At 64.1% G+C, this 56,394-nt stretch carries 53 protein-coding genes and 2 pseudogenes (2 of these 55 running past the window's edge); 13 read left to right on the top strand and 42 right to left on the bottom strand.

What is annotated here, in order from left to right:
* From C7G61_RS19755 to C7G61_RS19745, 3 genes and pseudogenes are all read right to left on the bottom strand, one after another.
* Positions 1 to 92: the start of a DUF4864 domain-containing protein gene (locus C7G61_RS19755; protein ID WP_108517331.1), read on the bottom strand. 313 nt of this gene lie to the left of the window's left edge; 92 of the gene's 405 nt are visible here — the first part of the coding sequence; its start codon is at positions 90 to 92; its stop codon lies beyond the left edge, outside the window.
* A gap of 201 nt (positions 93 to 293) precedes the next feature.
* Positions 294 to 401, bottom strand: a pseudogene (locus C7G61_RS47475) (PEPxxWA-CTERM sorting domain-containing protein); the annotation flags it as partial.
* Positions 402 to 1,226: 825 nt separating this feature from the next.
* Positions 1,227 to 1,658, bottom strand: a complete 432-nt coding sequence (locus C7G61_RS19745) for a cupin domain-containing protein (RefSeq protein WP_108517329.1) — start codon at positions 1,656 to 1,658, stop codon at positions 1,227 to 1,229.
* Between the two features lie 122 nt (positions 1,659 to 1,780).
* Between C7G61_RS19745 and C7G61_RS19740 the strand changes: the two genes are divergently transcribed.
* Entirely contained in the window at positions 1,781 to 2,671 is an 891-nt protein-coding gene (locus C7G61_RS19740) for a LysR family transcriptional regulator (RefSeq protein ID WP_108517327.1), read from the top strand.
* A 131-nt stretch (positions 2,672 to 2,802) separates the two neighbouring features.
* On the opposite strand, the gene C7G61_RS19735 is transcribed toward C7G61_RS19740, so the two are convergent.
* Genes C7G61_RS19735 through C7G61_RS19725 form a run of 3 tightly spaced genes read right to left on the bottom strand, consistent with a single transcriptional unit; the run spans position 2,803 to position 4,908 of the window.
* Entirely contained in the window at positions 2,803 to 3,588 is a 786-nt protein-coding gene (locus tag C7G61_RS19735; protein WP_108517325.1) for a 2-keto-4-pentenoate hydratase, read from the bottom strand.
* Positions 3,589 to 3,595: 7 nt separating this feature from the next.
* A complete protein-coding gene (locus C7G61_RS19730; RefSeq protein ID WP_108517323.1) occupies positions 3,596 to 4,375 on the bottom strand; it encodes a crotonase/enoyl-CoA hydratase family protein in 780 nt (259 codons plus the stop codon).
* A gap of 44 nt (positions 4,376 to 4,419) precedes the next feature.
* Entirely contained in the window at positions 4,420 to 4,908 is a 489-nt protein-coding gene (locus tag C7G61_RS19725; RefSeq protein WP_108517321.1) for a tautomerase family protein, read from the bottom strand.
* 104 nt (positions 4,909 to 5,012) lie between these two features.
* Between C7G61_RS19725 and C7G61_RS19720 the strand changes: the two genes are divergently transcribed.
* Entirely contained in the window at positions 5,013 to 5,624 is a 612-nt protein-coding gene (locus tag C7G61_RS19720) for a TetR/AcrR family transcriptional regulator (protein ID WP_108517319.1), read from the top strand.
* Between the two features lie 9 nt (positions 5,625 to 5,633).
* Here the strand turns inward: C7G61_RS19720 and C7G61_RS19715 are convergent, their stop codons facing one another.
* The 3 genes from C7G61_RS19715 to C7G61_RS19705 all read right to left on the bottom strand — a co-directional run bounded on the left by C7G61_RS19715 (position 5,634) and on the right by C7G61_RS19705 (position 7,313).
* Positions 5,634 to 5,945 carry a 3-keto-5-aminohexanoate cleavage protein gene (locus C7G61_RS19715; RefSeq protein WP_108517317.1) on the bottom strand — a complete coding sequence of 104 codons (312 nt, stop codon included), beginning with the start codon at positions 5,943 to 5,945 and terminating at the stop codon, positions 5,634 to 5,636.
* A complete protein-coding gene (locus C7G61_RS19710; protein WP_190241887.1) occupies positions 5,945 to 6,430 on the bottom strand; it encodes a DUF2846 domain-containing protein in 486 nt (161 codons plus the stop codon). Before C7G61_RS19710 ends, C7G61_RS19715 begins: the two co-directional genes overlap by 1 nt.
* A 334-nt stretch (positions 6,431 to 6,764) precedes the next feature.
* A complete protein-coding gene (locus tag C7G61_RS19705; protein ID WP_108517312.1) occupies positions 6,765 to 7,313 on the bottom strand; it encodes a cupin domain-containing protein in 549 nt (182 codons plus the stop codon).
* A gap of 152 nt (positions 7,314 to 7,465) precedes the next feature.
* Here C7G61_RS19705 and aptA point away from each other — a divergent pair, with 152 nt between their 5' ends.
* Complete coding sequence (aptA, locus tag C7G61_RS19700; protein ID WP_108517310.1) at positions 7,466 to 8,794, top strand: omega-aminotransferase AptA; 1,329 nt, start codon at positions 7,466 to 7,468, stop codon at positions 8,792 to 8,794.
* A 165-nt stretch (positions 8,795 to 8,959) separates the two neighbouring features.
* Entirely contained in the window at positions 8,960 to 10,225 is a 1,266-nt protein-coding gene (locus C7G61_RS19695) for a D-amino acid dehydrogenase (RefSeq protein ID WP_108517308.1), read from the top strand.
* Between the two features lie 50 nt (positions 10,226 to 10,275).
* Here C7G61_RS19695 and C7G61_RS19690 read toward each other — a convergent pair whose 3' ends face one another.
* The 3 genes from C7G61_RS19690 to C7G61_RS19680 form a co-directional block, all read right to left on the bottom strand.
* Positions 10,276 to 10,557, bottom strand: a complete 282-nt coding sequence (locus C7G61_RS19690; protein ID WP_244608373.1) for a hypothetical protein — start codon at positions 10,555 to 10,557, stop codon at positions 10,276 to 10,278.
* A 243-nt stretch (positions 10,558 to 10,800) separates the two neighbouring features.
* The gene (locus C7G61_RS19685; protein ID WP_244608372.1) at positions 10,801 to 13,098 is read right to left on the bottom strand and encodes a molybdopterin guanine dinucleotide-containing S/N-oxide reductase; all 2,298 of its coding nucleotides are present in this window, start codon (positions 13,096 to 13,098) and stop codon (positions 10,801 to 10,803) included.
* 20 nt (positions 13,099 to 13,118) lie between these two features.
* Entirely contained in the window at positions 13,119 to 13,802 is a 684-nt protein-coding gene (locus C7G61_RS19680) for a cupin domain-containing protein (protein ID WP_108517301.1), read from the bottom strand.
* A gap of 153 nt (positions 13,803 to 13,955) precedes the next feature.
* Between C7G61_RS19680 and C7G61_RS19675 the strand changes: the two genes are divergently transcribed.
* The 5 genes from C7G61_RS19675 to C7G61_RS19655 all read left to right on the top strand — a co-directional run bounded on the left by C7G61_RS19675 (position 13,956) and on the right by C7G61_RS19655 (position 18,743).
* Positions 13,956 to 14,723 carry an ABC transporter substrate-binding protein gene (locus C7G61_RS19675; protein ID WP_108517299.1) on the top strand — a complete coding sequence of 256 codons (768 nt, stop codon included), beginning with the start codon at positions 13,956 to 13,958 and terminating at the stop codon, positions 14,721 to 14,723.
* The gene (locus tag C7G61_RS19670; RefSeq protein WP_108517435.1) at positions 14,723 to 15,376 is read left to right on the top strand and encodes an amino acid ABC transporter permease; all 654 of its coding nucleotides are present in this window, start codon (positions 14,723 to 14,725) and stop codon (positions 15,374 to 15,376) included. The genes C7G61_RS19675 and C7G61_RS19670 overlap by 1 nt, the downstream gene beginning before the upstream one ends.
* The gene (locus C7G61_RS19665) at positions 15,373 to 16,104 is read left to right on the top strand and encodes an amino acid ABC transporter ATP-binding protein (protein WP_108517297.1); all 732 of its coding nucleotides are present in this window, start codon (positions 15,373 to 15,375) and stop codon (positions 16,102 to 16,104) included. Before C7G61_RS19670 ends, C7G61_RS19665 begins: the two co-directional genes overlap by 4 nt.
* Before the next feature lie 17 nt (positions 16,105 to 16,121).
* Complete coding sequence (locus tag C7G61_RS19660; RefSeq protein ID WP_108517295.1) at positions 16,122 to 17,414, top strand: NAD(P)/FAD-dependent oxidoreductase; 1,293 nt, start codon at positions 16,122 to 16,124, stop codon at positions 17,412 to 17,414.
* Positions 17,415 to 17,546: 132 nt separating this feature from the next.
* On the top strand, positions 17,547 to 18,743 hold the full coding sequence (locus C7G61_RS19655; RefSeq protein WP_108517293.1) for a DUF1236 domain-containing protein: 1,197 nt from the start codon (positions 17,547 to 17,549) through the stop codon (positions 18,741 to 18,743).
* 125 nt (positions 18,744 to 18,868) lie between these two features.
* Here the strand turns inward: C7G61_RS19655 and C7G61_RS19650 are convergent, their stop codons facing one another.
* Positions 18,869 to 20,461 (bottom strand): gamma-glutamyltransferase family protein, encoded by a 1,593-nt coding sequence (locus tag C7G61_RS19650; RefSeq protein WP_108517433.1) that lies wholly within the window; start codon positions 20,459 to 20,461, stop codon positions 18,869 to 18,871.
* Between the two features lie 199 nt (positions 20,462 to 20,660).
* Between C7G61_RS19650 and C7G61_RS19645 the strand changes: the two genes are divergently transcribed.
* A complete protein-coding gene (locus tag C7G61_RS19645) occupies positions 20,661 to 21,392 on the top strand; it encodes a gamma-glutamylcyclotransferase (protein WP_108517431.1) in 732 nt (243 codons plus the stop codon).
* Positions 21,393 to 21,458: 66 nt separating this feature from the next.
* On the opposite strand, the gene C7G61_RS19640 is transcribed toward C7G61_RS19645, so the two are convergent.
* The gene (locus C7G61_RS19640; protein ID WP_145963657.1) at positions 21,459 to 22,103 is read right to left on the bottom strand and encodes a hypothetical protein; all 645 of its coding nucleotides are present in this window, start codon (positions 22,101 to 22,103) and stop codon (positions 21,459 to 21,461) included.
* A 408-nt stretch (positions 22,104 to 22,511) separates the two neighbouring features.
* Here C7G61_RS19640 and C7G61_RS19635 point away from each other — a divergent pair, with 408 nt between their 5' ends.
* Entirely contained in the window at positions 22,512 to 24,176 is a 1,665-nt protein-coding gene (locus C7G61_RS19635) for a flavin-containing monooxygenase (protein ID WP_108517288.1), read from the top strand.
* Between the two features lie 32 nt (positions 24,177 to 24,208).
* Here the strand turns inward: C7G61_RS19635 and C7G61_RS19630 are convergent, their stop codons facing one another.
* From C7G61_RS19630 to C7G61_RS19620, 3 genes are all read right to left on the bottom strand, one after another.
* Positions 24,209 to 25,060 carry a phytanoyl-CoA dioxygenase family protein gene (locus C7G61_RS19630; protein ID WP_108517285.1) on the bottom strand — a complete coding sequence of 284 codons (852 nt, stop codon included), beginning with the start codon at positions 25,058 to 25,060 and terminating at the stop codon, positions 24,209 to 24,211.
* An 82-nt stretch (positions 25,061 to 25,142) separates the two neighbouring features.
* Entirely contained in the window at positions 25,143 to 25,643 is a 501-nt protein-coding gene (locus tag C7G61_RS19625) for an L-2-amino-thiazoline-4-carboxylic acid hydrolase (protein WP_108517283.1), read from the bottom strand.
* Between the two features lie 39 nt (positions 25,644 to 25,682).
* A complete protein-coding gene (locus C7G61_RS19620; protein WP_108517281.1) occupies positions 25,683 to 26,066 on the bottom strand; it encodes a nuclear transport factor 2 family protein in 384 nt (127 codons plus the stop codon).
* 185 nt (positions 26,067 to 26,251) lie between these two features.
* Here C7G61_RS19620 and C7G61_RS19615 point away from each other — a divergent pair, with 185 nt between their 5' ends.
* Complete coding sequence (locus tag C7G61_RS19615) at positions 26,252 to 26,638, top strand: TfoX/Sxy family protein (RefSeq protein WP_108517279.1); 387 nt, start codon at positions 26,252 to 26,254, stop codon at positions 26,636 to 26,638.
* Positions 26,639 to 26,693: 55 nt separating this feature from the next.
* On the opposite strand, the gene C7G61_RS46105 is transcribed toward C7G61_RS19615, so the two are convergent.
* Positions 26,694 to 29,372, bottom strand: a complete 2,679-nt coding sequence (locus C7G61_RS46105; protein WP_108517276.1) for a flavin-containing monooxygenase — start codon at positions 29,370 to 29,372, stop codon at positions 26,694 to 26,696.
* A 443-nt stretch (positions 29,373 to 29,815) separates the two neighbouring features.
* Positions 29,816 to 30,604: pseudogene (locus C7G61_RS46100) on the bottom strand (LysR family transcriptional regulator); the annotation flags it as partial.
* A gap of 221 nt (positions 30,605 to 30,825) precedes the next feature.
* On the opposite strand from C7G61_RS46100, the gene C7G61_RS19600 reads away from it, so the two are divergent.
* A complete protein-coding gene (locus C7G61_RS19600; protein ID WP_108517274.1) occupies positions 30,826 to 31,803 on the top strand; it encodes a Bug family tripartite tricarboxylate transporter substrate binding protein in 978 nt (325 codons plus the stop codon).
* Between the two features lie 3 nt (positions 31,804 to 31,806).
* On the opposite strand, the gene C7G61_RS19595 is transcribed toward C7G61_RS19600, so the two are convergent.
* From C7G61_RS19595 to C7G61_RS19485, 23 genes are all read right to left on the bottom strand, one after another.
* On the bottom strand, positions 31,807 to 32,997 hold the full coding sequence (locus tag C7G61_RS19595) for an ABC transporter permease (protein ID WP_108517272.1): 1,191 nt from the start codon (positions 32,995 to 32,997) through the stop codon (positions 31,807 to 31,809).
* A 2-nt stretch (positions 32,998 to 32,999) separates the two neighbouring features.
* Entirely contained in the window at positions 33,000 to 34,160 is a 1,161-nt protein-coding gene (locus C7G61_RS19590) for an ABC transporter permease (RefSeq protein WP_108517269.1), read from the bottom strand.
* On the bottom strand, positions 34,157 to 34,837 hold the full coding sequence (locus C7G61_RS19585; RefSeq protein ID WP_108517429.1) for an ABC transporter ATP-binding protein: 681 nt from the start codon (positions 34,835 to 34,837) through the stop codon (positions 34,157 to 34,159). Before C7G61_RS19585 ends, C7G61_RS19590 begins: the two co-directional genes overlap by 4 nt.
* Before the next feature lie 49 nt (positions 34,838 to 34,886).
* A complete protein-coding gene (locus C7G61_RS19580) occupies positions 34,887 to 35,948 on the bottom strand; it encodes an efflux RND transporter periplasmic adaptor subunit (RefSeq protein ID WP_108517427.1) in 1,062 nt (353 codons plus the stop codon).
* A gap of 390 nt (positions 35,949 to 36,338) precedes the next feature.
* Positions 36,339 to 37,352, bottom strand: a complete 1,014-nt coding sequence (locus tag C7G61_RS19575) for a zinc-dependent alcohol dehydrogenase family protein (RefSeq protein WP_108517267.1) — start codon at positions 37,350 to 37,352, stop codon at positions 36,339 to 36,341.
* 72 nt (positions 37,353 to 37,424) lie between these two features.
* The gene (locus C7G61_RS19570) at positions 37,425 to 38,051 is read right to left on the bottom strand and encodes an FMN-dependent NADH-azoreductase (RefSeq protein ID WP_108517265.1); all 627 of its coding nucleotides are present in this window, start codon (positions 38,049 to 38,051) and stop codon (positions 37,425 to 37,427) included.
* Between the two features lie 13 nt (positions 38,052 to 38,064).
* Positions 38,065 to 39,642: an isochorismatase family protein gene (locus tag C7G61_RS19565; RefSeq protein WP_108517263.1), complete on the bottom strand. Its 1,578-nt coding sequence runs from the start codon at positions 39,640 to 39,642 to the stop codon at positions 38,065 to 38,067.
* A gap of 19 nt (positions 39,643 to 39,661) precedes the next feature.
* On the bottom strand, positions 39,662 to 40,510 hold the full coding sequence (locus tag C7G61_RS19560) for an MBL fold metallo-hydrolase (RefSeq protein ID WP_108517261.1): 849 nt from the start codon (positions 40,508 to 40,510) through the stop codon (positions 39,662 to 39,664).
* 30 nt (positions 40,511 to 40,540) lie between these two features.
* Complete coding sequence (locus C7G61_RS19555; RefSeq protein WP_108517259.1) at positions 40,541 to 41,431, bottom strand: amidohydrolase family protein; 891 nt, start codon at positions 41,429 to 41,431, stop codon at positions 40,541 to 40,543.
* Positions 41,428 to 42,546: a vWA domain-containing protein gene (locus C7G61_RS19550; RefSeq protein ID WP_108517257.1), complete on the bottom strand. Its 1,119-nt coding sequence runs from the start codon at positions 42,544 to 42,546 to the stop codon at positions 41,428 to 41,430. The genes C7G61_RS19555 and C7G61_RS19550 overlap by 4 nt, the downstream gene beginning before the upstream one ends.
* A complete protein-coding gene (locus C7G61_RS19545) occupies positions 42,543 to 43,424 on the bottom strand; it encodes an AAA family ATPase (protein WP_108517255.1) in 882 nt (293 codons plus the stop codon). Before C7G61_RS19545 ends, C7G61_RS19550 begins: the two co-directional genes overlap by 4 nt.
* 9 nt (positions 43,425 to 43,433) lie before the next feature.
* On the bottom strand, positions 43,434 to 44,456 hold the full coding sequence (locus C7G61_RS19540; RefSeq protein WP_108517253.1) for a xanthine dehydrogenase family protein molybdopterin-binding subunit: 1,023 nt from the start codon (positions 44,454 to 44,456) through the stop codon (positions 43,434 to 43,436).
* Between the two features lie 2 nt (positions 44,457 to 44,458).
* The gene (locus C7G61_RS19535) at positions 44,459 to 46,039 is read right to left on the bottom strand and encodes a xanthine dehydrogenase family protein molybdopterin-binding subunit (RefSeq protein WP_108517251.1); all 1,581 of its coding nucleotides are present in this window, start codon (positions 46,037 to 46,039) and stop codon (positions 44,459 to 44,461) included.
* 11 nt (positions 46,040 to 46,050) lie between these two features.
* Positions 46,051 to 46,530 (bottom strand): (2Fe-2S)-binding protein, encoded by a 480-nt coding sequence (locus C7G61_RS19530; protein ID WP_108517249.1) that lies wholly within the window; start codon positions 46,528 to 46,530, stop codon positions 46,051 to 46,053.
* Positions 46,531 to 46,537: 7 nt separating this feature from the next.
* Entirely contained in the window at positions 46,538 to 47,356 is an 819-nt protein-coding gene (locus C7G61_RS19525) for an FAD binding domain-containing protein (protein ID WP_108517247.1), read from the bottom strand.
* 16 nt (positions 47,357 to 47,372) lie between these two features.
* Positions 47,373 to 47,816 (bottom strand): SRPBCC family protein, encoded by a 444-nt coding sequence (locus C7G61_RS19520; RefSeq protein ID WP_108517245.1) that lies wholly within the window; start codon positions 47,814 to 47,816, stop codon positions 47,373 to 47,375.
* A 1-nt stretch (position 47,817) separates the two neighbouring features.
* Entirely contained in the window at positions 47,818 to 48,255 is a 438-nt protein-coding gene (locus C7G61_RS19515) for an SRPBCC family protein (protein ID WP_108517242.1), read from the bottom strand.
* Between the two features lie 9 nt (positions 48,256 to 48,264).
* Positions 48,265 to 51,156 carry a flotillin family protein gene (locus C7G61_RS19510; protein WP_108517240.1) on the bottom strand — a complete coding sequence of 964 codons (2,892 nt, stop codon included), beginning with the start codon at positions 51,154 to 51,156 and terminating at the stop codon, positions 48,265 to 48,267.
* A gap of 25 nt (positions 51,157 to 51,181) precedes the next feature.
* Positions 51,182 to 52,015 carry a phosphoenolpyruvate hydrolase family protein gene (locus C7G61_RS19505; RefSeq protein ID WP_108517238.1) on the bottom strand — a complete coding sequence of 278 codons (834 nt, stop codon included), beginning with the start codon at positions 52,013 to 52,015 and terminating at the stop codon, positions 51,182 to 51,184.
* Between the two features lie 2 nt (positions 52,016 to 52,017).
* On the bottom strand, positions 52,018 to 54,255 hold the full coding sequence (locus C7G61_RS19500; RefSeq protein ID WP_108517236.1) for an ABC transporter permease: 2,238 nt from the start codon (positions 54,253 to 54,255) through the stop codon (positions 52,018 to 52,020).
* Complete coding sequence (locus C7G61_RS19495) at positions 54,248 to 55,030, bottom strand: ABC transporter ATP-binding protein (RefSeq protein WP_108517234.1); 783 nt, start codon at positions 55,028 to 55,030, stop codon at positions 54,248 to 54,250. The genes C7G61_RS19500 and C7G61_RS19495 overlap by 8 nt, the downstream gene beginning before the upstream one ends.
* The gene (locus C7G61_RS19490) at positions 55,023 to 56,105 is read right to left on the bottom strand and encodes a branched-chain amino acid ABC transporter permease (protein ID WP_108517232.1); all 1,083 of its coding nucleotides are present in this window, start codon (positions 56,103 to 56,105) and stop codon (positions 55,023 to 55,025) included. The genes C7G61_RS19495 and C7G61_RS19490 overlap by 8 nt, the downstream gene beginning before the upstream one ends.
* Before the next feature lies 1 nt (position 56,106).
* Positions 56,107 to 56,394, bottom strand: the final stretch of a protein-coding gene (locus tag C7G61_RS19485) for a branched-chain amino acid ABC transporter permease (RefSeq protein ID WP_108517230.1). The gene runs 723 nt beyond the window's last position; the window shows 288 of its 1,011 coding nt (coding positions 724–1,011); its start codon lies off the right edge, out of view; the stop codon is at positions 56,107 to 56,109.

The raw sequence follows: 56,394 nt of genomic DNA, 5'->3' as shown, positions 1-56,394 counted from the left end.
CGGATCACGCCTTGCGCGGCGGAAACGTCGTCGGCTGTGGCGGGCGCGGCGAGGCCGAACAGAAACACGAGAAGCAGGATGATGGCGCGCATGGGTTGCTCCGTTGTCGATGCCCACGAGCTACGTTTTACATCGCAACTGGTTTCCTGTCCGGGCTATTCTCGCTACGAAGCCCGGGCATGCCATATCACCCGGCCGTCCGCCGGCCTTATGCGCAGTGGCGTCGCACGCCTTGGAAGGCTCGCGAAGGAAAAAGGCCGCCCGATGGCGGCTCTCAATTCGATGACCGTGGATCAGGCGGCCATCAATGCAGCTTTCGACTTCCGGCGATACGCCGTGAAGCCGATGCCTGCGAAGCCGAGAACAAGCATGGCCCAGGTGGAAGGTTCGGGGACGCCAGATACCGGAGGAGACGATCTGTAATCCGTTCCGCTGAGAAAGCTAAGGCTCCCCCCGGTGTGAGCACATCAATTGTCAGGCGACCGGTATGGCTCAAGTCCGCCAAGGCGGAGGGATAGAAGCTATATCTGTCGGTTATAGAACGGGCCTCCGCTTGCATCGACCAATCGAAAACGTAAGTCGCGCCGGCTTGAAGCGTCAGGTCATAGCTGAACGAGGAAACCGGATTGCCCGAGTATATGAATAGCTTCTTGTCGTAGACAACGAATTGACGTGTGCTGAGGTTGAGTAAGTCGAAGTGGCCGTAACCAGCCGCTACACCGCCAAGTAGCGTACCGCTGATGGACGACTCGAAGTGAACGTTAAGAGAAGTTGGCCCCACCGTGAACCCATCGAGGAAGCCGATGTCGGCCTGCGCGTACGCAGCAGTGTTTATCCCCGTGTCCCAAGTAGTAAACGACGAAGTGAACATTTTTACTGTGCCGAAGGTCCCTGTGGCGCTCGCAAATCCTCCAATGCCCGGCCCTCCGCCAGACGCACCAACGGACACTCCCGTGCTGTTTTCCTGGGTAAGGAGCGGAGTTGCAGTCTGGTTCATTTGCCCCGTGGAATAGCCCGTTACGGACGCAGCCCCGCAGATAGAAGCCGCGCCGGAAAATCCGGCCAAGATACAGGACGCGGCGGCTTGCGTTGTCGGAAGCAGGAGCACCGCGGCGGAGAACAAAAGCGCTCGAGGTTGCACTATCATTTTATCGAGATCCTTTTCGGAAAGAACAAAACCGCAAACGGCTGGATGCGAAAGCCATCGACCCCGCTGTGCGCCGGCTCTAGTGCGACATCATGTCGAGAAACGGCGTATCGTTGGTGCTGACATAGAAGATGACGACCTTGGTCATCTCGGTGGCGCTGCGGTTATAGCCGGTCATCGGCACCTTGGGCGGCTCCACCATCGCTTCGCCGGCCTTGACCGTGAGCGGCGGGCGGCCCTCGAGTTCGAGGGTGAATGCGCCTTCCAGCACATAGACCGTCACCGGAAAACGGTGGCTGTGATAGACGGTCTTGTCGCCCGGCTTGAACGTTGCCGTCATGACCCGCACGGTCTGCTTGTTGTCGGTGGGCAATCCCTCGACGACCTGCTGCAGCACCATATTGGGCTTGGCGGTACCGGGCACGGCGGCGCCGTGCTGTTGCGCCCATGCCAGATCGCCGGCGCCGAGACCGGCAAGCAGGGCGATGCCCGGGACGAGATTGCTGCGCATTTTGTTGCTCCCTGTGCTGGCCAGTCGCCACGCGGTTTCGACGCCAATAGCCTAGGCGGCGCAGCCCCGCCGCGGGAGCCGCAGGATTGCGCGGGCCCGCTCCAGAAGTGCATAATGGGTGCATGTTCGACTGGAATGATTTGAAGCATTTCCTCGCCGTTGCGCGCCATGGCAGCACGATTGCCGCCGGCAAGGCGCTCGGCACCAGCCAATCGACCGTGCACCGCCGGCTCGAGGAGCTCGAGCGCCGGCTCGGGCAGGCGCTGGCGACCCGGCAGGCGAGCGGCTATCGCCTGACCGAATACGGCACCACGCTGTTACCCTTTGCCGAACGCATCGAGGCCGCGGTCGGGGATTTTGAGCGGCGGGCAACCGATGTCGAGCAGGACATGAAGGGCGCGATCCGCGTCACCTGTCCGGAGCCGATCGTCATCCGCATGACGCAGTCGGGCCTGATAGAGCGGTTTCACGCCCGCTATCCGCATCTGCGCGTCGAATTCATCACCAGCGACCGCTATCTCGACCTGTCGAAGGGGGAGGTGGACATAGCCTTCCGCTCCGGCGATACCGACGACGAGCTGATCGGCCGCAAGATCGCGGATTCCCTCTGGGCCGTCTATGCCAGCCGCGACTATATCGAGCGCCACGGCAAGCCCGACCGCGTCGAAGACTTGTCGCAACATCTTCTCATCGGCTTCGACGAGACGCTGGCCGGTCACCGCGCCGCGAAGTGGCTGAAGGACGTCGCACCCAAGGCCAGGATGCCCGTGCGCAACAACAGCGTGCTCGGCCTGGTCTCCGCGGTGAAATCCGGCGCAGGGTTAGGGCCGCTGCCGACGGCGCTCGGCGATGCGGAGCCGGATCTGGTCCGCGTGCTCGGCCCGGTTCCGGAGCTGACGCGAAGCTGGCGGCTGTTGACGCATCCCGATATCCGCCGCGTGCCGCGTATTGCCGCGTTCTTCGATTACATCATCGAACAGCGCGATGCGCTGAAATCGATTTTGACCGGATGAAGATTCAAGGCGTGCGCCGCGCCTGGCGGATCGATCCACCCGACCCTCGGGCAGGGTGAAACGCGGTCCCCGCCGTTTAAGTCGCATGCCCTTACGTTTGGGTTCAGGTGCCGTCCTGGTAAGAAGCCGCGTTACAGATCGATCGTAATCTCGATGGTCGCCACGTCGCCGAACCGCGCGCGGACATGCTGGCCGGCGCGGATCGGCAGCATGCCCGTCATCGAGCCGGTGGAGATCGTCTCGCCGGCGCGAAGTCCGTCGCCCCATTGGCGGCGCTGCTCGGCCAGCCACCATAGCGGCCGCAGCGGATCGCCCATGACGTCGGCGCCGATGCCCTCGCAGCGCAGCGCGCCGTCGACCTCAAGCCGCACGGGGACGGACGCAAGTCCCTCGCGCCAGGTCTCGATGCGATCACCAAAGACGTAGCGTCCGGACGCGCTGCCATCAGCGAGAATGCCGGGCAGCGGCGGCAGGGCCTTTCGCGGATAGCGGCATTCCGCCACTTCGATGCCCGCATGAACCTCGGCGATCGCCTCGATGGTTTCGGGAAACGTCCAGGGCGCGTCTCTCGGCGGCAGGTCGCGCGCGAGCGTGACGAAGAACTCGCATTCGAGCAGCGGGTCGAGCAACTCGGCGGCCTTGAAACGCGCAGGCGAAGCGCAGGCAAAGCGGCGGAACGTCCTGCCGTAGATCGGTCCCTCCAGTTGGAGCTTGCCGCGCACCGCGTCCGTCGTGCCGGCGATCTTCCAGCCCAGCGGCTCCCAGCCGAGACGTTCCGCCACGGTCTGGTTCACGGCATAGGCTTCAAGGGCCGTATCCGGCACGAGATCATCGGGCAGGGAGAATTGGCTGACGTTGCGCCGCGCCTGCACGAGCAGGTTCGCCAGTTCCTCTTGTTTTCCGGAGGTCGATTTCACGTTCGTCTCACCGTCCCTGAAACACCGCGGCACGCCGCTCGATGAAGGATTGAATGCCCTCGCGGGCGTCGGCGCTGTTCAATACGCGTTCGCGCACGGTCGGAATGTAGGCGATGGCGGCCTTCTCGCCATGCTCGACATATTTCGCGGCAGCCTCCTTGGTGACCTGAATGCCGAGCGGCGCATTTTTTGCAATGATCGCAGCGAGCGCCATCGCGCGTTCGACCTGCTGGCCGGCCGGCACCACCTCCTGGACCAGCCCGATCTCGCGGGCGCGGGCCGCCGTGAATTCATCGCACAGGAACAGATGATACATCGCGTTGCCCCAGCCGGTGCGCGACAGGAAGCGGAAATGCGCGCCGCCGAACGGCGCAATGCCGCGTTTGGATTCCATCTGGCAGAAGCGCGCGTCATCGGCGGCCACGACGATGTCGCCCGCCAGCATCAGTTCGATGCCGATGGTGAAGACGATGCCTTGGACTGCGGTGACGATCGGCTTTTTGCAGCGCTTTTGCAGGCCGAATACGTCGACATTGCCTTCTTTGAAGTTTCGCTTCTCGGCGTTGGGGCCGAAGAATTTCGGCATGTCGAGGCCGGCGGTGAAATCCTTGCCCTCGGCGCAGATGACGCCGACCCAAAGGCTGTCGTTGTTGTGCAGTTCGGTCAGCGCATCCGACAATTGCTCCATCATGGCGGGCGAGAACGCGTTCTTCTTCGCGGGGTTGTCGATGATGATCTTGAAAATGCGATCATGCGTCTCGGTGCGGATTGTTCCTTCGGCACTCATGATTGGTTTCCTCTGTCCAGGATGTCTCAAATGCTACCGCGCGGTTATCGCTCGTATTTGACGGCAAGCGCGGTGCGGATCGCAGCAGTGCGTTCCGGCGAAAAGTGCGATGCGCCGTGTTCGAGCAGATCGAGGAACGACAGCACGCCGCCGCGCGAGCCCCAGCTTCCTTCCTCGATGATACGGAAATTGATCCACCAGCCCGGCGAGGGCGCCTTCATCCCGCAGGCCTCAGTGAGCGCCGTATGGATGTTGCGGATGACGGTCGCGCGGTCCTCGCGCGTCCAGCAACAGTCCATCACCACCACATCGAGCAGCATGACGTCGCTTGGCCTGTCCGAAAGCAGTTCGCCGCCGTGCGCGATCATGTCGAGCGGGCGCTCGGCGAAATGCACCTGATAGCCGCGGCGGGCCTCCGGCGTGAGCTTGCCGACCTCCGGCACCAGCACGGCATCGGTCAGGGTTTTCGCCAGCACGCGGCGCTGATCGGCAGTCAGTCGCCCCTGCGGCGTCATCACATGGATAAACGTCATCGATCGTTACCTCCCGCTGCCGATTATGACGATTGGCATAGTGCGAGCAGGCTGGCTATGTCAAGCGTCATATTCTATGGTGGGGCGACTCAAGGGGAGTTCCGATGTCGTCCAATACCCGCGCAAAAATGGTGGCAGGCGCCGCCGACCTGATGAGCCGGCGTGGCGTCAATGCCACCAGCATGCGCGACGTGGTGCGCCATACCGGCACGCCGCGCGGCTCGATCGGCCATCATTTTCCGCGCGGCAAGCAGCAACTGATCGAGGACGCGCTGGTGTTTGCAGGCAGCCAGGTCAGCGGACCGCTCAGGCATCTGACGCAGGAACACGGCGCGATCAGCGGGCTCCGCGCCTTCATCGCCCTGTGGCGGCAGACGCTGGAGCGATCGAAATTCCAGGCCGGCTGCCCGGTGCTGGCGGTCGCGGTCGAGCAGTATGTCAACGATGCGACAGAGAAAGACGGCAAACGGGATGAAGCGGCGCAGAAGCGTTTGCTCGATCTGGCTGAAGGCGTGTTCGCCGACTGGCAAGGAATCATGATCGCGGCGATGCGGCGCGAAGGCGTTACCGCCGCGCGCGCGCGGCGGCTTGCGGCACTCGTTATCGCGTCGCTGGAAGGCACAGTCGCGATGTGCCGGGCCGCGCGCAGCGTCCAGCCGCTCGAAGATGTCAGGCAGGAGCTGGAGCTGGTGCTTTCCGGCGCGCTGGCGAAGTAGCGCCGCCGTTCACGCGGACGCGGCGAGCACCTGCCGCATCTCGGCTGGCGTGGCCGGCTTGCCGCCGTGCTCGCGCACCATTCTCACCGCCTCTTCAACCAGTTCGAGGTTGCTCGCCTTGATGCTGAGCGGCGCATCCTCGAGGCCGACGCGAACATGGCCGCCGCGCCTGGCCGTCTCGGCGATCAGGGGACGAACATCGGCGCTGACGCCGGCAATCATCCAGGGCGCACCGGGCGCTTCCTCCTCCAGCAGCGACAGGTAAGCCGCGAGCGCATACGGCCTTGGCGGAAAGCCGACCGCATGCAGGTTGCAGAACATCAGGCGGTAGATCGGAGTCTTGGCGCCGGCCGCGCGGAAAAATCGAGCGCATAGCGGACGTGGTCTTCGGGATTCATGTAGGTGCCGGCCGCTTGTGCCGCTATTGCGGCTTCAACTGACTGATGACGGCAGGCCCTTCTGCTGCATCGATTTGATAGAGGGGCAGCACCAGAAAAGCCTGCCATAAGCGGGGACGTAGCCGGCATTTGTCGTCCGGTGCTGCCAGCGACCGCCTGATTGAGAAGATTTTGACCGGGCGCAGACACCTGCGGTGTCCCGACGCCGAAATAGTAGGTTCGTCCACCCTCAATTTCTATTTCGGTTTCATAATCCATAGAGATCGGATTCACGCAGGCGATCCGGTACCGTCCGGGCGGTCTGTCTGAAAAGAAATACAATCCTTTGGCTACCGAACCAACCGGCTTGCCATCGATCTTGATTCCAACTTCAGTGCCAACAAGTCCCTTCTCGCGCAGAAAATACAATCTCGCGAGCCGCGTATCCCGCGGCTTGGATTGAGGCTGATTAGATTGAGGCTGAGATTCAAGCGCCACTTCGGAAACCGTCGAGGATTTGCATCCACCGAACTGAGCAACAAGGCAGAGTACCAAAGCCCACGATACAAAACGCCGCATAACAAACCCAATTTACAACGAACAGTGACAAGAACCACAAGTTGCAAACTTGCGCAATTGTAATTTCGCTACATCTGCGGTTGGCGGTTCAAGTCGCGAGGTTCATGTCCGCCGACCTGGTGAATTCGCAACCATATCGCGCGCTATTCAAGCGCAGCGGATTTGTAAGAATACGCTTGCTCCCTCAGAACGTCGGCGGCGTGCAGGCCGAGATCACTTCGCAGGCTTTGCCCCCGACGCAGCGAAAGCGGTGCGAGCGGCGGCTCTCGAAATAATAGGCGTCGCCGGGGTCGAGAATACGGCGCTCGTCGTCGACGGTCACCTCGAGCCGGCCCGAGACCACGATGCCGCCTTCCTCGCCGTCATGGGTCAGCGGCACCCGGCCGGTGTCGCTGCCGGGCTCATAGCGTTCTTTCAGGATTTGCAAGCTGCGGCCGAACAGATTGTCGCCGACCTGGCGGAAGGAGATCGGCTTCTTGCCGATCTCGGTCAGTTCGTCGGACCGGTAGAACGCCTTGCGCGGCCGCTCCGGCTCGATCGCGAAGAACTCGGCGAGCCCCATCGGCAGCCCGTCGAGGATGCGCTTGAGGGCGCCGACGGAGGGGTTCATCTGGTTGGATTCGATCAGCGAGATCGTCGAATTGGTCACGCCGGAGCGCTTCGCCAGCTCGCGCTGCGACAGCTTGTGCCGGGCGCGAACGAAGCGGAGTCGCCCACCGATATCGACACTCATCGAAAATCCCTGTTGCAAGTGTTTCGGATCGAACAAATATGCCCCAACGGGGCTAGCAAAATCAATGGGTTGCAGGAGCGAAGAAAAGGACTTGTTGTGCCTTCCCGAGCGTGGCCCGGTGGTACCTTGAGCTGCCAGCACAGGAGCTACCCGTGACCCTTCATCAGAAGCCGAACACCCTGCAAACCGATTCGTTCTGGATGCCGTTCACGGCCAACCGGCAGTTCAAGAAAGCGCCGCGGCTGTTCGCTTCCGCCGAGGGCATGCACTACACGACCGTCGACGGCCGCAAGGTGATCGACGCCTCGGCCGGCCTCTGGTGCGTCAATGCCGGCCATGGCCGCCGCCAGATTGCAACGGCCGTCGAACGGCAGTTGATGAATCTCGACTTCGCGCCCTCGTTCAACATGGGCCATCCGCTGGCGTTCGATTTTGCCGAGCGGCTCGCCGAGATCGCGCCGAAGGGGATCGATCGCATCTTCTTCACCAATTCGGGTTCGGAGTCGGTCGACACTGCGCTGAAGATCGCGCTCGCCTATCAGCGCGCCATCGGACAGGGGACGCGGACGCGCCTGATCGGCCGCGAGCGCGGCTATCACGGCGTCGGCTTCGGCGGCATGTCGGTCGGCGGCATGGTGGCGAACCGCCGCGCCTTTGCGACCCATCTGCCTGGCGTCGACCACATCCGTCACACCCATGATCTCGCCCGCAACGCCTTTGCAAAGGATCAGCCGGAGCACGGCGCCGAACTCGCCGACGATGTTGAGCGGATGGTGGCGCTGCATGGTGCTGACACCATCGCCGCCGTCATTGTCGAGCCGGTGCCGGGTTCGACCGCGGTGCTGCCGCCGCCGAAGGGCTATCTGCAGCGGCTGCGCGAGCTCTGCACCAAGCACGGCATCCTCTTGATCTTCGACGAGGTCATCACCGGCTTCGGCCGCCTCGGCGCGCCGTTCGCGGCGGATTATTTCGGCGTCACGCCTGATATGATGACGACGGCCAAGGGCATCACCAACGGCACCGTGCCCTGCGGCGCGGTTTTCGCCAGCCGCAAGATCCATGACGCGCTGATGAACGGCCCCGAGGGCACGATCGAGCTGTTCCACGGCTACACTTATTCCGCGCATCCGGTCGCCTGCGCGGCGGGCCTTGCGACGCTTGACATCTACAAGGACGAGGGGCTGCTCACGCGTGGAGCGTCACTGGCTGAATATTGGCGCGATGCGCTGCATTCGCTCAAGGGCCTGCCGAACGTCATCGACATCCGCAATGTCGGCCTGATGGGCGCAATCGAGCTGTCGCCGCGCAACGACGGCGTCGGCGCACGCGGTTATGACGTGATGGTGGATTGCTTCAATCGCGGGCTTTATTTCCGCATGAGCGGCGACTCCTTCGCGATGTCGCCGCCCTTGATTGTCGAGAAAAGCCATATCGACGACATGGTTTCGATCCTCGGCGACGCCATCAAGCGCGTGGCCTGATCCTTGCTCGCAAGGAAGCCATAGCGTTTTCAAGCGAAGTGGACCCCCGGTTCGCGTGAAGAAAACGCGTCAAGACATAAACCTGGAGCACGGTTCCGATTCAATCGGAGCCGGGCTTCAGAGCGGGCCGCGGCGCGAACGCCGCGGCGAATTGCGTGAGGGATCGTGAAAGTCATCGTTCTCGGCAGTGGCGTCATCGGCGTCACGACAGCCTATTATCTGGCACGCGCCGGCCATGAGGTAACGGTCGTCGACCGCCAGTCCGAGCCCGCGCAGGAAACCTCTTTCGCCAATGCCGGCGAAGTGTCACCCGGCTATTCCTCGCCCTGGGCCGGCCCCGGCGTGCCGGTGAAAGCCATCAAATGGCTGTTGATGCGGCACGGGCCGCTGGTGATCTGGCCCAAGCTCGATCCCGTGATGTGGATCTGGGGCATGAAGATGCTGCGCAACTGCACGGCAGAGCGCTACGCCGTCAACAAGCGTCGGATGATCCCGATCGCCGAATACAGCCGCGATTCCTTGCGCGCGCTGCGCGCCGAGATCGGTATCAAATATGACGAGCGCAGCCAGGGCACGCTGCAGCTGTTCCGCAAGCAGAAGCAGCTCGACAGTACCGGCGGCGATATCGCGGTGCTCAAGCAATATGGTGTCCCTTACGAGGTGCTCGATCGCGAAGGTTGCATCGGTGCGGAGCCGGCGCTGGCGGCGGTGAAGGAAAGATTCGTCGGCGGACTGCGGCTGCCGCAGGACGAGACCGGCGATTGCCATATGTTTACGCAGGCGCTCGCCAAGGAAGCAGCAAAGCTCGGCGTGCAGTTCAGGTTCAATACCAGCATCGATCGCGTGGTCGCGGACGGCGACAGGATTACGGGCGTCGTCACCAGCGTCGGGCTGTTGCAAGCCGATGCCTACGTCGCGGCACTCGGCAGCTGGACGCCGCGGTTGCTCAAGCCCATCGGTATTCCGGTTCCTGTCTATCCTGTGAAGGGCTATTCGATCACGGTCCCGGTCATCGATGACGCCGGCGCGCCTGTATCCACCGTGATGGACGAAAGCTACAAGGTTGCGATCACGCGGCTCGGCGACCGCATCCGCGTCGGCGGCACCGCGGAAATCTCAGGCTATTCGAACCGGCTCGATGCGGCGCGGCGCGCGACGCTCGACCATTCCCTCACCGACATGTTTCCACGCGGCGGTGACCTCGGCAAGGCGACGTTCTGGAGCGGCCTGCGCCCGATGACGCCGGACGGGCCGCCGGTCATCGGCGCCACGCGCTACAACAATCTGCATCTCAACACCGGCCACGGCACGCTTGGCTGGACCATGGCCTGTGGCTCGGGGAGGGTGCTGGCGGACCTGATGTCGGGGCGGAAGCCTGAGATCGACGTGAGCGAACTCACGGTGAGCCGCTACGATCACCGGTTTGGGTGACGGGCGGACGAGCACAACTGGCAGGAGGCGCGGGACGCGCCGAGTTTCACTCAGTGCAGTGCTTGTTCGCGGGCGCTTAGCGCCGTCTTCATCAGCTTCGGCAAGGTCCTGGCGTAGACCTCAATGAATGTGGCGTCGCCATTGGAGCGAGGGGCGCGCGCGGCCTGCGCGGCGATACGTGCGGCCTTGGCTTCGCACTTCGCGAACAGGTGCCAGAACCATTCCGGCTCTTTGTCCATGGGCTCTTTGTGCAGCTTGATGACGGCGGCGCCTACTGCCGCCATGGCATTTACGGCGCCCGCGCTCATGGTGCTTAAGGCCGCCGAGCTCATGATATCTTCTCTGGTCTCGGCGGCTGCGGCTCGTGCTTTCCCGTGTTTCCCTCGGTTCGGCATGCTCAGCTCCTGACGTATCCATACGAACTCCTGGGAAGCGTAGACCTCGGGTGTTGACGGCGTCTGAATCGACAGTCCTAAGTTCGGATTTTCGATTTCATTCGGGTATGTCTAAATTCTTTCACGATGTTCCCCGGTGCGCGGGACAGCCGGTATGCGGGTGTCGTCGTTGCCTCTGCATCAATCCTGCTCGGGAGGATCAAAGGCGCGGATGGCGGGCAGCGCTCCCGTATATTTCTCGCACTCGACCACCGTCACCTGACCGCAGCAGCCTTGCGCGAGCCGCGATGTGCCGATGTCGCGGGCGAGCACGTTCGGATTGCCGTGGACGCAGAGCGGATGTTCGGCCACACCTGCTTGCGGATCGTACCAGGCGCCGGTGGACAATTGCACCACGCCGGGCATGACGTCGTCTGTAATAACGGCGGCAGCCAGGCAGGCGCCCCGATCGTTGAACAGGCGGACGATGTCGCCGTCGGCGATGCCGCGGCGCGCCGCATCAACAGGGTTGAGACGGACGGGTTCGCGGCCGGCAATTTTTTTCGACTGGCTGTAGGCGCCGAAGTCGAGCTGGCTGTGCAGCCTCGTCGCCGGCTGGTTGGCGATCAGCGTCAACGGGTGGCGTGCATCCGGCGGTTCGGTTGAGGGTAGCCAGGCCGGGTGGGCTAGGCAATCGTCGTAACCGAAGCCCGCGATGGTTTTCGAATAGATCTCGATCTTGCCGCTTGGCGTCGGCAGCTTGTTGTTGAGGGGATCGTTGCGGAAGGCGCGCAGAAAGCCGCCGTCATCGGGGGCCGACGGCAGCGCGAGTTCGCCGCGCTGCCAGAACTCTTCGAAATCAGGCGCATCGCAGCCGGCCTCGGCAAGCGCCTTCCGCGTCGGCTCGTAAAGATGCGCCAGCCATTGCCTGGTGTCGCGTCCTTCCGTAAAAGCATGTTCGACGCCCAATCGCCGCGACAGCGCGGCAAAAATATCGAAATCGTCGCGCGCTTCGCCGACTGGGTCCATGGCCCTGCGCATTGCGATCAGCCTTGGATCGGTGCCCGCGGCGCCGATATCGTCGCGTTCCAGCGTCATCGTCGCCGGCAGCACGATGTCGGCAAATTTCGCCATCGGCGTCCAGGCGCTTTCGTGCACGACGATGGTTTGCGGAACATTGAAGGCGCGCCGCAGCCGGTTGATGTCCTGGTGATGATGGAAAGGGTTGCCGCCCGCCCAATAGACCAGCTTGATGTCGGGATACCGCATCGACCGGCCGTTGTATTCGAAGCTCTCGCCCGGATTGAGCAGCATGTCGGCAACGCGCGCGACCGGGATGAATTCGCTGACGCTATTCTTGCCTTGCGACAGCGTCGGAATCGGAACCGCGTTGAAGCGGCGGCCGGTGTGGCCGAGCGCACCGAGCGCGTAATTATATCCGCCGCCGGGCAGGCCGATCTGGCCGAGCATGGCCGCGAGCACCGCGCCCATCCACACCGGCTGCTCGCCATATTGCGCGCGCTGCAGTGAATGCGAGACCGTGATCAAGGTGCGCCCGCGCGGCAGCCGGCGGGCGAGGTCGACGATGGTGGCGGCGGGAATGCCGGTGATGCCGGCCGCCCATGCTGCGTCCTTTGGCGTGTTGTCGTCGCGGCCGAGCAGATAGCGTTCGAAGATGTCGAAGCCGGTGCAGTAGCGCGCGACAAACGCGCTGTCCCACAGGTTTTCGACGAGCAGCGTGTGCGCGAGCGCCAGCATCAGCGCCACGTCGGTGCCGACCTTGATCGGCAACCACCGGGCACCGGCTTCTTCCGGCAGGTCATCGCGCAACGGCGCGATGCCGTAGAAGACCGCGCCGCGGCGCGCGGCCTTTTGCATCGCGTCGCGCTCGATATGGCAGCTGATGCCGCCGCTTGCGACGTCCGAGTTCTTCAGCGCCATGCCGCCGAACGCCAGCACCGTATCGGTATGCTCGGCGACCTGATCCCACGTTACGTTTCGGCGCGAGACGTCTTCGTAGCCGCCGAGGACATGAGGCAGGATCACGGCCGACGCGCCGGCGCTGTAGCTGTTCACCGAACGCACATAGCCGCCGAATGCCATGTTCAGGAAGCGATGGACCTGGCTCTGCGCGTGGTGGAAACGTCCGGCGCTGGACCAGCCATAGGAGCCGCCGTAGACCGCGGCGGCGCCATATTCGGTTCGGACCCGCGACAATTCATTCGCAAGCAAATCGAGAACTTCGTCCCAGGGGCAAGCGACGAATTTCTGGTCGAAGGTGCGCTCAACGGATGCGCTCCGGTCCAGCCATGCCTTGCGCACCATCGGCCGCAGGATGCGGGCCTTGTGGCGCATCGCGGTGGTGAAGTTCTGTAAAATCGAGGAGGGCGCAGGATCCTCCTCGTAAGGCCTGATATCCAGTGTCGCGCCGTTCCATCGCGCGGAAAATGCGCCCCAATGTGCGCTGTGCGGGCTCCAATCATCCCGGGCTTGATCCATTCGTTGTTCCAGACCGTCGCTCATGACGCCGCCGTTATGCAGTTCACCCACAGCACGACCGCTTTCGCATCTTCCGCCGGATTTGAAAAGCGGTGAGGGCGGCGGCTGGCGAAGCGAAAACTGTCCCCTCGCTTGAGGGACCAGGTCTCGGCATCCACGGTCAGCGTCATCTCGCCTTCCAGCACCAGGCCGGCCTCTTCGCCGTCATGGGTGTAGAGTTCGTCGCCGGTGTTGCCGCCGGGCTCCAGGTGCACGAGAAACAGGTTGAGGCGGCTTTCCGTTCCGGCCGGACTCAGCAATTGCTTTGAAATGCCGGTGCGCCACAGTTTCAGTTCGGCGCGCTGCAACTGGCGCGTCACCACGCCGCCTGAAGCCGCATCGTCGCTGGGCCGCGAGCCGAACAGCGCAGCGATGCCGACACCGAGCACGTCCGCCAGCGTTGCGAGCACGCGCAGCGAAGGCGATGACAGGCCGCGCTCGATCTGGCTGAGGAAGCCGATCGACAGATCGGTGCGCGCGGCGATCGTCTCCAGCGACAGTTTGTGTTCACGGCGTAGGTCGCGAATGCGCCGGCCGACGGCGAGGTCCATCGCGGGTTCGGCCGGCCTCGCGACAGCCTTCGCCTTCGGCCTGCGCGCCGTCTTTGCCGCGGCCCTTGCCTTGGCTTTGGGCGCCGGCTTTTTAATTCTCTTGCCACCGCTCACGTCAGACCTGCTTCCTTCATGTGCATGAAAATCGCTTGCAATGCCGCGGCAAGTGTGACCACAATTTCATAATGGTGAAAATAGGCCGGAACGGCGTTTCCCGCAACTCTTTGGTCTGACGCGGGCGGCGGTGTTCGATCCAGGAGTGGTGCCATGGCTCTCAAACGTCTCGTCCAGGCCGCGATGGCGGCTGTTGTTCTGACCGCCGCGATGCCGGCATCCGCGCAAAAGGTGCTGAAAGTGGGCTCGACCCCGACCGGCGTGCCCTTCACCTTCCTCGAGACCAAGACCAACAGCATTCAGGGCATCATGGTCGATCTCATCACCGAGATCGGCAAGGATGCCGGCTTCCAGGTTCAGATCGAGCCGATGCAGTTCTCGACGCTGATCGCCTCGCTCACCTCGAACAAGATCGACATCATCTCGGCGGCGATGTTCGTTACGCCAGCACGCAAGGAAGTGATCGATTTCTCCGAACCGTTCTACAGCTATGGCGAGGGACTTCTGGTGCCGAAGAGCGACACCAGGACCTATGCCAAGCAGGACGATCTGAAGGGCGAGGTGGTCGGTGCGCAGGTCGGAACGGCGTTCGTCGATGCGCTGAAGAAGTCCGGACTGTTCAGTGAGGTGAAGGCCTACGACACGATCCCGGATATTCTGCGCGACGTCAACGCCGGACGGCTCAAGGCCGGCTTCGCCGACTACCCGATCCTTGCCTACAACCTCAAGCAGGGCGGTTTCTCCGAGGCGCGCATCGTCGAGAGCTACAAGCCGACCACCATAGGCGCGGTCGGAATCGGCGTGCGCAAGGGCGATATCGAACTGCTCGCCAAGATCAACACCTCGCTGGCGAAGCTGAAGGCGAACGGCACGGTGGAAAAGATCCTCGATAAATGGGGCCTGAAGGCGCAGGGGACCTGATGCAGGCCTTCTGGCGCGATACTGTCGAGTTCCTGCCGATCCTGATGAGCGGTGTGGCGCTGACGATTATCGTCACGCTGGGATCGTTGGTCTTGTCGACCATGCTCGGCCTGGTCTGGGCGCTGATGCGCGTATCGGGTATCGGCTTTCTCACGGGACTCAGCGCCGGCGTGATCAACGTGATCCGCGGCATCCCGATCATCGTGCTGCTGTTCTATCTCTACTTCGTGATGCCGGAATTCGGCCTGACGATGACGGCGCTGCAGGCGGCGATTCTCGGTCTCGGCATCGCTTACTCGGCCTACCAGGCCGAGAATTTTCGCGCCGGCATCGAAGCCATCGACAAGGGCCAGATTGAGGCGGCGCAGGCGATCGGCATGAGCTGGTGGCTGACCATGCGCCGCGTGGTGTTGCCGCAGGCGGTTAGAATCGTGCTGCCGCCCTATGGCAACGTGATGATCATGATGCTGAAGGATTCGTCCCAGGCCTCGACCATCACGGTCGCCGAACTCGCCTTGCAAGGCAAGCTGATCGCGTCCTCCACCTTCAAGAACACCAGCGTGTTCACGCTTGTTGCGCTGATGTATCTCACCATGAGCATCCCGCTCATCCTTCTGGTCCGTCACTTCGAAAAGCGGGCAGGCCAGAAATGATCGAGCTCTCCAACGTCCACAAGAGTTTTGGCAAGGTCGAGGTGCTCAAGGGCATCACGGCGTCGGTCGAGAAGGGCGAGGTGGTCTGCATCATCGGTCCCTCGGGCTCGGGTAAATCCACCATCCTGCGCTGTATCAACGGACTGGAAAGCTATGACAGCGGCGACATCCTTGTCGAAGGCGCGAAGGTCGATCGCAATGCGCCTTCGATCGTTTCGGTCCGCACCCAGGTCTCGATGGTGTTCCAGCGCTTCAACCTGTTTCCGCACCGGACCGCGCTCGAGAACGTCATCGAAGGCCCCGTTTATGTGAAGAAGGAGCCGCGCGCCGAGGCGCTGGAGCGCGGCCGCGCGCTGCTGGCGCGGGTTGGGCTGGCGGAGAAAGCCGATGTCCACCCGCCGCAACTGTCGGGCGGACAGCAACAGCGCGTCGCTATTGCGCGTGCGCTCGCGATGCAGCCGAAGGCGATATTATTTGACGAGCCGACCTCGGCGCTCGATCCCGAACTGGTCGGCGATGTGTTGGGCGTGATGCGAAAACTCGCCGATGACGGCATGACCATGGTCGTCGTCACCCATGAAATGGCATTTGCCAAGGACGTCGCCGACCGCGTGCTGTTCATCGACGGCGGCGTGATCGTCGAGCAGGGGCCGGCGAAGTCAGTCCTCAACCAGCCGCAGCATGCGCGCACGCAGGACTTTCTACGGCGCGTGCTGCATCCGCTCTAAACTCCGGTCGTTTGTCCATGAGTTCACCTGTCTCGCTGCCACTGCCGCCAAGCCTCTATGCCGATACGGCCGTGACGCCGACGCCTGCGCCGCCGCTCGATGCGGACAAAAATGTCTCGGTCGCGATCATCGGCGGCGGTTTTACCGGGCTGTCGACGGCGCTGCATCTGGCCGAGCAGGGCGTGAACGCAATCGTGCTGGAAGCGCAGCAGCCGGGCTGGGGCGCGTCGGGCAACAATGGCGGGCAGGTCAATCCGGGGCTGAAGCACGACCCTGACCAGATCGAGGCGGATTTCGGCACTGAGCTCGGCGGCCGCATGATCGCGTTTTCCTACGGCACCACCAACTACACGTTCGACCTGATCCGCCGCTACCAGATCCCCTGCGAGGCGCGGCAGAACGGCACGCTGCGCGCGGCTTACAATGAAGCAAGCGCGGCGGGAATCGAAAACACCGCAAAACAATGCATCCGCCGCGGCATGCCGGTGACGCTGCTGAACCGCGAACAGATGCGGGAGATGACCGGGACCGACCGCTATCTCTGCGCCATGCTGGACAATCGCGGCGGCGACCTGCATCCGCTGAGCTACGCGCGCGGTCTGGCGCGCGCCGCGATCGCGGCGGGCGCGGTCGTTCATGGCGAGACGCCGGCGCTCTCTCTGTCGCGTGAAGGCGCCGGCTGGCACATTGAGACGCCGCGTGGAATCGTGCGCGCCGAAAAGGTGCTGCTGGCGACCAATGGCTTCACCGATGATCTGTGGCCGGGCCTGCGCCGCACCATCGTTCCGGTGTTCTCCTCGATCGCCGCCACCGCACCTTTGCCCGAGGAGGTGGCGCGCGCGATCATGCCGACGCGTTCTGTTCTGTACGAGAGCGGCCACATCACCGTCTATTACCGCATCGATGCGCACAATCGCTTGTTGATGGGCGGTCGCGGGCCAATGCGCTGGATCAGCAAGCCTGCCGATGTCGCCTATCTCATCCGCTACGCGGAACGCCTATGGCCGGGCGTGAAAGGCGCCACATGGACGCACGGCTGGAACAGCCGGCTCGCGATCACGCCCGATCACTATCCCCATGTGCACGAGCCGGCGGAAAATCTCCTGATCTCGCTCGGCTGCAACGGCCGCGGCGTCGCGCTCTCGACCGCGATGGGCGCGCAGCTCGCACGTCGTCTCGTCGGCGGCAAGAATGCCGCGATCGACATGCCCGTTACTGGTATCAAGCCGATGCCGCTGCACGCGTTCTGGCCGATCGGCGTCACTGCCGCTGTCGTGGCAGGGCGGATGCGGGACCGGCTGGGCATGTAGCGGCGCGGCGGCCGCTAACCTTCGATCGACTAAAGAGTCATACCACTCGCCTCGGACGGAACTCGCCTTGGACGGAACCTTCCATCCCCGGCCAGCGTTCGCTTGCGCAGGGCCAAGTTTGAGGAGGTCAGGATGCGCAAGCAGCTATTGTTGTCGACTGGAATTGTTTGCCTGATGCTGGCACCGGGTCTGTCGTATGGGCAGGCCCCAACGGGAAGAAGCGAGGAGCCGAAGCAGATGCAGCCGAGCGGCGCCGGCAAAGGTGCTGCATCGCAAGAACGCGGCGCCGAGCGCGCGCAAGAACGCGCGAAGGGTGGGGAACAGAAGGCTCAAGGCGCGATGGGTCGCGAAGAAAGGGGAACCGGTTCCCGGCAGGCCGGGGAAAAGGGCAAGGCTGCGACGCCCGGGGCGGATCGTCCGACGGCCGCGAGCGATGACAGCAAGCGTGGACGCGGTGAAGACGCACGGCCAGCAGCGCGCGCGCAGGACTCACGTCAAGGAGGTCGAGAAGGCAAGGACGCCAAGGGCAGCGCCGAGATGAAGCGCGACGGTACCGGCGGCAAGTCCAGCGTCGAATCCGAGAAGACCAAGGGCGGAACTGCGGCGTCGCAGAAGGAGCGCGAGGGCACGACCACCACGCAGAAAGAGCCGAGCCGCGATCAGCGTGGCGAACCCTCAAAGGATGCTGCTCAGCAGAGCAAGGATCGGCCGGCCGCCGCGAGTGAAACCACGCGCACACAGACCCAGACCAGCCAGACGCAGAGCCAGCAGTCGGGGATCTCGACCGACAGGCAGGTTCGCATTTCCGAGACGTTGACTCGCGAGCGGCTCGCGCCGCCGCAGCGCAATCTCAACGTCGCGATCCGGGTCGGCGAACGGATTCCGCGGAACGTGCGTGTCCAACGGCTGCCGGCTGCCATCGTCGCGATTGAGCCGGCGTACCGCGGTTATGATTACTTCACGACCGAAGAGGAAATCGTGATCATCGAACCCGGCACGCAGCGGATCGTAAGCCATGTCCCGCGAGACGCGTCGCGCATTCGCGCCGCGGGCGGTGAGACCGGCAGTGGACGTGCGGCCGACGCTATGGCCCAGGCCGGCGGTGCGCCTTGCCGTATCATGCGCCGGGATACCGCGGGCAATGTCACCGAAGTCTCGCCCACGACAGTTGGTTCGACCGCACCGCAGGATTCGATCAGCGTCACCGTTCGTGCGCCGGGCGGCGGCGGGGCAACGAACCCGATCGCATTGGGTGCATCCGATGGACAAATCGTGGTCGCAATGCAAGGCGGCGACTGCACCGTAACGATCGAGCCGCAGCCACGGTAGACACGTGCGTTCAGCCTCTCGGGAGGCGGCCGCGTCAGGTGTAGATACGATATGAACGGAAAGTGCGGCGTCCTGATTGCCGCACTTTCCTCTTCAACCACATTGCCGTCTCGCAAATGGCCGTCTCACCCCTCCGCCACCGCCTCGCTCCACGGCTGGAACACCTCGGTCGCGCCGCTGTTGGTGTCGCCGTCGCGCAGCACGATGCTGGGGCAGGCGAATTTCATCGGCAGGGTCTGGATGCGGGCTTCCTCGTAGTCGAAGCGCGCGCGCAACGCTTCGCGTGCGGCCTGCGGCAGGCGCACATCGCCGATCACGACGGCGCCTTCGCTGGCGTCGATGCGGGGCTGGTGAATCGCCGCATCGAGGTCCATGCCGTAATCCATCACAAAGGACAGCAGCTGGCTCACCGCCGGCAGGATGCGCCGGCCGCCGGACGCGCCGATGGCAGCGCGGCGGCCATCACTAGCCTGCGCCAGCACCGGTGTGTAATTGGTCAGGCAGCGCTTGCCGGGCGCCAGCGAGTTCGGCGCGCCCGGGCTCGGGTCGAACCACATGATGCCGTTGTTCATGGTGATACCGGTCTGGCTGGATACGAATTTGGAGCCGAAGGACGAGAGCAGCGTCTGCGTCACCGCGGCCATGTTGCCGTCGCGATCGACCGCCGAGAAATGCGTGGTGCAGGCCGGCGCCAGCGCTTCCGCGCCGAGCGAATGCCTGCCGTCTTCATCGCCCATGCCCTTCAGCCGCTCACGATAGGCCGCCTGCAGCGCCGAGGCATAGGCGACATAGGCTGCCGCATCCGGTCCGCCGCGCGCGGGCTTGAGATCGTTCTGCAACAGACCGAGCGTGCGCGAAAGCGTTGGACCTGCGGTGAGTTCTGGTGTCGCGAACACCTTGCCGCCGCGATACGGGATCGCCAGTGGCTCACGCAGATGCGCGCGGAACGGCTTGAGGTCTTCGACCGACAGCGCGCCGCCAGCGGCCTGGATGTCGGCGGCGAGGTTTTGCGCCAGATCGCCCTCGTAGAAGTCGCGCGGGCCGGCGCTGGCGAGTTGCGCCATCGTGGCCTTGAGCCGGTCCTGCGGCATGCGAACTTTGGCCTTGATGGCCCATTGCGGATTCGGCGGCAGGCCATCCTGCAGATAGGCGGCGGCGCTGGCGGGATAACGCCGCAGATCCGCAGCCGCGCTCGAAATCATCAGCGTGGTCCACCAGTCGACGGCAAGGCCCGCATCGGCGAGCTTGACGCTCGGCGCCAGCAATTCCTTCCACGGCAGTTTGGCGTGGCGGCGGTGCGCTTCCTCCATGCCGGCCACCACGCCGGGCACGGCAATCGAGCCGGGACCATGGATATTGCGGTCGTCCTTCACCCGCGGCCAAGGGAAAATATCCGACGCCGCGCCGTCGCCGGTCAGCGGATAATCCTCCAGCCGGAGGCTGACGGGCGCGCGCATGCCGTAGTCGATCACTTCATAGCGGTCTTCCCGCGCCCGGTAGAGCACCATCGCGCCGCCGCCGCCGAGCCCGCTCATCCAGGGCTCCAGCACGCCCAGCGCAAAGGTGGTCGCGATGACAGCGTCGACGCAGTCGCCGCCCGCGGCCAGCACCTCGGCGCCGACTTGCGCCGCCCTGCCAGATTGTGCGGCGACGATACCGCCCTTGGAGGTGATTGCGGGCTTGCGGATCGCTTGCGTGTTGGAGAACTGGTCGCGCATCGGATGGCCTTCGATATCGGGGGGAAGTTTTGCGGGGGGCGGGGTCGGGGTGAGCTTCATTACACCCTAAAAATCCCGGGCGAGCCATGACAGAATAACATGCAAGGGGACCACATTCGTTCGTCTTCACGGTTGGCGCCGGAAGGCCGACAATGGCACATTGCAGAGAATTGTCGCATCGCCAAAGGAGCATGCCGGCTTGACCGCGGACGCATTCATTCATTTGCCCGAGCTTCGAACCCGGGTGACGCATCCGGAGAAATCGCGGCTGCGGCTGACGCCCGAGATGTTTGCGATGTGGGAGCAGCGTGTGCGGGAAGCGGGATGGCCCGCAGACTGGCGGCTGTCGGACGAGGTGATCGAGGCGTCGCGGCTGGCGGTGCTCGGCGATCACGGCGCGGGCTGCGACCTCTGGATCTATTGCTACGGCTCGCTGATGTGGGATCCAGGATTTCATTTCGCCGAAGTCCGGCTTGCCGACGTCGAGGGCTATCAGCGCCGCTTCACGCTCAAGATCAATCTCGGCCGGGGCTCGCATGACTATCCGGCGCTGATGCTTTCGCTGGAGCCGCAGCAAGGACGTTGCCACGGGCTGGCGTTCCGCATCGCCGCCGATTCGGTTCATGCTGAAACTGCGATCCTGTGGCGCCGCGAAATGCTGCGCGGCGGCTATGCGCCGGCGGTGGTGCCGATGCTGACGCCGCAAGGGCCGATCGAGGCGCTTGCCTTTGTCTCGAACCCTTCGCATCCGAGCTATGTCGGCGAACTGCCGTTGGCGGAGACCGTGCGCCTGATCGCGAGCGGGAAGGGCATCCTCGGCACCAACAGGGAATACCTCGTGCAACTGGCGACGCAACTCGATGCGCTGGGGATACAAGATCCCTATGTCGAGCAGCTGCTTGCACAGATAGCTGCTGCCACGAGCGGCTGACGTGCCTGGTATTGACCGAGCTTTCGATCCCGAACGTAACCAGCAAGGTATCCCGAAAAATTCTGCCTATGGACCCGCAACGCCGCTTGTTGTGTTGATCGCGCTACAGAGTGCTTGGTTGAGCAGCACGAACAGCTCGCCGGAAAGCGCGTCGTTTTCCCGCTGATCGTCTCCGTCGAATCCGAGGTCGTTCCAGGTGCCCATTCCGCCGAAGACCCAAGCGGCCTGAACCGCTCCGAGAAGCTGTTTTGCCTCGAGCGGCATTGCCGGCGTGGGGGCGAGATCAGAATGATACGTCTCGGCGAGCGGGTGGTCTGAAGACAAAAGACCCCTCGCTTTTCGAAACACACCGGCAAAGTGTTCCAGTTTCTGCCTGGCCGCAAAAGCCTCGATCTTCGACAGTACCGTCATGAGATCCTGTCGAAGTGCCGTCAGGCTCTTTGTTCGCAAGGGAATATGCGAGCGGCCCTGGTCGATCCGGAAATAGGCAACTTCCCAGATCTTTTGATCGGGATCGTCCTTGTTTACGACCTGCCATCTGGCCTGCCACACGTCGGACACCCGCGCCTGTTGGGTCTCAATGAGCCATCGTCCGCCGCCTCCGACAAAGCCGACAGACATTCGATCACTGATCCCAGGATCGTTGTGGGCGACCGCGTGGAGGCGCAGACCGGTCGTGCCTTCGTCCCTCAGCCTTGCGATCCATTGCATCGGATCTTCCGCGAACGGGCGCTCCGTCGGCTTGGTTGCCTCGCCGCTCAGCGCGACAAACCTTACGGCTTTGCAGAATTTGAATACGGTCGAAGCCGGCCAGAAATTCTCCCGTGAATATCCGCGAAGAATGTCATTGCCGAAAATCGCAAGTGCGGCGGCCTGGGCAATTGTTCCTTGCAAGATTTATGATCCCGGTTTGACGCGTGAAGAGTATCGTTCGGCGCCCCATCATCGTCAACGTTGCGGCGCGACCGGGCGTCCGGAACGGGCCAATTTTCACCGCTATCTGGTTTCGCAACGCAGATCGGCTTGCTGACGCAAGTGCAAGGCTTGGATAATTGCTATAGTGCGGTCCGATCGCGCAGAAATCGTCGACGCCAAAAACAATAAATGGGGAAGCCGCGCATGACCGGGGACATCAAGCCGCATTACGAGGTCGTCGTCGTTGGCGCGGGCGTGTCGGGCATTTACCAGATCAAGCGGCTGGCCGACCTCGGGGTGGATGCTCTGGTGCTGGATGCCGCTCCCGATCTCGGCGGCACCTGGTACTGGAACCGCTACCCGGGCGCGCGCTTCGATTCCGAGAGCTACACCTACGGTTATTCCTTCTCGAAAGAGCTGCTCAACGAGTGGCACTGGAAGGAACGGTTTTCGGCGCAGCCGGAGAACCTCCGCTACCTCAACTACGTCGCCGACAAGTTCGATCTGCGCAAGTATATGCGGTTCAATCTTAAGGTGGAGGCGGCGGCCTTCGACGAGGCAAATCATCTGTGGCGGCTCAGGCTCGACGACGGCTTTGAGCTGACCTGCCGGTTCGTCATTCTTGCGGTCGGGTTGCTGGCGATACCGACGCTGCCGCGGCTGGAAGGCATGGAGACGTTCAAGGGGCGCTCGTTCCACACGTTTTATTGGCCGCATGAGCCGGTCGAACTGGCCGGCAAGAAGGTCGGCATCATCGGCACCGGCGCCACCGCAATCCAGGTGATCGGCGAGATCGCCGACAAGGTCGGCGAACTCACGGTGTTTCAGCGCCGTCCGAACTGGAGCGCGCCGCTCAACAACAGCCCGATCTCCGAAGCTGATATGGCCGACATTCGCGCGCGCTACGATGAGATTTTCGCGGCCTGCAAGCGCACGCCCGGCGGGTTCGAGCATGAGCCGGATCGGCGCGGCTTCTATGAGGTCACGGCTGAGGAGCGGATCGCGCTGTGGGACAATCTCTATGACGAGCCCGGCTTCGGCATTTGGCTGAGTAATTTCCGCGAGATTTTTACCGACGAGGCGGCCAACGCCGAGTTTTCCGCCTACATCGCCGGCCGTATCCGCCGGCGCGTCAAGGACCCGGTGACGGCGGAGAAACTTATTCCGAAGGATCACGGCTTTGGCGTGCAGCGGGTGCCGCTGGAGACCAATTACTTCGAGGCCTATAACCGCGACAATGTGCACCTCGTCGACATCAGCGAGACCCCGATCGAGCGGGTGACCGAAGCCGGCCTGCGCACCAGCGCGCGCGACTACGAGCTCGATATCCTCGTCTATTCCACCGGCTTCGATGCCATCACCGGCTCATTCGACGCGATCGACATCACTGGCGTTGGCGGAATGAAGCTGGCCGACCAATGGCGCGACGGACCCTCGACCTTTCTCGGCATGATGGCCCATGGTTTTCCGAACCTGTTGATGCCGACCGGCCCGCAGAGCGGCTCGGCCTCGACGAATTTTCCGCGCGGCATCGAGAACGGTGTCGGCTGGTGCATGGGACTGCTTGAGCACATCTGGCGCCGCGGCTATACGCGGGCGGAGCCAACGGCCGAAGCGCAGGCGCGCTGGACCGCGCATGTGACGAAGATGTACGCCATCATGCTGATGCGCAAAGCCAAGTCATGGTTCACTGGCTACAATTCCAACATCCCCGGCCATGAACACGGCAAGACGCGATATCTCGTTTATAATGGCGGTACGCCGAAGTATGTCGCGGCCATCACCGACGTTGCCGAGAGGGGCTATGAGGGCATCGTGTTCGATGCGGGTGCGCAGGTTTCGGCGAGGCCGGCGACCGTCGCCGAGTAAGGCGCGTGGAGGCCCCAGCGCCCTTGCACCACTCAGTGTGTCCGCAGCAGGCGCCTGGGATGAACGCCGTCGACATATCCCATGAACGGCGGATGGATCGAGTAGCCGATCAGCTCGCGGGCGCGCTCCGGCAATTGGCTCGCCACTTCGGCGGGGACGGCGAGCGCCATGTTCTCGAGTTGCCGCACCCAGCCCACGCAATATTGCGGCGTGACGATCAGGCGCGGCCGGTCTGACCGGTTGGCGCCGCCGCGGTGCCACAGCGTTCCCTTGGTGATCGCCAGCGATCCCGATGGCATGATTAGCTTGACGGCATCGGCCCTGTTGCCCTCATCGTGATCGGCTGTGTTGGTGAAATGAGCAGGCTGCAGCGCGCCCTCGATATATTGCCCGTCCCACAGATGGCTTCCCGGAATGATTTCGGTGGCACCGTTCTGGTCGGTCGTGTCGTCGATCGCCCAGAACGTAGAGATGCCAAGCGCGGGGCGGGGCCGCGGGATCTTGACGCCGCCGTCGTCGAAGTGCCAGGGCTGCACCGTCTCGCCGGGATGCAGATTGATCGCGAGCATGGCGGATAATAGGCAGCTCTCGCCGAGTTCAGCTTCGGCAAAGGCCATGGCGAGCGGATGGATCGCGAGTTCTGCAAAGACCGGCGATTTCGCCAGCAGGGCATAGACCCGGTTGGTCCTGGTGCCTTCGAAATCGTTGCGGCCGAGCAGATCGCGCGCCAGGTGCGGCGCCAGCGCCGCGCGGATTTCAGCGACGCGATCGGGCGCAAGAACGCGTTCGAAGATCAGGTAACCGCTGCGGTCGAACTCTTCCCTTAAGGAGGCGAATGAGCGTCCCTTGAGCCAGGGCGATGCTTGCTCCGCTGTCGTTGCCATCGGCGCTCTCCCTTGCGAGCCCGGTCAAGCCGGGTTTCTTGGAGGACATCATACTCGATTGAGAGCGTTTTTCACGAAGCAATTACGTTCGCGGCGCGAACCTGTAGCGGAACGTGCAGCTCGGCGCGCCCTGCATCAGGGTCTGGTCGCGCGTGAGGTCGACGTCGCTGCCGCCGGCCGCGACGATATCGAAATCGGTGGCGCAGACCAGCAGCGCGCCAAGCTCCGGCTCGCCGAGCGCGCGAAAGAATTCCGCGAACCGGCAATGCGTGACGTCGAATTCCAGCGCCTCCTCGTCGTGACGGCGCATCTCCACCGTCACTTCCCGTTCGGTGACTTCGGCGAGTGCGGTGTGCATCGCCGCCCATTTACGCCGCGCGCTGCCCTGAACGCTTTCGCCCACGGCGGCGAATAGTTGCTTCGACCAGTCGCGCAGCGCGTCCTTTACGATCGCATCGGCCCTTTCCTTGCCCAGTTCAGCGCGCAACGCCCGCAGCACGGGCACCAGGACCTGGGCCTGGATCCGCGTCTTGTCCAGGAGGGACAGGCGGGAATCGATCATGTAATCGTCGAGTACGTTCATCGCGGGGCTCCTTCCATGTCGCGACGTGGCTGCGGCGGACTATTCCCGCATCTCGGTCATGAAGACCTTTTGCGCGATCTGCCAGCGGCCGTCGATCTTCAACAGCGACAGTTGATCGGTAAAGAAGCGCGGCGGGATCGCGCATTTGAGCTTGACGTAGGCCATCGTCGGACCGACGAGATCGATCGACAGCACCTGATCGTGGCGCGGCAGCCCGCGCTGCTTCGGCGATGGCCTGTTCCGGACGTTGTTCAGCCAGACGTCGCGGGGCGTGATCGCCAGTTCGCCCGCCTCCGAGATGCTGGTCAGCGCGTTGGTCGGATGAAAGGCGCTGGCAATCTTGTCAGCGTCACCCTCGTGGAGACCGTCGAGGTAGGACTGGATCACGCTTTCGATAGCTTGTGTATCGTCTGTACCGGTCATGAGGTCTGAATTTCCGATGCTTTCGTTTTACTGGGAGATCGTGGGCGATCCTGGCAGGATAGTGCTGATGTCTCGGCGATAATAAGCGAAATTCATTGAGCGATTGACGTAGAAAATCTATTGCATGACAGTCTGCCGGGCCCTTGGCATCGGTGGCGGTGAATGAAACGCAAGCGGGATTGAGCATGGTTGCCAGCGAAACCTATGCCGAGTTCCTGCGCGAGCAGCTCGCGCCGCTCGGCCGCGTCACCCTGCGGGGCATGTTCGGCAAGACCGGCGTGTTCTGCGACGGGGTGATGCTGGGGGTGGTGACGGAGAACACGCTCTATTTCCGGGTGGATGATGAGAACCGGGAGGCGTTCAGGGAAGCGGAGGCGTTTCCGCCGCTCAACTACGCTAAGAAGGGCCAGATCATAGACCTCGCATTCTGGCGCGTGCCGGAACGGCTGTTCGACGAGCCCGATGAACTCATCGTGTGGGCGCGCGCAGCGCTGGCGGCGGCACACCGGGTTGCGGCGAAGCGGCCGGCGCCGAAGAAGCCCAACGCGTCAAGGCAACACAAGCGCGCATGAGCAACCAGAGCTGCGAGATACTCAGATCAGTTGCCAGCCATGCCTGCCTTGCGCGCTACCCTGCGGCAGCGTTCACCGCGATCGGCGAGGCATCCTCGCCACCCGCTTCAAACTTCCGGGGTAGCCCCGCAAAGCCGCGCAGGGCTTCAGCCATTTTCGCACGTCCGCTGACGCCGGTGATCACCACATCCACCATCATCAGGGATGTGTGGATGTGGCCACGCGCCTGCAATTGCTCGACCGGGACACCGGCGGCAGCCAGCGCCTCGGCATATTCGATGCCCTCGTCGCGCAGCGGATCGAACTCGCAGGTCGCCACGAACGCCGGGGGCAGATTAGCCAGATTGCCGCGCAGCGGTGAGACGCGCGGATCGGTGCGGTCGGCGGGCGAGCAATAGATGTCCCAGAACCAGAACATCAGCGATCGCGTCAGGAAATAACCGACCGCATTGTCGGTGTAGGACGGGCGGTCGAACCTGCAATCGGTGACCGGGCATATCAGGAGCTGGCCCGCGATTGGCGGGCCGCCGCGGTCGCGCGCCAACTGACAGGTGACGGCGGCGATGTTGGCGCCGGCGCTCCAGCCCGCGACCAGCACCGGTCCCGGCCTGCCGCCAAGTTCGGCTGCATGTTCGGCGACCCAGCGCGTCGCCGCATAGCCATCATCGGCCGCCGCCGGGAAGCGATGCTCGGGCGCATGGCGGTAGCCGACGCTGACGACGATCATGCCGCTGCGGCGGCAGATGTCGCGGCAGAACGGATCGTCGGATTGCTCGTCGCCGAATACCCAGCCGCCGCCGTGGAAATAGACCACGATCGGGTGCGGCCCCGGCGTTGCCGGCCGATAGAGACGGTAGGACAATAGACCATCGGCGCCGTGCAGCACGCCGTCGCCGACCTCGCCGACCGGGCGGCCGGCGGGACGACCCTTGTTGAATTCGGTAACGAAATCGCGCGCGCCTTGCGCTCCAAGTGATTCGATTTGCGGCAGGTTCATCTCTGCCAGCATGCCCAGCACCAGCCGCACGTCCGGCTGCAGGCGGACCACTTCGCCGTCGTTGCATTGCTCGGCAACATTGGGGCCGGTGAGCTTGAAACCCAGCATGCCGCGGCCGACGACTTCGTTGCAGATGCTGCGGTAGGGGCCGACGCCGCCGGTATAGGGCATCACGCCCTGCGCCTTGCCGGGAACGTTGGCGCCCGTGTACCAGGTGTTGGCGAGCCGATGCAGAGTGATCATCGAGCAGTCGGCCATGTGCCGCGCCCAGCCGGCTTGCGCCGTTTCGGTCGCGTCGATGGTCGTGAAGCCGGCCTCGCGCATCGCCGCCAGCCGTTCCACCACCCAGTCGACGTGTTGCTCGATCGAGACCGCCATGTTCGACAGCACCGACGGGCTGCCCGGGCCCGTGATCAGGAACAGGTTCGGGAAGCCCGAGACAGTAAGCCCGAGATAGGTCTGCGGGCCGTTGGCCCAGACGTCCGACAGCGATTTGCCATCGCGGCCCGTGATCGGATGCACCGCCTTGATGGCGCCGGTCATGGCGTCGAAGCCGGTGGCGAACACGATCACGTCGACGTCGAACGTGCGCTTGCCGGTGGTGATGCCGGTGGCCGTGATCTCAGTGATCGGCTCCTGCCGCAGGTTCACCAGCGTGACGTTGGGGCGGTTGTAGGTGGCGTAGTAGTTGGTATCAAGGCAGGGACGCTTGGCGCCGAACGGATGGTCGTGCGGGGTCAACGCTTCAGCTATCTCCGGGTCCTTGACGATGTTGCGGATTTTCTCGCGGATCAGATCCGCGAGCAGCGCATTGCCGTCGACGTCGACGCCCTGATCGGCCCAAAGCTGGGTCAGGATGTAGACGAGATCGCCGGTGGCCCAGGCCTGCTCGAACCGCTCGCGGCGCTCGGCATCGCTCAATTGCCAGCTCACCGCCATCTGTTGCGGATAGGGGACGCCCGCAAGCGACCAGCGCGCCTGCTCGCGGTAGCCGGTGCGGTCGCCTTCCAGCATCGCGCGGCGGTCCGCCGGTGCAGCACCATTATGCGCGGGCAAAGCGAAGTTCGGGGTGCGCTGGAAAACGGTGAGATGCGCCGCCTGCTCCGCAAGCAACGGGATCGACTGGATGCCTGATGATCCCGTGCCGATGACGGCGATGCGCTTGCCGGCCAGCTTGACCTCTTCATGCGGCCAGCGGCCGGTGAAATAGATCTCGCCCTTGAAATCCTTGACGCCATCGATCTCCGGCGGTTTTGGCGCAGAGAGGCAGCCGGTCGCCATGATGTAGTGGCGGCAGGAAACGCCAGCGCCATTGTCGGTCGTGAGCCGCCAGCGTTCTGCGCTCTGATCCCAATTCGCCGCCGTGACTTTTGTGCCAAAGCGGATGTCACGCCGCAGCTCGTACCTGTCGGCGACGAAGCCGAGATAGCGCAGGATTTCGGGTTGGGTGGCGTATTTCTCCGACCATTGCCACGCGCTCTCCAGTTCGGAATCGAACGTGTAGCTGTAGTCGATGGTCTGGATGTCGCAGCGTGCGCCGGGATAGCGGTTCCAGTACCAGGTGCCGCCGACATCGCCGGCCTCCTCGATCACGACAGCGGTGAAGCCGGCCTTGCGCAAGCGATGCAGGAGATAGAGGCCGGCAAATCCGGCGCCGACGACGGCAACATCGACCTGTTGCGTCGTGCCATCGTTTGTCGTCTCAGAAGAACGTGCTGCGACCGCTGCGTCTGGCATGCCACTCCTCCCATGTGTTTTATATTTTGGGGTAGGCTACTGCCGGGTGTCCGGTTTGTCATCAGGACAAATGCAATCGCTGGATGTTCCTTCGAGATACGATCTGCGGAGGCGTCCGATCCGCGATTTCTCGAATTCTTCGTGTGAAGCAGCGAGTTACCCGTGACGCTCCCGCGCGGGCATGACAAATCGTAGGATGGGTGGAGCGAAGCGATACCCATCATTCGTGAGGCGGGCTCGCGTGATGGGTTTCGCTTCGCTCTACCGATCCTACTGGACCGCTCATTCTTTTCGCTACACGCGCTTGCGCCGTTCGCTGGTGCGGCGGCGATCGCTTCCCGTGCCCGCCCAGTTCGGGCTGAAATCCAGCGTGAAGTCGCGAAAGCTCTCCACTGCCGGCGAAAGCGATGCGCTGTTTCGCACGAACATCGCGATCTCCATTTGACGGCTGGCTGCAGCAGCGGCAGGAACGTCAGCCCGAAGCCGCGTACCAGCGGCTCCGCCATCGAGGGGCAGATCACGGCGCCTTGTCTGACCCGCAGCATCGACAGCGCGGTGTTTACCCGATGCACCGGCACCAATTCTTTTGGATGATGCCGGGACGGGACGTTGCTCAACACGTTGATGGCGATGTTGGGCATGTAGTTGAGCAGCGGCCGCTCGCGCAAATCCTTCCAGCTGACCGACTTGGCCTTTGTCAGCGGGTCATCGCTGCGCAATGCCACAAAGAGTGGATCGGCGCAGATCATGTGCACTTCGACCGATTGGTCCGGAACGACGCCGGCCGGGCCGAAGCCGATGTCGGTAGAGCCGTTCTGCAGGCCCGCCAGCACCTCCTGGATCGGCACGTCGTCGAAGCGGACGTCCACGCCCGGATGGCTGTTGTTGTATCCGGCGATCAGTTCCGGCAGCAGCGTGCAGGATAGCGTTTCGGGGGCAGCTACTCGCACCAGCCCGCGGCGAAGCTCCTTGAGATTGGTCAAATTGTCGAGCGCCTCGTCCAGGTTTGAGAGCACGCGCCGCGCCATCGGTGCAAAGGTCTCGCCGACCGCAGACGCCGAAACTTTTCGCGTCGTGCGGTCCAGCAGGCGGACGCCGACGCGGTTCTCCAGCTCCTTGATCAGGCCCGAGAGCGCCGCCTGCGACAGGTGCATGGCCTTGGCGGCTTCCGAGAAGCTCGCGCTCTCCAGCACGGCCACGTAGGCGCGCAACTGCCGTAGGGTCACATCCATCGCCATGTCGCACCTCCGGAACGTCTCCGTTCGGTATTCATAGGCCAGGCTTATCAATCGGTCAAAAAATACACATTGTTCGATAGAAGTCGCCTCTCTATCGTTGGCCTCGACAAGACGAAGGCCCGGCGATCCAGCAACGCGATCGTACCAACGCGGCCCGATGAAAACGGGACGGACTAGCCGCCACTCCAGGCGGCGCTTCTTCCCAGGAGGCATTCATGAAAGTCACACGCCGAGCCCTGCTGGGGACCATCGCCGCCGGCTTCGCCGCAGCTCCGCACTTTCCTGCGTCCGCCGAGGGCGATTGGCCGTCGCGGGTCGTGCGGCTGGTGTCGCCCTACGGGGCGGGCGGGGCGAGCGACATTTCGTTGCGTATCCTGGCCGAGCAGTTCGGGCGCAGCCTCAACCAGCAGTTCATCGTCGAGAACAAGCCGGGCGCGGGCACCCGCGTCGCCAACGAGCAGGTCTCGCGCGCAACGCCGGATGGATATACCTTCCTTTATGCGGCCGCGCCGTTTGCGACGGCTGAAGCCCTGTTCGAGAAACTGAACTACAACCGCAAGGATCTGCAGCCGGTGGCGATGGCCATGATGGCGCCGTTGTTCCTGGTGGTGAACGCGCAGGCCCCCTTCAAGACCCTTCAGGAAATGATCGACTACGGCAGGTCGAAGCCCGAGGGCCTGACCTTCGGTTCGCCGGGTGCAGGCTCGCAGCCTCACCTGGCCGCCGAATTGCTGTTCAGGGATGCCGGCGTCAAGGGCCTCATCGTTCCCTTCCGCGGCGACAACATGGCCTACACGGAGCTGCTGGCGAGCCGTCTCGACGCCACGTTGACCGCGATCAGCACGGCCCTGCCGCACCTCCAGAGCGGCGCGTTGCGTGTGCTGGGTGTGGCGTCGGCCGAGCGCAGCCCGATTTATCCCGAGGCTTTCACCTTGGTTGAGCAGGGCCTTTCCAAGGTGATCGCCTCCGGCTGGTACGGCTTCATGGCGCCGGCGGCAACGCCGCAGCCGATCGTCGATCGCTTGCAGGGGGAGGTCATTCGCGTGCTCGCCGATCCCGAGGTGAAGCAGAAACTGCTCGCACAGGGACTGGAAGCACGCCCCGGCACGGCCGCCGAGTTCGGCAAGTTCATCGACGACGAGACGCGCAAATGGGGCGAGGTAATCCGCGCCGCAGGCCTCAAGGGAGAATAAGATTCAGTTCGCGTACAGGCCCTCGACGATCGGCAGTCGCGCGGCCCGCAGCGCCGGAAACAATCCGCCGATCAGGCCCACGATCAGCGCAAGCGCAACGCCCTCGGCGATCAGCCAGGGACTGAGCTTGAAGTCGAACACCACCTGCGTGAAGTTGCCGCCAAGGGTCGAGGCAGTGACGCCGTCGAATATCAGATAGGTGGCGGCGGCACCTAACACGCCGCCGATGACGGCGAGCAACAGCGATTCGGCCAGCGTTCCGACAAAAGCGGGGAAGCCGCCGAAGCCGATGGCGCGCAACGTTGCGATTTCCGTCGCACGCGCTGCTACCGACGAATACATCGTGTTGAGCGCGCCGGCGACCGCACCCAGCGCCATCGCGATCGCGAGCGGCCAGCCGAGTTTCTGGATCAGGTCCGAGGTCTGCGAGGCCTGCTCGGCGAAGTAGGCCGCTTCGGATTTGACATCGAGCTTCAGCCGCGGATCGTTGTCGCTATAGCTTTTGAGCTCGTTCAGTGCGGCCGGCCCGGTGAGGCGCGCACGCACGGTCTGGACGATGTTGTTGCGGTTGAACAGGCTTTGCACCACGTTGAGATCGGCCCAGATCTCGGATTCGAACACGCTGCCGCCGGCCTCGAATACACCGACGACGTTCCAGCGCGTGGCGCCGAACGACACGGTAGAGCCGAGGTCGAATCCCTCGAACTGGCGCTGCAATGCCTTGCCGACCACTACCTCGTTGCTGCCGCGGTTGAACATGCGGCCTGCGGTGATGACGATATCCTTGCGCAACGTGGAGCCCTGCTCGCCGATCCCGCGCAGCGGCAGGTTCGCCTTGGTCTTGGTCGAGCGTTTGATGCCGTCGACGACCAGATAGAGCTCCGGCGAGATCAGCGGCTTGCCGTCGCTGCCGCGGGCGATGCCGGGCCCGTCCTCGATCAGCCGCACTTGGTCGCGGCTCACCGTGCTGTTGATTTCGGCCTGCGAGCCGGCCCGCAGCACGATCGCGATGTCATCGGCGCCGGCCCCCGCGATGGTGCGCTGGAAGCCGTTGGCCATCGCCAGGAATGCGAGCAGCACGATTACCACGAGTGCGATCGCGATCACGGTCGAAAGCGAGAGCCAGCGCCGCTGCCCAATGCTCCTGAGATTGATGGCGGTGACCGCCGCGACTTGAAGCCAGAGCGAACGCATGCCTATCCCCGTCCGAGCGCGGTTGCAATTCTAAGCCGCATGGCGTTGAGCGCCGGGATGATCCCCGTGATCAGCCCCAGCGCGATCATCAGCGCCAGCCCTTGCAGGATGATGGTCGGCGATACCGCAAAAGCGGGCGCGATGCTGGCGAGGCTGTTGCGAAGCGCCATGGCGATCAGCGCCGCAATCGCCAGCCCGGGAATGCCGCCGAGCAGCGCCAGCAGCACGGATTCGCCAAGCACCATTTTAAGAATCCGCGGGCCCGAAAAGCCGAGCGTCTTCAGCACGCCGATTTCGCGGGTGCGCTCCCGGATCGACAGCGCCATGGTATTGCCGACGATCATCAGGATGGTGACGAAGGCCGCGCCCACCACCAGCAATACGATCAGGGCGATGTTGCCGAATTGAGCGGCGAACGCCTTGCCGAACGCCTTTTCGGTGTCGGTCGAGGTTTCGGCGGTGGAATTGGCGAACATCGCGTCGATCGTCTTGGCTACGCGATCGTTGTTTTCCGGCGAGGTGGTCTGCAGGATCATCCAGCCAATGGTGTCCTTGCCGAAGCTGCGAGTTTCGTCGAAATAGGGGTACTGGAACAGGAGAAAGTTGGTGTCGACGTGCTCGGCCTTGCCCTTGACGATGCCGGCAATGGTGAGGTCCCAGGTATGTCCGCCGCTCTTCTGGCTGAAGATGTTGCTATTGAGAGGGATGCGATCGCCGATCTTCCAGCCCCACTTCTGCGCAAGGCTTTCGCCGACCACCGCGCTGCCGCGGTCGCGGGTGAAGGCCTGAAGTTGGTCGGGCGGAACCTCGAATTCGCTACGGTACACGTCGAAATAGGTGTTCGGCTCGATCGCGAGCGCCATGATGAAGTTCTTCGGATCCTGATAATAGCCGCCGAACCAGTTGGCGAAGGTCACCTGCCGTACCCCTTCCACCGCGCGCACGCGAGTGAAGTAGGCGATCGGCATCGGCTGGGTAAAGTTGATCTTGTTGACGGTGATCATTCTATCAGCGGCGGCGGCATCCTCGCCGGCCGTGAAGGCGCGGTAGAATCCGGCGAGCACGCCGAAGATCATGAAGGCGATCAGGATCGACACGATCATCAGGCTGGCGCGCAATTTGCGGCGGAACAGGTTTTTCCGGACCAGGTCGAAGTCGTTCACGCGGCAAGCTCCCGTTCGACGAAACGGCCCTTGTCGAGATGCAGAACACGCTTGGCGTAGTTTGCTGCGGCGGGGTCATGCGTCACCATCACGATGGTTTTGCCGAGTTCGCCGTTGAGCAGTTGCAGGATCGAGAGAATCTCGTCGGCGGATTGCCGGTCGAGATCGCCGGTCGGCTCGTCGCACAGCAACAGGTTCGGATCGGAGACGATGGCGCGCGCAATGGCGACGCGCTGCTGCTGGCCGCCCGACATTTCGCGCGGACGGTGCTTGATGCGGTCGGCGAGCCCGACCACGGAAAGCGCGGTGTGAACACGCTCGGCGCGCTCCTTGCTCCGCAATTTGGTGAGCAACAGCGGCAGTTCGACGTTCTGCGCCGCGGTCAGCATCGGCATCAGATTGTAGAACTGGAAGATGAAGCCGATATTGGCGGCGCGCCAGGCGGCGAGTTCACCCTCGGAGAGACCGTCGATGCGGTGGTCCGCAACCGCAATCTCGCCGGCGTCGGCGCGATCGATACCGCCCAGCAAATTGAGCAGCGTCGTCTTGCCCGAACCGGACGGCCCCATGACGGCAATGAAATCACCTCGGGGGATCGCAAGATCAAGATGATCGAAGATCGAGATCGTTTCCTTGCCCTTGGTGAAACGCTTAGCTACGCCGGTAAGGCGAACCATCGGATGCTCGGCTGTCACGCTTGTCTCCTCCAGGGATTCCGGCTGGATGCTAGTTCGCGGCGGTGGTTTCAGCGGCGCCCTTTGTCTTGGCATCGCCTAGGAAGTTCACCTTCACCGCCATGTCGGGCAGGATGCGGGGGTCTTTCTTTTCGAAGCGGATGCGAACCTTCACCGTGGCCTTCTCGCGGTTCGCAGTCGGCACGATCGCGATGACAGAGGCGGGAATGGTCCAGTCCGGATAGGCATCCAGCATCGCGTTCACGGCGCCGCCGGGAGCGACGCGGCCGATGAAGGCCTCGTTGACGTCGACTTCGATTTCGATCGAATCCATGTCGACGATGGTGCAGATACCGGTGCGGGTGTAGCCGCCGACCGACATCGGTGAAATCATCTCGCCGGGCTGCGCGCTGCGGTCGATGACGACGCCGGCGAACGGCGCGCGGATCTGATGCTTGTCGAGCATCGAGGCGCTGCGCTTGGCGTCGATCCTGGCGGTCTCGAATTGCGACTGCGCCTGGCGCAATTGCGCGCTGAGCACGCCGACCCGGGCCTGTGCCTTGGTCAGGTCGGCCTCGGTCGCGAAATTTTTTTGCGACAGGGTTTGCACGCGCGACATGATCCGGGTCGCATCCTCCAGATCGGCGGTGATCGCGGCGACCGCGGCATCGGCCGTCTCGACGCGAGAGCGGGCCAGCTCATAATCCCTTTCGGCAAGCACGCTATCGAGCCGGGCGACGACCTGACCGTCGGTCACCGTCATGCCTTCGTCGATGAAGACCTCGACCACCTTGCCGGTGATTTCGGCCGCAACGGTCGCCTTGCGGCGCGCCACCACATAGCCGGAAGCCGCCAGATTGCCGGTCGCCTTGTTATTCGGTGCAGGCGGCTGAGGTGTCTGTGGCTGCGCGGCGGACTGCTGTGCGATCTGTGGTGCGGTCTCCTTTGGCGGGTCCTGCCTGCGGAACTCGTAGGCGCCAAAGGCCGCGAATGCGACGACGCAGGCGACAATCGCAGCCGAGATCGGCAGCCAGCGGCTTTTCGGCCGCTCCACCTTGCTGGCGCTTCGATCGATGGTCAGCGATCTCAGCAATTTGCTCTTGTCGTCGGTCATCTTCATTTCCATCCGGCTGCTCGCTGCAACTTCCGCGCGGGCGGCATCATTTCTCGCGCTGGTGGTCTCGCTTACAGCCGGTTCACATGTCTCGCCATAGAAGGGGGCAGGCCTCAAGCTTTCCGTAAGGCTGCGAGCCCAGCTCGGTTGTAATCCCGTTGAGCTCTCGCGAGCGCCAGGCGGCGCCCGTTTTCGACGAGGCGAATTGACACGTATTTAAAGCCTAATGGTGACGGAGGCAATTCCTGGAACCAGCAAGAGTTGTACAGGCCGTGCTGCCAGTTGTGGCCATAAGCATCGGGGATTGATCCCCGAATGCGCTCAAAACCCGGCAAAATCTTGCGGCGGAACCAGTCGCAGGAATTGGCTGTCGATGACGAAATGTCGCGGTCAGCCGATCTCGATCGCCACCTTCCCGAAATGCGCGCCGCTCTCCATATGGGCAAACGCCTGTTTCACCTGATCGAACGAAAAAATCTTGTCGACCACCGGCTTCATCCGATGAACCGCGATGGCATTCGCCATCGCCTGGAGGTCCTCGACCGATCCGACGGTGACGCCCTGTAGCCGCTGCTGTTGCATGACCATCAATGGCAGCCGCAGGTCTGACGGCGGCGGGCCGGCGAGCACGCCGATAAAGGCGATCGTGCCGCCGATCCTGGTCGCCCTGATCGATTCGTTCAGCGTCCCGACCCCGCCCACCTCGACGACCAGGTCGACGCCGTGGCCGCTCCATTCGCGGGCTTTCTTTCCCCAGTCGGGTGCCGCCTTGTAGTTCAATGTAAAGTCTGCGCCGAGCTGCTTGAGACGTTCGATCTTGGCATCGCTGGACGAGGTTGCGATGGCGCGCGCGCCGCACATTTTCGCAAACTGAATGGCAAACAGGGATACCCCGCCGGTGCCTTGTGTCAGAACGGTCTGGCCGGGTTTCAAGCCGCCGAGCTTGACGACCGCGCTCCAGGCCGTGAGCCCGGCGCAGGGGAGCGCGGCGGCTTCGACGTCGCTGAGGTGCTCCGGCGTTCTGACCAGCGCGTGCTTCGGAAATATCCGATATTCGGTGAGGACGCCTTCCACCGAGCCGCCGAGGGCTGCGCGCATCTTTGCTTCGCTCGGTTCGCCGCCGATCCAGCTTTCGAAGAAACTGCCGATGACGCGGTCGCCGGCCGCGAATTCCCGCACGCCCGGGCCGACCCGTTCGACGACGCCCGCACCGTCGGACACCGGCACAAGCGGAAATTTCTGACGCGAACCGTAACCGCCCTTGACGGTGAGAAGATCGCGATAGTTCAGCGTTGCCGCCCTGAGCCGCACCAGCACCTCATTCTCACCGGGTGCCGGCACGGGCTTGTCGACGACGGCAAGTCCATCGATTCCGCTCGGTCCCTGTAGCTCGTAGCACTTCAACGGGGTTCTCCTTCGGCGCAGCCGGGTAAGCGACTATAGCCGCAAATGTTCCGGTTCCGCCAAGCCTAAGGATCAGAATCGCGCGGCCAGCTCGGCCAGCCGCCGATGTGCGCCTTCGCGTGCGGTGCGGATCGGTTCGAGCGGCCCGGTGGTCGGTCCGATCGGCACGAAACGCACGTCGCTTATGCCGATGAAGCGGAGCGCCTCGCGCAGATAGGGTGTCGCCATGTCGATGCGGCCGCGATTCATGCCGGTGATGAAATCGCTGCCACTCGCCAGGATCACGATTGTCGGCCTGTCCTTGAATAGCGGCAGGTACCCTTGCGCCGGATCGTAGCGGAACGCCAGCCCGGGCTGCGTGATGACGTCGATCCATTGTTTCAGCTTGTAGGGAATGCCAAAATTCCACATCGGTGTCGAAATTAGAACACGGTCGGCGAGCGCGAACCGAAGCGCGATGCGCTCCGTGATCGCAAACGCGTCGCGCTGCGAATCCGTGAACGCCCGCCCGCCGAGGCGGGCATATTTGGCCTCCAGTACATAACCCTCGAATTCCGGCATGTGATCCCGCCACAGGTTCATCACGTCGATGTCCCAGTCCGGCCGTGCTTGATGGAAGCGGTCAACAAAGATGCGCGCGCCGGCGGAGGATTCCGAGTCTGCGCGCGGCGAGCAGCTCAGGTGAAAGAGTTTTGGCATGGCCGCGCTCTGTTCATCCCAATCCCCTGATGACCGCATCGGCGTTGGTGACGACGGCAACGTTCTGCATCGCAAAATTGATGGAGGCGTTGTGCCAGTCGGCGTTCATGGTCGAGCAGCAGTCTTCCGGCACGATCATGAAGTAGCCCTTGTCGGCGCCGGTGCGCGCGGTGTGCTCGATCGACATGTTGGTCCAGGCGCCGGTGTTGATGATCATGTCACGGCCGGTCGCCTTGAGGATGGTCTCCAGCCGCGTGCCTTCCCAGGCGCTCATCCGCATCTTCTCGACGATGAAATCGCCGGCGCGCGGCTCGAGCCCTGGAACCGGGGCCGCGCCCCAGCTTCCGCGCACCATCGCATTACTATCGACCAGCCCTTCGAACAGCGGCGCGTTGAGCGTGACGCCGGGCGCGCCCGGCTCGACGATGAACCAGACATGGATGATGATGACGCCGCGCGCCCGCGCCGCCTCGGCGAGGCGGCGGACATTATCGACCACCCGCTGCTGGCGCGCGTGCGCAGGCGAGCCGGAATCGGCGAACGCGCCGCCTTCCATGATCACGTCGTTCTGCAGATCCTGAATGATCATCGCGCAGCGACGCGGATCGAGCTGCATGTCGCCACTAGCCAATTGAGGCGCGGCAGGCGGGGCGGAGCCGGTCTCGGGGCCGGTCGAAGCGCGGCCGCTCATATAGGGTTCGTGGCGCGGTCCGGCCTTGACCGGGATCGCATAAACCGAGTGGGTGGCGGTCAAGTAGAGCGTGCGAAAGTCAGCGCCGCCCCAGGCGAGATTGGCGACGAGTTCGGGCACGCGCACCTTGCCGAGCAATTCGCCGGCGGGAGAATATACCCAGACGCCGCCGGGCGCGGTGACCCAGACATTGCCGCGCTGGTCGCACTTCATCCCGTCGGGCAGGCCGGGCTCGAGCTCGGAGCGAATGCCGCTGGCGAAAACGCGCGCATTGGTGAGCGATCCATCGGCCTCGACATCGAAGACGCGGATCAGCGCCTGCGTGGTGTCGTTGACGTGAAGCAGGCGTTCATCAGGCGAGAAGCATAGGCCGTTCGGCTGATCGAACAGATGGCGGTCGACGACAAGTTTCGGTGGACCGCCGCCGGGCGGGACGCGGTAGACACCCTGGAAGCCGAGCTGGCGTGGCCGTTCGACGCCGTAGACCGGCATGCGGCCATACCAGGGATCGCTGAAATAGATCGCGCCGTTCGAATGCACGCAGACATCGTTCGGGCTGTTGAGTTCCTGATTTTCGAAATGCGAGGCGATCACCTCGCGCCTTCCGTCGGGCCGCTCGCGGATCAATGATGAGGTGGCGTGCTCGCAGACAATGAGATTGAGCTCCGCGTCATAGGTCATGCCGTTGCATTTGTTCGACGGACGCTTGACCTCGACGACGCCGCGCTTGGCGTCCCATCGCCGGCGCACATCGGCCGGCATGTCGGAGAATAGCAGATAGTGATGGATCGGATGCCAGATCGGGCCCTCCGTGAAGTCAAAACCCGTGCCGACCTGGCCGACCGGCGCATAGGGGTCGATCAGGGTTTCGAAGTCCGGGCGCAGCGTGACATGCGTCATCGGTCCGTCCTTTCAGCGCTCAGGCCGGGAACCAGTTGCGCTGGGGCAGGCTCTGAACCACGGGGCCGGGCACCTGGTCGTGCAGCCGGCCGACCACCATGCCGCCTTCGATCTTGGCCGGCCGGTCGTGGACCGGGAGCAGGTAGCGTGAGTTGCTCAGGAGTTTTTTGATCGCCGCTTTTTCGGCGCGCTTGCTGGTGCCGTGATTGCCGGTCGTGCGCGGCTCGGCGTCGTGGATCTCGTTGAAGGGCGTGACGATCTGGTCATTGAAATCGTAGATCACGTCGCCGCAGATGGTGGCGATGCCGTCGGCGGTGTGAACGTGTATGTTCATCGAGCCTTCGGTGTGGGCGTTGGCGGCTTCGCAATGGACGCCGGGCATCAGCTCGATCGGGCCGGTCACTTCGAGATCGAGGAAACGCAGCGCGCTCCTGGTGTGCAGGCGATCGATCAGGTGCTTGATGTCGGGCGCCGGATACTGCGGATGCATCAATCCGGACACGGAATATTCCAGCTCCTTGCGGTTGAGCACGACCGTCGTGTTCATCGGAAACAGATCGTCCTTGCCGGCGTGGTCGATATGCAGATGGGTGTGGCAGACATAGCGGACGTCGCCCATGCGCACGCCGTGGCGCGCGAGCTGGTTCTCGATCATGTTCTCATGAAACTGAAGCCCGCGCATGCCCAGCGTTTCCATGATTTGATTGGAGCGGTAACCAGTGTCGACCACGACGGGATAGGGGCCGCCAACGATCAAAAAGCCTAGCGTCAGGACACGGCGGGTGCGGCCGCAATCACGGCCGAGCACGAGAAAACTCGATTCCAGTTCGATATCGCCATAGTCCAAAATCTTGATTTCAAGCGGCATATGTCTCTCTCCCCGAATTCTCTTGTTCGCTTAAATTCCCAGCCGATAAACGCGCATCGCGGTTGTTCGCAGAACGGCATCGCGCTGGTCCGCGCGAAGATGTGCGGTCGCGGCGAGATAGGCGTCCACCAGTTCGCGATAGCTGGTCCAAAGTTTTTCGATCGGAAAATTGGAGCCGAACAGGCAGCGATCGGCACCGAAGATCGTCACCGTGTCGGCGAGGACGCCGGCGACGTGGGCCGGATCGTTGCGGTGGATGAAGGTGCCGAGGCCGGAAAGCTTTGAGACGACATTCGGGCAGGCCGCAAGCCGCATCATTCCACCGCGCCAGGCGGATTGGCCCTGCGGCGAAAGGTCTTCCAGCATGCCGGCATGCTGCAGGATGAAGGTCACGTCAGGACAGGCTTCGGCAAGTCTGGCCGCATCGGCCATCTGCAGCGCGAACACCTGCAGGTCGAAGCTGAAACCATAGTCGGCGAGCCGCGCGACGTTGCGCCGGATGTTTGGATCGGCGCAGAGGTCAGGCCGGGCCGCGAAGCGATAGAGAGGGTTTTCGTGCCAGTGCAGCTGCATGCGCACGCCGCGCACCAAGGGATAGTGCGCCAGACGATCCAGTTGCGGACGGACGTCGTCGACGTTGAAGTCGGCATAGGAGACAATGGCGTGCGGCCAGCCATGATCCTTCGCGGTCTCCTGCACCCAGGCGGTTTCGTCCTCGAAACGATCGTTGGCCCAGTTGGTTTGCACATAGACCGACCGCGTCACGCCGGAGCCTGCGAGATCATCGAGATACTCCTGGATCGGATAGTCGCGCCGGATCGGCTCATAGGGACCGAAGATGCGCGGCTGCATCGGGCCGCTCAGCCAGGGCAGATCGGCCTGACGCCAGATATGATGATGGGCATCGACGATTTCGGTCACGCGGCCTTCCTTTGTCCAAGCGAGAGAACGTGCGAAACGATCGCGGCTGACGATCCGCCGTCGACCAGATCATCCACGAAGCGCCTTATCGCGATCAGCGCTTCGGTCTGCGGCTGAAAGCCGGGACCGGCGGCGAGCGGTGTCAGCCAGCTCAGGCGCCAGGCGCGTCGCGACAATTTTGCGACGGCGTCACGCAACGCAGAAGGATCGCCGCGCTCCAGGCCGTCGGAGACGATGACGACCGCGGCGCCGCGCGCATAGCTGCCGAATCTTGGCACCGCCAGGAACGCCTGCAGCGCATCGCCGATCCGGGTACCGCCGTCCCAATCGCTGACCAGATGCGCGGCCGCCGACAGCGCCTGCTCGCGGCGCTTGAGGCGGAGCGCGCGGGTGACGCGGGTGAGGCGGGTACCGAAGGTGAACACCTCGACATTGGGAGCCGCGTGCGACAGCGCATGCGCGAGCTTCATATTGTCGTCGGTGCGCCCCTTCATCGAGCCGGAGACGTCGATCAGCAACAACACCTTGCGCGGCCGAGCGCGCCGTTTCAGCCGCCCGAGCCGCAGCACCTCGCCGTCGTTGCGCACGCTCTCGCGCAGGGTGCGGCGCAGATCGGCCCAGGGGCCGCGGCGGGCGCGCATGCGCCGGTGGCCGCGCCGCCGTGGCAGTCGGGCAGGGGCCTCGCGCGAGAGCCGGCGCAGGGCATCGGCGGTTTGGCTCGGCGCGAAGCGGCGTTCGACCAGCGCCTCGGCGCGGGCGGCGGCAAGTCCGGACTCTTTGGCTTCGTCGGCGAGCAATGTTTCGTCCTCGCCGCGTCCTTCCTCCTGCAGGCGAACGACTTCCTCGTCTTGCGCGCCCGCATGATCGATCGCTTCACTGCCGAGGAAATGGAGGTCGAACAGCCGATCATAGGTCGCGTGCCGCTCGGGCGGCGGCGCGAGCGTCGCCAATCCGGCCTCCCTGATAGATTCGAGGCTGCGCGGACCCAGCAGTTCGATCGCCGCAAGGAACGCCGTCGTCTGTTCCGGCGCCACGGCAAAACCGTTGGCGCGAAGCAGTGCGACAAAGGATACGAACACGCGGGCCGCGTGGGGTAGCTGAAGTTCGTCGCTCACGCGGCCGCCTCCGCAATCAGGGCGTCGAGCCGGCCGGAGATGAAGGTGAGATCCTCCTCGTCCTTCAGCGCAACGCCGATCGAGCGCTTGAAGGCATCGGGCCAGCGCGCGCCGCGCTCGTGCAGCAGCGTGGCGGCTTCGGCCCAGTCCACCGCTTCGGCGATGCCCGGCGCCTTGCTGAGCGGTTCGCGCCGTAGCTTGCCGACAGCGGCGACGACGGCGCGTGCGGTGGATTCGGCAACACTCGATGCCCGCATCATGATGATGCGCGCCTCACGCTCGGCAGTGGGATATTCGATCCAGTGATAGACGCAGCGGCGGCGCAACGCCTCGTGCAGGTCTCGGGTGCGGTTCGAGGTCAGCACGACGACGGGGCGTTCGGTCGCGCGAACTGTGCCGCGCTCGGGAATCGAAATCTGGAAGTCGGAGAGGAACTCGAGCAGGAACGCCTCGAACTCCTGGTCAGCGCGGTCGATTTCGTCGATCAGCAGGACGGTGGAGTCAGGCGCGCGCAAGGACGCGAGCATCGGCCGTTCGATCAGAAAAGCCTCGCCATAGATGTCGATGCTCTCTTCGCCGGCCTGGCGGATCGCGAGCATCTGGCGCGGATAGTTCCACTCATAGAGCGCGGCGGATGCGTCGATGCCCTCATAACATTGCAGGCGGATCAGGCGGCGGCCGAGCACGGCGGCAATGGCTTTCGCGGCTTCGGTCTTGCCGACGCCCGGCGCGCCTTCCAGTAGCAGCGGCTTGCCGAGCGCAAGGCCAAGATAGGCAGCGGTCGCGAGGCCATCGTCTGCAAGGTAATACGCCGTCCGTAACGCCCGTTCGAGCGCCTCCGGGCTGTCGATGCCGACAATGTTACCGCGAACCGTCATGGAAAGACCTCAGCGCCTCGCTTGCGGCCGCGGGCCGCCCTGGGCTTTGATCGCCCGCAAGACTTTTTCCGGGGTGATCGGCAGTTCATCCATCCGCACGCCGACGGCATTGAAGATGGCGTTGGCGACCGCAGGCAGCACCGGATTGGCGCACATCTCGCCCGGTCCTTTGGCACCGAACGGTCCATCGGCCGCGGGGCGTTCCAGCACCGCGATATCGTGCGGGCAGATGTCTCCGGGACCGGGCATTAGATATTCGACGAAGTCGCGGGGGCCGTGCGCCGGGTCGGGATAATAGGGCTCGGGCGTTTCAAACAGCGCGTGGCTGATCCCCATCCACGCGCCGCCGACGAGCTGCTGCTCCACCAGCCGCGGATTGAGCGCACGGCCCAATTCATACGCGCTGTCCATGCGCACCATCGCGACCTCGCCGGTCTCGTCGTCGACCTCGACCTCGGCAACGAGGCACGCGTGGGCGTAACAGGTGGCAGGCGACATTTCGCCGGTCTCGGGATTGACCTCGGACAGCGGCACCAGAAAGATGCCGCGCCCCGATATCGTCTTGCCTTGCTTGAACTGCGCGGCAATGGCGACGTCCTTGGTGGAGATCGAGCGGTGCGGCGCGCCCTTGACGTGGATGTTGCCGCGCCCGTCGGTGTCGAGATCGGCGGCGTTGACCTCCAGTTCCTCGGCGGCCGCCTCCATCATGACGCCGCGCGCTTCCTTGGCCGCCGCCATGACAGCATTGCCGACGCGATGGGTGCCGCGCGAGGCGAACGAACCCATGCAGTGCGGGCCGGTGTCGGAGTCAGCCGTGTCGACATAGACGTCTTCGACCGGCACGCCGAGCGTCTCCGCGCAGATCTGCCGCGTCACTGACTTCATGCCCTGGCCGAGGTCGATCGACGACAGGGACACCGTGAATTTGCCGCTGGGGTTGGAATGAACCAGCGCCTGACTGGGGTCGCCGCCGAGGTTCATGCCGATGGGATAGTTGATCGAGGCGATGCCGCGTCCGCGATGCTTGGCCATGGTCAGCGCCTCCTGGTGCCGAAGACGGAGGAGAAGCGGGTAGCGCCATGCGAGGGCGATGGCGGCCTTGGGGGAGGTGGCGCCGGCGTGGGGGGCGGCGGTTGCTGGGTCGTTGCAGCGGGCGCACGATCGTAAGTGGTTCGCTGCTGCGATGCCGCGGCGCGTTGCGGAACAGGTTCAAGCGGCGTCGGCGATATCGCCGCCCGGCTGCCGCCGCCGTCCGTGCGCGAGGACATGCGCTTGACCTCTTCGCGAAGCGGCCATTTGGCCTTTTCGGCCGCGACCTGGACGCATTCGATCAGTGCAGTGTTCTTGGCCTCACGCCGGTGTGCCTTCATGTCGCCGTCGCGATAGGCGTTGAGAATCCGAAACTCCATCGGGTCGATGCTGACGAGATGAGCGAGCTTGTCCATCTGGCATTCGAGCGCAAAGTCCATCGCGGTGACGCCGAAGCCGCGCATCGCGGTCGCGGGCGTGCGGTTGGTGAACACGCAGTAGACGTCGCCATGGACGTTCGGGATCGTGTAGGGGCCGGGCAGGTGGGCGACGCATTTGACGACGGCGTAACTTGAAAGCCTTGTATAGGCGCCGCTGTCGAAATAGGCGCGGATCTTGCGCGCGACGATGCGGCCGTCGCGCATCACGCCGTCCTTGATATAGATCCGCTCGGCGCCGCGTGGCGAGCCGAACTGCATCTCCTCCTCGCGGCCGAGCTGATAACGCACCGGGCGCCCGGTCAGCATCGCGCCGAGAATGGCGAGCGGCTCGGTGAGCGTGTCCACCTTGCCGCCAAAACCGCCGCCGACGGTCCCGCCGATGAAGTGGAAGGTGTTGGAGGGCACATCGAGGATTTTCGCGCAGGTATCGAGCGAGAAGAACAACGCCTGCGTCGAGGTGTAGACGACATAGCGCCCGTTGGTATCGGGGGCCGCGATCGAGCCGTTGGTTTCGGTCGGCGCATGCTCGATCGGCGACATCTGGTAGCGCTGTTCGAGCACATGATCGGCCTCGGCGAAACCGCGCTCGACGTCGCCGAAGCGCAGCTTCTGGTGATCGTAGACGTCGTGATAGGTGAAGGTGTTCTTGGGGTAGGTCTCGTTGACGACAGGCGCGCCGGGTTTCAGCGCCTCCTCGACGTCGAACACCGCTGGGAGCGGATCATAATCGACCCGCACTTTCGCGAGCGCCTCATAGGCCTCCCGCGGGCTGTCGGCGACGACAGCGACGATCGGCTCGCCCTTGTAGCGCACCTTGTCGACCGCCAGCGATGGCTCATCGTCCTTGCCGAAGTTGATCAGGCTCAGCAACGTGTTGAGATTGACCGGCACATCGGCACCGCGGATGATGCGCCGCACGCCGGGGGCACGTTCCGCCTCCATAGTGTCGATCCGGCGCAGGCGGGCATGAGCGTGCGGGCTGCGCAGCACCTTGAGATGGAGCATGCCCTGCAGCTTGTGATCGTCGAAATAGGTCGAGGTGCCCGTGACATGGCCGAGCATGTCCTGGCGCTGCGTGCCTTTTCCGATCTCTTTTAAGTTATCGTCGCGCTCGTCGGCGAAGATGTCCTTGCGCAATTCCAGCATGGCGGTTTCCTCTAGGCGCGGGCGCGTCCGCTCGTGGCGGCGGCGAGGATGGCGTTGATGATCGGCTCGTAGCCGGTGCAGCGGCAGATATTGCCCGAGATTGCTTCGATGATTTCGGCGCGGGTCGGCAAGGGATTGCGATCGAGCAGCGCCTTCGCTGCCATCAGCATGCCCGGCGTGCAGTAGCCGCACTGTGCCGCGAATTGCTCCATGAAGGCGCGCTGCAGCGGATGCAGGTTGGGACCGTCTTTCATTCCGTCGAGCGTCTCGATCGAGCGGCCGCTGACGGTTTCCGCCAGCGTCAGGCAGGAGAGATGCAGTTCGCCGTCGATCAGCACGCTGCAGGCGCCGCAGCCACCCTGGCCGCAGCCGAATTTCGGCGTCATGTCGCCGATCAATTCGCGGAGGGCGACCAGGAGATTGACGCCGCCGTCCACGAACACAGCGACGTCGCGGCCGTTATGACGAAACTGGAGCGGGGTCTTGGTCATGACGTGCTTACTCCAGGCCGGACAGCAGGCGGCGAAGATGGACGCCGACGATCTCGCGGCGATACCAGGCGCTGCCAAGGGCGTTGTCCGCAGGTGATGCGCCCTCCGTTGCGGCCGCAGCCGCAGCGCTGATCGCCGCATCGTCGAGTGCGCGTCCCTCCAGCGCGCGTTCGGCGGCCCGTGCGCGAATCTGCGTCGCGGCCATCGAGCCAAGCGCGATGCGGGCTCCCGATATGCGGCCGCCGCTAACGGGCAGGTAAGCGGCAATCGTGATCACCGAGCCGCCCTTCGGTTTGATGCGGGCGATCTTGCGATAGCGGAAGGCGTCGGCGCTCGCGGGCTGTGCACAGGAGACGGCCAGCACCAGCGCGCCGCTCTGGCGTTCGCGGGATTGGAGGAACTCCTCGATTGGCATGTCGCGCGCGCCGAGCCCACCCTGGACGGAGATGGTCGCGTCGAGCGCCAGCAGCGCGACGGTGAAATCGCCGTAGGGGCTAAGTGCAAACAGATTGCCACCCACCGTGCCCATATTGCGGACTGCCGGTCCGCCGATCGAACGTGCCGGTGCGTGCAGAAACGCTAGATGGCGTTCGGCCAGGATCCTGGCGAAGGTGACACCGGCGCCGATCGTGATCCGCGAACTCGCCACGTCGATGCGGGATAGCGCCTGATCGGTCGCACGCACCACCGTCGAGATCGAGATATCGCCCTCGTTGAGGGCGCGCATCACCAGCGTACCGCCGCCGAGATAGCGCGCGCTGCGGTCGGACGACAATGCCGATGCCGCCTCGCCAGAACTCGCGAATGTCTTCACCGTCACGGGCATGGCTTCGCCTCCACGTTCATGCGGCCTCCTTCAGGTGCCGGCGAATGGAATCGAAGCCGGCTTGATAGATCTGTTCCGCGACCATCTGCGTCAGCCGCTCGGTATCCGCGGGCCGCGTGGTGAACCTGGATTCCCAATGCCAGAAGGTGCGGTCGCCGTCGGTGACCGGCAGCAGGCGGATATGGGCGACATAGTTGAACATCGGGATCGGTGTATCGAGCAGGCAATAGCTGAAGGTCTGTTCGAGGTCCGAAAGGGCCAGCAGTTGCTCGCGCAGCTCCGAGCCGTCCTGTAGCTTGAAGCGGCGCACGCAGCCGATCTTGTCGGAAGCCTGCGCGCGCTCGATGGTGCTGGTTGCCACCGCGGGATGCCAGCGGTCGTGGCCGTTGAAATCGCGCAGCACATTCCAGACCGCGCCGGTCGGCGCGTCGAGAATGGTGCTTTTGACGATATGCGGCACGCTAGCCTCCGAAAGCACGCTTGAGCGCATCGAAGCCGCCCTGGAATACGCCGGTCCCGATATTGCTGACGAGTTCGTTCTCGCGCTCGGGCGCACAGTCGAACTCGGCGGTCCATTCGAGGAAGGTCTGGTCGCCGTCGGTCACCGGCGTTAGCCGCAGGGTCGCGACGTAGTTCTCCACGCCCATCGGCGACTCCAGGATGGAGTAGGTGCAGAACATGTCGTAGTCGGAGAGGCCGAGTAGCTTTTCGCGAATGCGGTCGCCGTTGCGCAGGCGAAAGTCGCGCACGCATCCGATCTTGTCCGCGGGCTCGCCGCCCTCGATGCGGCTCTCCGCGATAGCGGGATGCCAGTTCGGCATCCCGTTGAAGTCGCGCACGCGCGCCCAGACGCGGTCGTTGCGGGCGTTGACGACGGTGGAAACGTAGACCCGTGCCATAGCGTGCTCTTACCCTTTCTTGCGCGGTCCGCGCTCGGGGGCGGGCTCGCCGGGGGTGGCAGGCGGCGCGTCGGGCTTGCTCGGACCGCCCTTGCGCGTGGCTTCCTTGATGCCCTGCATGTCGCGCGCCTCGCGAATGAGGCCGGGCATCCTGGCAAGGCTTCCGCCCTCGACGCCGATATCGGCCAGGAGCGAGTCGATCAGCGGCGCCTGCACCCGGTAACGCAGCGCCGAGTCGATCACCTCGTCGGTGGCGCTGCGGCCGCCATTGCCCCCGCCGCCACCGCCGTTGAGTCCGTCCACCTGAAGGATGCGGATGCCCTCGATCTTCTCCATCGGCTTGACGCTCTCGCGCACGATGCCCTCGATGCGGTCGAGCAGCTTGCGGCGGAACAGCGAGTAGCGTGCCTGGTCGGTGAGCACGTTCTCGGCTTCGTTGAGCAGCCGCTGTGCTTCGGCCTCGACGGCGGCGCGCACGCGCTCGGCCTCGGCCCCGATACGGGTTTCCTCGGCTCGCTTCTCCGCCAGCAGCACCTCGATGGTCTTCTGGCGCTTGGCGATCTCGCTGTCGCGGGCGGTGACGACGCGCTCGGCTGCCTCGGTTGCCCCCGCGCGCGCATCCTCGGCTGCCACCTTGGCGGCCGATTCCTCGAGAGATTTCTGGTAAAGGGCGATGGCCTTTTCCATCAGCGCCGTTTCGACTTCCTTCTCGCGATTGACCTCCAGCTTGCGCAGGTCGCGCTCGCGGCCGATGCGCGCTTCGTCAAGGCCGCGGTCGGAGGCGATGCGCGCCCGCTCGACTTCCTCGCGGGAGGCGATCTCGGCTTCCTGCAGCGCCTGGACGCGGGCGACCTCGAGCTGTTCGATCGCGCGCCGGCGAGCGAGCCGCGCGGCTTCGAGGGCCTGTTCGCGGGAGACATCGGTAGTCTCGACTTCCTTGCGCGCGATGATCTCGGCCTGCTTGACCTGGCGGTCGGCATCGATCCGTTCGGAGCGCTTGGCGGCGAGCGCGATCACGCGCTCCTCGTCGGCGATCTCGACCGCCTTCTTCTGGTCGATATTGAGCACCTCGCGGGTCTTTGACGAGGCGATACGCTCGGCCTCCAACGCCAGTTCGACCTCGACGCGCCGCCGTTCGATCGCATCACGCCGCTTGAGTTCGGCGGCCTCGATCGATTCGGTGCGGTCGATCTCGAGCCCCCTGGTTTCCTTCTCGGCCCGGATGCGCTGGGCGGCGATCACCTTTTCCTGGGCAATGCGTGCCGCCTCGATCGCTTCGCGTGAGGCGATATCGGCTTCTTCGACAGCGCGGTTCCGCGCGATTTCGAGCGAGCGAACGCGCTCTTCCTGGGCAATACGTGAGGCTTCCGTTGCTTCACGCGCCGTGATGCCCGCGATTTCCAGCGCCTGGTTGCGCTCGATTTCCAGTTTGCGCGTAGCGTGCTCGGCGCCGATCCGCTCCGCCGCCAGCATCCGCTCGCGGGCGATCCGCGCGGCTTCCACGGCCTTTTGCGCCTCGATCTCCGCTTCCTGAATGGTGCGAACCTGCGCAATTTCCAGCGACCGGGTGCGCTCGTCGGAGGCGATACGCTCGACATTGACGATCGTGGTCTGGGCGATGCGCGCCTTTTCAGTGGCCTCGCGCGCCGCGATCTCGGCTTCCTCGACTGCGCGGGTGCGCTCGATCTCGCGCCTTCGGGTTTCCTCCTCGTTGGCGATCCGCGCGTCCGTGATCGAACGATCCTGCTGGATGCGCGCCTTCTCGACCGCTTCGCGTGCCGTGATCTCGGCTTCCTCGACCGACCGCGTGCGCTCGATGTCGCGCTGCCGCACCTCGCGCTCGGAGGCGATGCGGGCAGTATCCACCGCGCGCTGGTTGGCGATCTTGGCCTTTTCGATATCCTCGCGCGCCAGCAGTTCCTTTTCTTCTACCGCGCGGGTGCGCTCGATCTCGCGGTGACGGGTCTCGCGTTCTGAGGAGATGCGGGCTTCGGCAATCGACTGTTCGTTGGCGATGCGCGCCTTCTCAATTGTTTCGCGGGCGGAAATCTGCGCCTGTTCGGCCTCGGTTTCGCGCAGCGCGCGCTCGCGCGCTACCTCGGTGCGCTGCAGCGCGCGGCGCATCTCGATGTCGCGTTCCTGTTCGAGGCGGGCGGTCTCGCTCTCGCGCTCGATCTCCAGCGCCTGGCGCTCGGCATCGAGGTTGCGGGTGCGGATCTTGATCATCGAATCCTGTTCGATGTCGTTGCGCAGCTTGCGCTTGGCCTCGATGTCCTCCATCAGGCGGGTCAGGCCCTCGGCGTCGAACCGGTTCGATGGATTAAAGTATTCCAGATCGGTCTGGTCGAGGTCGGTGATGGCGACGGATTCGAGTTCGAGGCCGTTCTGGGCCAACGCCTCGGCGGCGGCGGCCTTGAGCCGCGTGACGTATTCGCCGCGCTGCTCGTGCATTTGCTCCATGGTCATTTCGGCGGCCACTGAACGTATGGCGGAGACGAACTTGCCGGAGAGCAGGGCGTGCAACTGCTCAGGCTCGAGCGTGCGCCGCCCGAGCGTGGCGGCGGCGATCGCGACGGCCTCGCGGGTCGGCTGCACGCGCACGTAAAAGTCTGCCTCGATGTCGATACGCATGCGGTCGCGGGTAATCACGGCGTCATGCTTGGCCCGCACGATGCCCATCGGCAACACGTTCATGTTGACGGGCGTAAAGTCGTGAATGAAGGGCAGCACAAAGGCGCCGCCATTGATCACGACGCGCTCGCCGAGCAGACCGGTTCGCACAAAGGACACTTCCTTCGACGAACGGTGGTAGAGCCAGTTCACGATATAGACGACGATGGCGATCACGACGATCGCAACGATCAGCCAGAGAATCAATTCGCCAACCAGAGTCCCCGACATCTTTTCCTCCCTTTGCTCCCGGCGTTTACCGCGCGCCGATCGCCTTGAATTTACGAACCTGTTCCGTCAGCGCCCGCTCCACCGGCAGGCGCTCCATCGAGGAGGCGCCGTAGAAGCCGTGGCACTTGCGCGTGTGTTTCATGATGAAGTCGGCATCATCAGGCTCGGCGATGGGACCGCCATGGGCTAGCACCAATATGTCCGGATTGACGCAGAGCGCCGCCGCCGCCCAGGTGTCGATCTGTTCCGGGCAGTCTTCGAGCCTTAGCGCGGTCTGCGCGCCGATCGCACCGCCGGTGGTCAGGCCGAGATGGCAGACGATGATGTCGGCGCCAGCGATCGCCATCGCGGTCGCCTGGCTTTCGCTGAATACATAAGGCGTCGTCAACATGTCCTTGTCACGCGCCTTGGCGATCATGTCGATCTCCAGCGCATAGGACATTCCGGTCTCCTCGAGATTGGCGCGAAATACGCCGTCGATCAGCCCGACGGTTGGAAAGTTCTGCACACCGGCAAAACCCAGCGCCTTCAACTGGTCCAGGAAAAGGTCCATGTCGCGGAATGGGTCGGTGCCGTTGACGCCGGCCAGCACCGGCGTCTTCGTGACGACTGGAAGCACTTCGCCGGCCATCTCCACGACGATCGCGTTGGCATCGCCATAAGGCATCATTCCGGCAAGCGAGCCGCGGCCGGCCATGCGGTAGCGGCCGGAATTATAGATGACGATCAGGTCGACGCCGCCGGCTTCCTCGCATTTGGCTGACAGTCCAGTGCCGGCGCCGCCGCCGACGATCGGCTCGCCCTTGGCGGCCATGGTGCGAAACTTCTTCAGGATGGCTGAACGTTCGAACTTCGCCATGGTCACCTCGCGACTTTCCGACGGGTCCCCGGGCGGCCGACCAGAGGACGGAGCGCGTTGACGATGGCGGATGCAAATTCGGGTTCGTTGATGTGGCGCTTGACGCGGATGAGCTGACGGTTGCTGGTCTGGCGCACGCTGCGTTCCAGCGCGGTGAACAGTGCAGCGTCGGCCTCCGGATCCCAGAACGGCTGACCGGGCGCGTCGAGCGCGGAGACGCCGCCTTCCGGAAGGAAGAAGCGCACCGGCCCATCCATCCGGTTGAGCTTGTCGCCGATCCAGCGCCCGATGCGCTCGTTCTCCTCCGGCGTGGTGCGCATCAAGGTCACCTGCGGATTGTGAACGTGGAACTTACGCTGGCCATAGCGCTCGGGGATGGTGTCGGGCGCGCCGAAATTGACCATGTCCAGCGCGCCGGCAGAGCCGATGAAGGGCAGGCGGCTGCGGATGATCGCGCCGAAGCGGTCGTCGGTGGCGGGAAACACGCCGCCCATCAGGAGATCGCAGACTTCTGTCGTCGTGAGATCGATGACGGCGGCGAGCATTCCGGAATCGACCAGCTTTTCCATCGAGCGGCCGCCGACGCCGGTGGCGTGGAAGACTAGGCATTCGAAATCGTTGCGCAGGTCGGCCGCGATCTTCTGCACGGCCGGCGTCGTCACGCCGAACATGGTGATGCCGACCGCCGGCAGATCGGCCGGCGCGTTGCGTTCGGTTTTGGCCTGATTGTCCAGACGCGCCTTCACCATGCCGGCGATGGCGTTGGCGCCATTGGCAAGCACGGCGCGCGAGATCGAATTGAGGCCCTGCACGTCCGTGACCGAATACATCATCGTGATATCGGCTGGCCCCACATAGGGACCGACATCTCCGGAAGCGACCGATGAGATAATGAGTTTCGGCACACCGACGGGAAGCGCGCGCATGGCGGGCGCGACCAGCGAAGCACCGCCGGAGCCGCCTGCCGAAATGATGCCTGCGACATTGCCCTGGCGGCGCAGCCAGTTGGCGAACGCGTCCGCCATCGCCGTCACCGACGCGCCGCGGTCGGACCCGAACACAGCAGACCCGCCGCGGCCGTGATTCAGCGCGATTTCCTGGGCGGAGACGTCGCAGGTGGAGAGCTTGCCGCTGGTTGATACGTCGACCAGACGCGTCCGCAAGCCCTGTCCGGCGATCACGTCGCGAATGAAGCGCAGCTCCTCGCCCTTGGTATCGAGCGTGCCGGCGACGAGGACGACGGGTGGCCCGGATGCGCCTTGTACAGAAGCGCCGGCCGGGCGTCTTTGCCGGGCAACGTCTTCGATCCGCGTAACGCCCGTCGAAAGCGTGCGCGCTGCGGCCTCGATGCGCGCAATCGGCGCCGGCTGCGACCACCGCGTCGGCAGGGTGGGATTGGAGATATAGACGCGGATTGGGGCTGTGCCCGCGGCGCGCGGCGGCGCCGGACGCGCCTCAGCCGCGGTGCTCGCATCGGCGGCTTCGATATCCGTGTCCAGCTCGGCGTGGACTCCAACGACGCCAACACCAAGCAGCCGTTGCTGCAGCTCGCGGTCGGCCGCCAGGCGCGCGGAGTCGATGATGCGATTGACGCGGCCGTTGACCATGATCGCGACTTTTTTCGAGATCGCGGTGGCGACGCCGATATTCTGCTCGATCACAAGCACCGACATATCGCCGTCCTCGCCGAGGCGCACCAGCATTTCCTCGACCTGGGCGACGATAACAGGCGCAAGCCCTTCGGTTGGCTCATCCATGATGAGCAGATGCGGATTGGTGAGAAGCGCGCGCGAAATCGCCAGCATTTGCTGTTCGCCGCCCGAGAGCTGGCCGCCACCATGGTCCTTGCGTTCGGCAAGGCGGGGAAACGTCTCGTAGATGCGATCGATGGTCCACGGCCCGCGCCGCATTCCGGCGGCGAGGCTCAAATGCTCGGAAACGCTGAGCGAGCGCCACAGCCGTCTGCCTTGCGGAACATAGCCGACGCCTGCCTTCGCGATCCGCGCCGAGCTGAGGCGGGTGATGTCCTCGCCGCGAACGCGAACCGAACCGCCGCTTGCCCGCAACAGGCCCATGATGGTCTTGCACAGCGTGGTCTTGCCCATGCCGTTGCGGCCGACCACCGAGAACACGCCTGAGTCCAAAGTCAGGTCGACGCCCTGCAGGGCATGGGAATGGCCGTAATAGACGTCGAGGCCCCTGACTTCGAGGGCAGGCGCGGCGCGGCGGACCTCACTCATGACCGGCCCCCAGATAGAGTTCCTGGACCTCGGGGTCGGCTTCGATCTCGTGCGGCAGGCCTTCCTTGAAGACGCGGCCGTTGTGCATCATCGTGACGCTTTCGACGACGCGCAACGCGACATCCATGTCGTGCTCGATGATGATGTAGCCGATATGGGCAGGCAGCGACGTCAGGATCTCGATCAGTTCGCGCCGCTCGGTGGGGGATAGGCCCGCGGCCGGTTCGTCGAACAGGATGAAGCGCGGGGCGCCGGCGAGCGCGAGCGCGATCTCGAGCTGCCGCTGCTGGCCATGCGCCAGTTCCGCGACCAACTGTTCCCGGACCGCCGCCAGATGCACCGCCTGGATCAGCGCCTCGGCCGCATGCATGAGGGCGTCGTTCGCGCCCGGACGCAGCGGAGAAAATCGCCCGCGGGAGACGCCGCGGCAGGCGAGGTAGACATTGTCCCGCACCGTCAGACCGGGAAACAGCGCCGATATCTGGTAGGTTCGGCGCAGGCCGCGCCTGATGCGTTCGTAAGGCGGGAAGTGAGTGATGTCCTCGCCGAAGAAGCGGATGGTGCCGGAGGAGGGCGGAAAGTCGCCGGTCACGCAATTGAACAGCGTGGTCTTGCCGGCGCCGTTGGAGCCGAGCACGGCGCGGCGTTCTCCCGGGCGAACCGTGATGGTGACGTCGGTCAGCGCCGCGAGCGCGCCGAACAGCCGCGTCACGCCGCGCAGCTCGAGCGCGGCGCCGGAACCGACCGCTGAAAAGCGTGGCGCGGCGCTATCCATGACCGTGGCCTCCGCTTGCGCGTTTGTCGGGCGCGGTTGCGCGGCGGCGCCATCGCTCCCAGAGTCCAATCACACCGTCCGACGACCAGAACACGATGGCGAGGAATCCGAGACCGATCAGCAGCCGGAAGCGGTTGCCGTCGAGCCCGAACTTGACCAGCAGATCGAGCGCGAAGGTGCGCAGGATGACGAAGATGAAGGCGCCGATGAAAGGGCCGATGGGACGGGTGATGCCGCCGACCACGGCGATGATCAGGATATCGATACAGGCGCCGACGCTGACCGAGCCGGGCGAGATCTGCCGGTAGTTCCAGACCTGCAGCACACCGCCGAGCGCGGCGATAAAGGATGCGAAGGCGTAGGCTGCCACGCGGTGTGCGTTGACATTGAAGCCGAGCGCCGCCATGCGGCGGGGATTGTCCCGCACGCCCTGCAGTGCGAGGCCGAACGGGGCGCGCGAGACATATTGAACGGCGAAATAGCAAAACGCCGCGACGCCCAGCGTGACGTAGTAGTAGGGGACGTCGGCGCGCCAGTCGACACCCCAGAATTTCGGCGTGGCGATGGTGTTGATGCCGGTGTGGCCGCCGAAGATCGGCCAGTTCTGATTGGTGAAATAGTAGAAGGCCGCACCGATCGCGAGCGTGATCATGATGGTGTAGATGCCCTCGGTGCGCACCGCGAGCGCACCACCGAGCGTGCCGAAGATGGTCGCGAGCACCAGCGCCATCGGTGTTGCGAGCCACCACGGCCAGCCGAGGCTGATATTGGTGTTGGCGCTCATGCCGAACACCGCGACCATGTAGGCGGCAAAGCCGGCGATGGTGAGCTGCATCAGGCTGACCATGCCGCCATAGCCCGCCAGGAACATCAGGCTCAGCGCGATGGTCCCGAGGATCAGCGTCGTGGCGAAGATCTCGATCAGGAAGAAGCCGCTGGCGATGAACGGCATGATCAGGAGGATCACCGCCACCAACCAGACGGCCGGCTTGTTGAATTCCGGCCACGCCAGCAACGCCGCCCGCGCTGATGCTACCCGACTGGTCTCTTGATGCGCGCCCTGGACCAGCGACATGTCAGCGCCTCGCCAATAGGCCCTGCGGCCGCAGCGCCAGCACCAGCACCATGATGAGGAAAGTCACCACGATCGCGTAGGTCGGGATGTAGACGGAGCCAAGCTGCTCGGCGAGGCCGATGATAACGGCGCCGAGCGCCGCTCCCGGGATCGATCCCATGCCGCCGACGATGACGACGACGAGGGAAGCCAGCAGGAAGCGGGTATCTTCGCCGGGCGAAAGCGACTGAAAGGTTCCGCCGACGACGCCCGCGATGCCGGCAAGCCCGGCACCGAGCGCGAACACGAC

It is taken from the genome of Bradyrhizobium algeriense (assembly GCF_003062295.1).
GTDB lineage: Bacteria > Pseudomonadota > Alphaproteobacteria > Rhizobiales > Xanthobacteraceae > Bradyrhizobium > Bradyrhizobium algeriense.
The sequence above is the reverse complement of the archived record's forward strand: the minus strand, read 5'-3'. Positions and strand labels throughout refer to the sequence as shown.

Bases quoted from the DNA above. Each gene is read 5' to 3' on its own strand.
- C7G61_RS19525 (WP_108517247.1), bottom strand. From the start codon at position 47,356: ATGCCCGTGACGGTGAAGACATTCGCGAGTTCTGGCGAGGCGGCATCG.
- C7G61_RS19565 (WP_108517263.1), bottom strand. From the start codon at position 39,642: ATGACGCATGTCACGCTGCGCCCGGACTTCGAAACCCTGATCGACCCC.
- C7G61_RS19670 (WP_108517435.1), top strand. From the start codon at position 14,723: ATGCAGGCCTTCTGGCGCGATACTGTCGAGTTCCTGCCGATCCTGATG.
- C7G61_RS19530 (WP_108517249.1), bottom strand. From the start codon at position 46,530: ATGACCAAGACCCCGCTCCAGTTTCGTCATAACGGCCGCGACGTCGCT.
- C7G61_RS19705 (WP_108517312.1), bottom strand. From the start codon at position 7,313: ATGAGTGTCGATATCGGTGGGCGACTCCGCTTCGTTCGCGCCCGGCAC.
- C7G61_RS19640 (WP_145963657.1), bottom strand. From the start codon at position 22,103: ATGCAATGGATCGCAAGGCTGAGGGACGAAGGCACGACCGGTCTGCGC.
- C7G61_RS19720 (WP_108517319.1), top strand. From the start codon at position 5,013: ATGTCGTCCAATACCCGCGCAAAAATGGTGGCAGGCGCCGCCGACCTG.
- C7G61_RS19515 (WP_108517242.1), bottom strand. From the start codon at position 48,255: ATGGCACGGGTCTACGTTTCCACCGTCGTCAACGCCCGCAACGACCGC.
- C7G61_RS19490 (WP_108517232.1), bottom strand. From the start codon at position 56,105: ATGTCGCTGGTCCAGGGCGCGCATCAAGAGACCAGTCGGGTAGCATCA.
- C7G61_RS19545 (WP_108517255.1), bottom strand. From the start codon at position 43,424: ATGACGGTTCGCGGTAACATTGTCGGCATCGACAGCCCGGAGGCGCTC.
- C7G61_RS19730 (WP_108517323.1), bottom strand. From the start codon at position 4,375: ATGAGTGCCGAAGGAACAATCCGCACCGAGACGCATGATCGCATTTTC.
- C7G61_RS19495 (WP_108517234.1), bottom strand. From the start codon at position 55,030: ATGGATAGCGCCGCGCCACGCTTTTCAGCGGTCGGTTCCGGCGCCGCG.
- C7G61_RS19500 (WP_108517236.1), bottom strand. From the start codon at position 54,255: ATGAGTGAGGTCCGCCGCGCCGCGCCTGCCCTCGAAGTCAGGGGCCTC.
- C7G61_RS19510 (WP_108517240.1), bottom strand. From the start codon at position 51,156: ATGTCGGGGACTCTGGTTGGCGAATTGATTCTCTGGCTGATCGTTGCG.
- C7G61_RS19585 (WP_108517429.1), bottom strand. From the start codon at position 34,837: ATGGTTCGCCTTACCGGCGTAGCTAAGCGTTTCACCAAGGGCAAGGAA.
- C7G61_RS19715 (WP_108517317.1), bottom strand. From the start codon at position 5,945: ATGTTCTGCAACCTGCATGCGGTCGGCTTTCCGCCAAGGCCGTATGCG.
- C7G61_RS19535 (WP_108517251.1), bottom strand. From the start codon at position 46,039: ATGCTGGAATTGCGCAAGGACATCTTCGCCGACGAGCGCGACGATAAC.
- C7G61_RS19620 (WP_108517281.1), bottom strand. From the start codon at position 26,066: ATGACCGGTACAGACGATACACAAGCTATCGAAAGCGTGATCCAGTCC.
- C7G61_RS19595 (WP_108517272.1), bottom strand. From the start codon at position 32,997: ATGCGTTCGCTCTGGCTTCAAGTCGCGGCGGTCACCGCCATCAATCTC.
- C7G61_RS46105 (WP_108517276.1), bottom strand. From the start codon at position 29,372: ATGCCAGACGCAGCGGTCGCAGCACGTTCTTCTGAGACGACAAACGAT.
- C7G61_RS19675 (WP_108517299.1), top strand. From the start codon at position 13,956: ATGGCTCTCAAACGTCTCGTCCAGGCCGCGATGGCGGCTGTTGTTCTG.
- C7G61_RS19505 (WP_108517238.1), bottom strand. From the start codon at position 52,015: ATGGCGAAGTTCGAACGTTCAGCCATCCTGAAGAAGTTTCGCACCATG.
- C7G61_RS19725 (WP_108517321.1), bottom strand. From the start codon at position 4,908: ATGACGTTTATCCATGTGATGACGCCGCAGGGGCGACTGACTGCCGAT.
- C7G61_RS19630 (WP_108517285.1), bottom strand. From the start codon at position 25,060: ATGGCAACGACAGCGGAGCAAGCATCGCCCTGGCTCAAGGGACGCTCA.
- C7G61_RS19560 (WP_108517261.1), bottom strand. From the start codon at position 40,510: ATGCCGCTTGAAATCAAGATTTTGGACTATGGCGATATCGAACTGGAA.
- C7G61_RS19665 (WP_108517297.1), top strand. From the start codon at position 15,373: ATGATCGAGCTCTCCAACGTCCACAAGAGTTTTGGCAAGGTCGAGGTG.
- C7G61_RS19600 (WP_108517274.1), top strand. From the start codon at position 30,826: ATGAAAGTCACACGCCGAGCCCTGCTGGGGACCATCGCCGCCGGCTTC.
- C7G61_RS19650 (WP_108517433.1), bottom strand. From the start codon at position 20,461: ATGCGCGACCAGTTCTCCAACACGCAAGCGATCCGCAAGCCCGCAATC.
- C7G61_RS19540 (WP_108517253.1), bottom strand. From the start codon at position 44,456: ATGGCCAAGCATCGCGGACGCGGCATCGCCTCGATCAACTATCCCATC.
- C7G61_RS19685 (WP_244608372.1), bottom strand. From the start codon at position 13,098: ATGGATCAAGCCCGGGATGATTGGAGCCCGCACAGCGCACATTGGGGC.
- C7G61_RS19660 (WP_108517295.1), top strand. From the start codon at position 16,122: ATGAGTTCACCTGTCTCGCTGCCACTGCCGCCAAGCCTCTATGCCGAT.
- C7G61_RS19625 (WP_108517283.1), bottom strand. From the start codon at position 25,643: ATGAACGTACTCGACGATTACATGATCGATTCCCGCCTGTCCCTCCTG.
- C7G61_RS19615 (WP_108517279.1), top strand. From the start codon at position 26,252: ATGGTTGCCAGCGAAACCTATGCCGAGTTCCTGCGCGAGCAGCTCGCG.
- C7G61_RS19655 (WP_108517293.1), top strand. From the start codon at position 17,547: ATGCGCAAGCAGCTATTGTTGTCGACTGGAATTGTTTGCCTGATGCTG.
- C7G61_RS19635 (WP_108517288.1), top strand. From the start codon at position 22,512: ATGACCGGGGACATCAAGCCGCATTACGAGGTCGTCGTCGTTGGCGCG.
- C7G61_RS19580 (WP_108517427.1), bottom strand. From the start codon at position 35,948: ATGACCGACGACAAGAGCAAATTGCTGAGATCGCTGACCATCGATCGA.
- C7G61_RS19745 (WP_108517329.1), bottom strand. From the start codon at position 1,658: ATGCGCAGCAATCTCGTCCCGGGCATCGCCCTGCTTGCCGGTCTCGGC.
- C7G61_RS19570 (WP_108517265.1), bottom strand. From the start codon at position 38,051: ATGCCAAAACTCTTTCACCTGAGCTGCTCGCCGCGCGCAGACTCGGAA.
- C7G61_RS19690 (WP_244608373.1), bottom strand. From the start codon at position 10,557: ATGAGCTCGGCGGCCTTAAGCACCATGAGCGCGGGCGCCGTAAATGCC.
- C7G61_RS19740 (WP_108517327.1), top strand. From the start codon at position 1,781: ATGTTCGACTGGAATGATTTGAAGCATTTCCTCGCCGTTGCGCGCCAT.